The organism is Methylobacterium sp. (genome assembly GCF_028290105.1).
Classification (GTDB): domain Bacteria; phylum Pseudomonadota; class Alphaproteobacteria; order Rhizobiales; family Beijerinckiaceae; genus Methylobacterium.
Map to the genome: position 1 here is coordinate 1 of NZ_JAQGKL010000189.1, position 53,368 is coordinate 53,368.

General features: G+C 69.8%; 46 protein-coding genes, 1 pseudogene and 1 riboswitch. Of the genes and pseudogenes, 20 read left to right on the forward strand and 27 right to left on the reverse strand.

Annotated elements, in window-relative coordinates; all coding sequences use genetic code 11:
• The 4 genes from ilvN to JWQ05_RS13560 form a co-directional block, all read left to right on the forward strand.
• The coding region (gene ilvN, locus JWQ05_RS13545; RefSeq protein ID WP_299659048.1) for an acetolactate synthase small subunit at positions 1 to 245 on the forward strand (245 nt) is incomplete at its 5' end.
• 650 nt (positions 246 to 895) lie between these two features.
• Positions 896 to 1,534, forward strand: a complete 639-nt coding sequence (locus JWQ05_RS13550) for a glutathione S-transferase (protein ID WP_299659051.1) — start codon at positions 896 to 898, stop codon at positions 1,532 to 1,534.
• 176 nt (positions 1,535 to 1,710) lie between these two features.
• Positions 1,711 to 2,730 carry a ketol-acid reductoisomerase gene (ilvC, locus tag JWQ05_RS13555; protein ID WP_299659054.1) on the forward strand — a complete coding sequence of 340 codons (1,020 nt, stop codon included), beginning with the start codon at positions 1,711 to 1,713 and terminating at the stop codon, positions 2,728 to 2,730.
• 217 nt (positions 2,731 to 2,947) lie between these two features.
• Positions 2,948 to 3,601, forward strand: a complete 654-nt coding sequence (locus tag JWQ05_RS13560; RefSeq protein ID WP_299659057.1) for a pyridoxamine 5'-phosphate oxidase family protein — start codon at positions 2,948 to 2,950, stop codon at positions 3,599 to 3,601.
• 46 nt (positions 3,602 to 3,647) lie between these two features.
• Here JWQ05_RS13560 and trpS read toward each other — a convergent pair whose 3' ends face one another.
• Both trpS and JWQ05_RS13570 read right to left on the reverse strand, forming a co-directional pair.
• Positions 3,648 to 4,715 carry a tryptophan--tRNA ligase gene (gene trpS, locus JWQ05_RS13565; RefSeq protein ID WP_299659059.1) on the reverse strand — a complete coding sequence of 356 codons (1,068 nt, stop codon included), beginning with the start codon at positions 4,713 to 4,715 and terminating at the stop codon, positions 3,648 to 3,650.
• A 107-nt stretch (positions 4,716 to 4,822) separates the two neighbouring features.
• Positions 4,823 to 5,614: a Fe-S cluster assembly protein HesB gene (locus JWQ05_RS13570; protein ID WP_299659061.1), complete on the reverse strand. Its 792-nt coding sequence runs from the start codon at positions 5,612 to 5,614 to the stop codon at positions 4,823 to 4,825.
• Between the two features lie 147 nt (positions 5,615 to 5,761).
• A riboswitch (glycine riboswitch) is annotated at positions 5,762 to 5,861 on the forward strand.
• A 154-nt stretch (positions 5,862 to 6,015) separates the two neighbouring features.
• On the opposite strand from JWQ05_RS13570, the gene gcvT reads away from it, so the two are divergent.
• The 4 genes from gcvT to JWQ05_RS13590 all read left to right on the forward strand — a co-directional run bounded on the left by gcvT (position 6,016) and on the right by JWQ05_RS13590 (position 11,121).
• Positions 6,016 to 7,191, forward strand: coding sequence for a glycine cleavage system aminomethyltransferase GcvT (gene gcvT, locus JWQ05_RS13575; RefSeq protein WP_299659063.1), 1,176 nt, complete (start codon positions 6,016 to 6,018; stop codon positions 7,189 to 7,191).
• A 51-nt stretch (positions 7,192 to 7,242) separates the two neighbouring features.
• On the forward strand, positions 7,243 to 7,605 hold the full coding sequence (gene gcvH, locus JWQ05_RS13580; protein WP_299659066.1) for a glycine cleavage system protein GcvH: 363 nt from the start codon (positions 7,243 to 7,245) through the stop codon (positions 7,603 to 7,605).
• Between the two features lie 72 nt (positions 7,606 to 7,677).
• Positions 7,678 to 10,524, forward strand: coding sequence for an aminomethyl-transferring glycine dehydrogenase (gene gcvP / locus JWQ05_RS13585; RefSeq protein WP_299659068.1), 2,847 nt, complete (start codon positions 7,678 to 7,680; stop codon positions 10,522 to 10,524).
• A gap of 84 nt (positions 10,525 to 10,608) precedes the next feature.
• Positions 10,609 to 11,121, forward strand: a complete 513-nt coding sequence (locus JWQ05_RS13590; protein ID WP_299659070.1) for a methylated-DNA--[protein]-cysteine S-methyltransferase — start codon at positions 10,609 to 10,611, stop codon at positions 11,119 to 11,121.
• A 7-nt stretch (positions 11,122 to 11,128) separates the two neighbouring features.
• Here the strand turns inward: JWQ05_RS13590 and JWQ05_RS13595 are convergent, their stop codons facing one another.
• Positions 11,129 to 11,851 (reverse strand): GyrI-like domain-containing protein, encoded by a 723-nt coding sequence (locus tag JWQ05_RS13595; RefSeq protein ID WP_299659073.1) that lies wholly within the window; start codon positions 11,849 to 11,851, stop codon positions 11,129 to 11,131.
• Positions 11,852 to 12,097: 246 nt separating this feature from the next.
• Here JWQ05_RS13595 and dapF point away from each other — a divergent pair, with 246 nt between their 5' ends.
• Together dapF and mtaB are read left to right on the forward strand one after the other, a co-directional pair.
• Positions 12,098 to 13,006, forward strand: coding sequence for a diaminopimelate epimerase (gene dapF, locus JWQ05_RS13600; protein WP_299659076.1), 909 nt, complete (start codon positions 12,098 to 12,100; stop codon positions 13,004 to 13,006).
• Position 13,007: 1 nt separating this feature from the next.
• Positions 13,008 to 14,252: a tRNA (N(6)-L-threonylcarbamoyladenosine(37)-C(2))-methylthiotransferase MtaB gene (mtaB, locus tag JWQ05_RS13605; RefSeq protein ID WP_299659079.1), complete on the forward strand. Its 1,245-nt coding sequence runs from the start codon at positions 13,008 to 13,010 to the stop codon at positions 14,250 to 14,252.
• 41 nt (positions 14,253 to 14,293) lie between these two features.
• On the opposite strand, the gene JWQ05_RS13610 is transcribed toward mtaB, so the two are convergent.
• Positions 14,294 to 15,013, reverse strand: coding sequence for an RluA family pseudouridine synthase (locus JWQ05_RS13610; RefSeq protein WP_299659082.1), 720 nt, complete (start codon positions 15,011 to 15,013; stop codon positions 14,294 to 14,296).
• Positions 15,014 to 15,054: 41 nt separating this feature from the next.
• Here JWQ05_RS13610 and ftsY point away from each other — a divergent pair, with 41 nt between their 5' ends.
• Positions 15,055 to 16,476, forward strand: a complete 1,422-nt coding sequence (gene ftsY / locus JWQ05_RS13615; RefSeq protein ID WP_299659085.1) for a signal recognition particle-docking protein FtsY — start codon at positions 15,055 to 15,057, stop codon at positions 16,474 to 16,476.
• Between the two features lie 70 nt (positions 16,477 to 16,546).
• Positions 16,547 to 17,164: a septation protein A gene (locus JWQ05_RS13620; protein ID WP_299659087.1), complete on the forward strand. Its 618-nt coding sequence runs from the start codon at positions 16,547 to 16,549 to the stop codon at positions 17,162 to 17,164.
• A 24-nt stretch (positions 17,165 to 17,188) separates the two neighbouring features.
• Here the strand turns inward: JWQ05_RS13620 and JWQ05_RS13625 are convergent, their stop codons facing one another.
• Positions 17,189 to 17,944: a Crp/Fnr family transcriptional regulator gene (locus JWQ05_RS13625; RefSeq protein ID WP_366944599.1), complete on the reverse strand. Its 756-nt coding sequence runs from the start codon at positions 17,942 to 17,944 to the stop codon at positions 17,189 to 17,191.
• Positions 17,945 to 18,395: 451 nt separating this feature from the next.
• On the opposite strand from JWQ05_RS13625, the gene JWQ05_RS13630 reads away from it, so the two are divergent.
• Both JWQ05_RS13630 and JWQ05_RS13635 read left to right on the forward strand, forming a co-directional pair.
• A complete protein-coding gene (locus JWQ05_RS13630; RefSeq protein WP_299659092.1) occupies positions 18,396 to 18,626 on the forward strand; it encodes a hypothetical protein in 231 nt (76 codons plus the stop codon).
• A gap of 174 nt (positions 18,627 to 18,800) precedes the next feature.
• Positions 18,801 to 19,517, forward strand: coding sequence for a Crp/Fnr family transcriptional regulator (locus tag JWQ05_RS13635; RefSeq protein ID WP_299659095.1), 717 nt, complete (start codon positions 18,801 to 18,803; stop codon positions 19,515 to 19,517).
• Positions 19,518 to 19,557: 40 nt separating this feature from the next.
• Here the strand turns inward: JWQ05_RS13635 and JWQ05_RS13640 are convergent, their stop codons facing one another.
• The 6 genes from JWQ05_RS13640 to JWQ05_RS13665 form a co-directional block, all read right to left on the reverse strand.
• On the reverse strand, positions 19,558 to 20,145 hold the full coding sequence (locus JWQ05_RS13640) for a DsbE family thiol:disulfide interchange protein (protein ID WP_299659098.1): 588 nt from the start codon (positions 20,143 to 20,145) through the stop codon (positions 19,558 to 19,560).
• Positions 20,142 to 20,294, reverse strand: coding sequence for a heme exporter protein CcmD (ccmD, locus tag JWQ05_RS13645; RefSeq protein WP_299659101.1), 153 nt, complete (start codon positions 20,292 to 20,294; stop codon positions 20,142 to 20,144). Before ccmD ends, JWQ05_RS13640 begins: the two co-directional genes overlap by 4 nt.
• A 76-nt stretch (positions 20,295 to 20,370) precedes the next feature.
• Positions 20,371 to 21,168 (reverse strand): heme ABC transporter permease, encoded by a 798-nt coding sequence (locus tag JWQ05_RS13650; RefSeq protein ID WP_299659104.1) that lies wholly within the window; start codon positions 21,166 to 21,168, stop codon positions 20,371 to 20,373.
• Between the two features lie 175 nt (positions 21,169 to 21,343).
• Positions 21,344 to 23,686 (reverse strand): PAS domain S-box protein, encoded by a 2,343-nt coding sequence (locus JWQ05_RS13655; protein WP_299659107.1) that lies wholly within the window; start codon positions 23,684 to 23,686, stop codon positions 21,344 to 21,346.
• Between the two features lie 39 nt (positions 23,687 to 23,725).
• The gene (locus JWQ05_RS13660; protein ID WP_299659111.1) at positions 23,726 to 24,538 is read right to left on the reverse strand and encodes a Crp/Fnr family transcriptional regulator; all 813 of its coding nucleotides are present in this window, start codon (positions 24,536 to 24,538) and stop codon (positions 23,726 to 23,728) included.
• Between the two features lie 189 nt (positions 24,539 to 24,727).
• Entirely contained in the window at positions 24,728 to 24,976 is a 249-nt protein-coding gene (locus JWQ05_RS13665; protein WP_299659114.1) for a hypothetical protein, read from the reverse strand.
• A gap of 226 nt (positions 24,977 to 25,202) precedes the next feature.
• Between JWQ05_RS13665 and JWQ05_RS13670 the strand changes: the two genes are divergently transcribed.
• Positions 25,203 to 25,418 carry a hypothetical protein gene (locus JWQ05_RS13670; protein ID WP_299659117.1) on the forward strand — a complete coding sequence of 72 codons (216 nt, stop codon included), beginning with the start codon at positions 25,203 to 25,205 and terminating at the stop codon, positions 25,416 to 25,418.
• Between the two features lie 74 nt (positions 25,419 to 25,492).
• Here JWQ05_RS13670 and JWQ05_RS13675 read toward each other — a convergent pair whose 3' ends face one another.
• Both JWQ05_RS13675 and JWQ05_RS13680 read right to left on the reverse strand, forming a co-directional pair.
• Positions 25,493 to 26,479: a hypothetical protein gene (locus tag JWQ05_RS13675; protein ID WP_299659169.1), complete on the reverse strand. Its 987-nt coding sequence runs from the start codon at positions 26,477 to 26,479 to the stop codon at positions 25,493 to 25,495.
• 134 nt (positions 26,480 to 26,613) lie between these two features.
• Positions 26,614 to 29,640 carry a transglycosylase domain-containing protein gene (locus JWQ05_RS13680; RefSeq protein ID WP_299659120.1) on the reverse strand — a complete coding sequence of 1,009 codons (3,027 nt, stop codon included), beginning with the start codon at positions 29,638 to 29,640 and terminating at the stop codon, positions 26,614 to 26,616.
• A gap of 205 nt (positions 29,641 to 29,845) precedes the next feature.
• On the opposite strand from JWQ05_RS13680, the gene JWQ05_RS13685 reads away from it, so the two are divergent.
• Positions 29,846 to 30,145 carry a HigA family addiction module antitoxin gene (locus tag JWQ05_RS13685; RefSeq protein WP_299659123.1) on the forward strand — a complete coding sequence of 100 codons (300 nt, stop codon included), beginning with the start codon at positions 29,846 to 29,848 and terminating at the stop codon, positions 30,143 to 30,145.
• A gap of 7 nt (positions 30,146 to 30,152) precedes the next feature.
• Here JWQ05_RS13685 and JWQ05_RS13690 read toward each other — a convergent pair whose 3' ends face one another.
• Positions 30,153 to 31,787, reverse strand: coding sequence for an AarF/UbiB family protein (locus tag JWQ05_RS13690; protein WP_299659126.1), 1,635 nt, complete (start codon positions 31,785 to 31,787; stop codon positions 30,153 to 30,155).
• A gap of 221 nt (positions 31,788 to 32,008) precedes the next feature.
• Here JWQ05_RS13690 and JWQ05_RS13695 point away from each other — a divergent pair, with 221 nt between their 5' ends.
• Complete coding sequence (locus JWQ05_RS13695) at positions 32,009 to 32,653, forward strand: MBL fold metallo-hydrolase (protein ID WP_299659129.1); 645 nt, start codon at positions 32,009 to 32,011, stop codon at positions 32,651 to 32,653.
• Between the two features lie 219 nt (positions 32,654 to 32,872).
• Positions 32,873 to 35,320 (forward strand): DNA topoisomerase (ATP-hydrolyzing) subunit B, encoded by a 2,448-nt coding sequence (gyrB, locus tag JWQ05_RS13700; protein WP_299659131.1) that lies wholly within the window; start codon positions 32,873 to 32,875, stop codon positions 35,318 to 35,320.
• Positions 35,321 to 35,355: 35 nt separating this feature from the next.
• Here the strand turns inward: gyrB and glpK are convergent, their stop codons facing one another.
• The 10 genes from glpK to JWQ05_RS13750 all read right to left on the reverse strand — a co-directional run bounded on the left by glpK (position 35,356) and on the right by JWQ05_RS13750 (position 45,611).
• Positions 35,356 to 36,846, reverse strand: coding sequence for a glycerol kinase GlpK (gene glpK / locus JWQ05_RS13705; protein ID WP_299659134.1), 1,491 nt, complete (start codon positions 36,844 to 36,846; stop codon positions 35,356 to 35,358).
• An 18-nt stretch (positions 36,847 to 36,864) separates the two neighbouring features.
• Positions 36,865 to 38,409: a glycerol-3-phosphate dehydrogenase gene (glpD, locus tag JWQ05_RS13710; RefSeq protein WP_299659137.1), complete on the reverse strand. Its 1,545-nt coding sequence runs from the start codon at positions 38,407 to 38,409 to the stop codon at positions 36,865 to 36,867.
• Positions 38,410 to 38,603: 194 nt separating this feature from the next.
• Positions 38,604 to 39,884, reverse strand: coding sequence for an MSMEG_0569 family flavin-dependent oxidoreductase (locus JWQ05_RS13715; RefSeq protein WP_299659140.1), 1,281 nt, complete (start codon positions 39,882 to 39,884; stop codon positions 38,604 to 38,606).
• 48 nt (positions 39,885 to 39,932) lie between these two features.
• Positions 39,933 to 40,214, reverse strand: coding sequence for an MSMEG_0570 family nitrogen starvation response protein (locus JWQ05_RS13720; protein ID WP_299659143.1), 282 nt, complete (start codon positions 40,212 to 40,214; stop codon positions 39,933 to 39,935).
• Positions 40,214 to 41,410 (reverse strand): MSMEG_0565 family glycosyltransferase, encoded by a 1,197-nt coding sequence (locus tag JWQ05_RS13725; RefSeq protein WP_299659146.1) that lies wholly within the window; start codon positions 41,408 to 41,410, stop codon positions 40,214 to 40,216. Before JWQ05_RS13725 ends, JWQ05_RS13720 begins: the two co-directional genes overlap by 1 nt.
• Positions 41,407 to 42,405, reverse strand: coding sequence for a sll0787 family AIR synthase-like protein (locus JWQ05_RS13730; RefSeq protein ID WP_299659148.1), 999 nt, complete (start codon positions 42,403 to 42,405; stop codon positions 41,407 to 41,409). Before JWQ05_RS13730 ends, JWQ05_RS13725 begins: the two co-directional genes overlap by 4 nt.
• Positions 42,402 to 42,947 carry an MSMEG_0567/Sll0786 family nitrogen starvation N-acetyltransferase gene (locus JWQ05_RS13735; RefSeq protein WP_299659151.1) on the reverse strand — a complete coding sequence of 182 codons (546 nt, stop codon included), beginning with the start codon at positions 42,945 to 42,947 and terminating at the stop codon, positions 42,402 to 42,404. Before JWQ05_RS13735 ends, JWQ05_RS13730 begins: the two co-directional genes overlap by 4 nt.
• Entirely contained in the window at positions 42,944 to 44,047 is a 1,104-nt protein-coding gene (locus JWQ05_RS13740) for an MSMEG_0568 family radical SAM protein (protein WP_299659171.1), read from the reverse strand. Before JWQ05_RS13740 ends, JWQ05_RS13735 begins: the two co-directional genes overlap by 4 nt.
• Positions 44,001 to 45,062, reverse strand: coding sequence for a Nit6803 family nitrilase (locus JWQ05_RS13745; protein ID WP_299659154.1), 1,062 nt, complete (start codon positions 45,060 to 45,062; stop codon positions 44,001 to 44,003). The genes JWQ05_RS13740 and JWQ05_RS13745 overlap by 47 nt, the downstream gene beginning before the upstream one ends.
• Positions 45,063 to 45,128: 66 nt before the next feature.
• Entirely contained in the window at positions 45,129 to 45,611 is a 483-nt protein-coding gene (locus tag JWQ05_RS13750; protein ID WP_299659157.1) for an MSMEG_0572/Sll0783 family nitrogen starvation response protein, read from the reverse strand.
• A gap of 359 nt (positions 45,612 to 45,970) precedes the next feature.
• Between JWQ05_RS13750 and JWQ05_RS13755 the strand changes: the two genes are divergently transcribed.
• Complete coding sequence (locus tag JWQ05_RS13755) at positions 45,971 to 47,401, forward strand: PLP-dependent aminotransferase family protein (protein ID WP_299659159.1); 1,431 nt, start codon at positions 45,971 to 45,973, stop codon at positions 47,399 to 47,401.
• Positions 47,402 to 47,428: 27 nt separating this feature from the next.
• On the opposite strand, the gene JWQ05_RS13760 is transcribed toward JWQ05_RS13755, so the two are convergent.
• The 3 genes from JWQ05_RS13760 to JWQ05_RS13770 all read right to left on the reverse strand — a co-directional run bounded on the left by JWQ05_RS13760 (position 47,429) and on the right by JWQ05_RS13770 (position 52,318).
• Positions 47,429 to 47,971, reverse strand: a complete 543-nt coding sequence (locus JWQ05_RS13760; RefSeq protein ID WP_299659162.1) for a TetR family transcriptional regulator — start codon at positions 47,969 to 47,971, stop codon at positions 47,429 to 47,431.
• A 157-nt stretch (positions 47,972 to 48,128) separates the two neighbouring features.
• Positions 48,129 to 51,236, reverse strand: coding sequence for an efflux RND transporter permease subunit (locus JWQ05_RS13765; protein ID WP_299659165.1), 3,108 nt, complete (start codon positions 51,234 to 51,236; stop codon positions 48,129 to 48,131).
• Positions 51,233 to 52,318 (reverse strand): efflux RND transporter periplasmic adaptor subunit, encoded by a 1,086-nt coding sequence (locus tag JWQ05_RS13770; RefSeq protein ID WP_299659167.1) that lies wholly within the window; start codon positions 52,316 to 52,318, stop codon positions 51,233 to 51,235. The genes JWQ05_RS13765 and JWQ05_RS13770 overlap by 4 nt, the downstream gene beginning before the upstream one ends.
• A 539-nt stretch (positions 52,319 to 52,857) precedes the next feature.
• Here JWQ05_RS13770 and JWQ05_RS13775 point away from each other — a divergent pair.
• Positions 52,858 to 53,368, forward strand: a pseudogene (locus tag JWQ05_RS13775) (TonB-dependent receptor plug domain-containing protein); the annotation flags it as partial.

Genomic DNA, 53,368 nt, shown 5'->3' on the forward strand with positions numbered 1-53,368 from the left:
CCCTCGAGCGCGAACTCTGCCTCGTCAAGGTGGCGGGCACCGGCGAGCACCGCACCGAATCGCTCACCCTCGCGGCCGCCTTCGGCGCCAAGACCCTGGACGCGACCCTGAACTCCTTCGTGTTCGAAGTCACCGGCACGACGGAGGAGATCGACCGCTTCATCGGCCTGATGACGGTCATCGGCCTCGTCGAGATTTCCCGGACCGGGATTGCCGCCATGGGGCGCGGCGCGGAGGCGATGTAGATCGGGCATGGCAGTCCGTGCCACGGCGACCATGGGAATGGGGATCGAGCGATGGAAGCGAAGCCGACGCGATTCGGCGGCGACCTCGTCATCTGTGTCCCCGCCGTGATCGGGACGAAGCACGGGTTCGCCGACGGATGATCCGTCGAGGTCGAGCGGCGTGTTCGATCCATCACGCTTGTCGAAAGAGGGGCGGACGCGAAGCGCCTCGGCCCTCACCACGAGCCGTAAACCATGCAAAGGGGTCCGGATCGCGGCTCGGAAACCGTCAGTGACGACGACCCACACCGGGGGTGTCTTCCGCGCCGGTAATTTCGTTCTCGTCGATGTCCCGCCGGTGGGTGGCACCGAGCGGGATGGTATCGGGCCCGCCCTCCTCGTCTCAGCCTCTGTAATGGATGCCGTGACCGAGCGAGGGACCGTTTGTCCGATCGCCCGAAATCGCGATCCGTGGCCGAGAAGAGCGAGGCTTCCCGCTCGTCTCAGCGAGGACGAGCCGGTCTGACGGCCCTGGTTCGGTCAGTCGACCGGCGGAAGCGTATTCTCGCGCCCTATGGGCCACGTGCCAGAGAATACGCTGACCTAAGATAGGGACAGACCCGTTGCGCTGCTCGGCCTGGAAGCCGATTGAACCAGCCTGGAAGGACGTCATGACCACGCTCTACTACGCCCCCGGCGCCTGCTCGCTGGCCTCCCACATCGCTCTCGAAGAAACCGGCGCGCCCTACGAGACCATGCGACTCGATCTCGCCAAGGGTGACCAGCGCGCGGCCGCATACCTCGCCGTCAATGAGCGCGGCCGGGTGCCGGCCCTCGTGGAGGGCGACTGGGTGCTGACCGAGAACACCGCCATCCTGCGCCACATCGCCCGCACGCATCCGGAAGCCGGCCTGTGGCCACAGGCACCGCGCGACCAGGCCCGGGTCGACGAGTGGCTCGGCTGGCTGTCCACCGGCCACCACATCGCCTACGCGCATATCCGCCGGGCTGAACGCTATACCGGCGACGAATCAGCCTTTCCGGGCATCCAGGCCAAGGGTGCGGAGACCTGTGGCGACCTCTTCACCATGACGGAAGTCAAACTCTCCAACGGCGGCTGGGCCGTCGGCGACGCCTACACGATCGCCGATCCGTACCTGCTGCTGTTCTGGACCTGGGGCCGCGGCCCGGCCCTGGGCTTCGACATGGCGGAGCGCTTCCCCGCCTGGACCACCCACGCCCGGGCCATGGCCGAGCGGCCCGCCGTGCGTGCGGTCTTCGCCCGCGAAGGGCTGACTTTGCCGGCCTGAAGCTGCCTGACGACCGAAGACATCCGGCAAAGCACCGGGCATGCGACAATTCCCCTTCCGTCAAGGGGATCGCCTCGCTAAAAGCTGCGCGGATCGCACGGCCGCGCGGATGTCGTTTCAGATGAGGGCGCCGGAGCGCACTCATGCCAAATCGAGAGAAAAGAGAAGGTACCGCCATGCGGGTCTATTACGATCGTGACGCCGACCTCAACCTGATCAAGGGCAAGAAGGTCGTCATCGTCGGCTACGGCAGCCAGGGCCATGCCCACGCGCTGAACCTCCGCGATTCGGGCGTCAAGGACATCGTCATCGCGCTCCGCGAAGGCTCGGCCACCGCCAAGAAGGCGGAGCACGAGGGCTTCAAGGTGATGAACGTGGCCGACGCCGCCAAGCAGGCCGATGTCGTCATGATGCTGACCCCCGACGAGTTGCAGGGCGACATCTACAAGGAGTCGCTCGAAGGCAACATGAAGCAGGGCGCCGCCCTCCTGTTCGCCCACGGCCTCAACGTGCACTTCAATCTCATCGAGCCCCGCAAGGATCTCGACGTGCTCATGGTCGCTCCGAAAGGCCCGGGCCACACCGTGCGCGGCGAGTACCTCAAGGGCGGCGGCGTGCCGACCCTGATCGCCATCGCGCAGGACGCCTCCGGCAACGCCCACGATCTCGGCCTGTCCTACGCTTCGGCGAACGGTGGTGGCCGGGCCGGCATCATCGAGACCACCTTCAAGGAAGAGTGCGAGACGGATCTGTTCGGCGAGCAGGCCGTGCTCTGCGGCGGCCTCGTCGAGCTGATCAAGGCCGGCTTCGAGACCCTGGTCGAGGGCGGCTACGCTCCCGAGATGGCGTATTTCGAGTGTCTCCACGAGGTGAAGCTCATCGTCGACCTCATCTACGAGGGCGGCATCGCCAACATGAACTACTCGATCTCGAACACCGCCGAGTACGGCGAATACGTCACCGGCCCGCGCATCGTGACGCCCGAGACCAAGGCCGAGATGAAGCGCGTCCTCAACGACATCCAGTCGGGCAAGTTCACCCGCGACTGGATGCTCGAGAACAAGGTCGGCCAGACCTCGTTCAAGGCCACGCGCGCCAAGCTCGCCGCCCATCCCATCGAGGAAGTCGGCGCCAAGCTGCGCGGCATGATGCCGTGGATCTCCGAGAAGGCCCTCGTCGACAAGTCCAAGAACTGATCCGCGAACTCAGCTTTTGGGAATTCGGCCGGGCATAGCCCGGCTGCCCGTGACGGACGAAGCCGGCCCTGCGAAAGCGGGGTCGGCTTTTTCGTGCGTGCGAACCCTCTCCCACAGCGGGGAAGGGAAGGTCCCCCGTTGTGATCTTCGTGAAACCCGGCAATCATCCCGGCCAACGGCCGCCCGGTTAAGAGCGGCCGAAACGCGGAGGACACCCATGGCATCGCTCTACTACGACGCGCATCGCGCGCTGCAGGAGGAGTACAAGACCGTCAAGCTCGCCGAGCGCCTGGATACCGGCTGGGTCCACGACGAGGTCGGCACGGACGAGGCGGCCTTCATCGGCAGCCGGGACATGTTCTTCCTGTCCACCGTCGATCCCGACGGCATGCCCACCGTCTCCTACAAGGGCGGCAGCCCCGGCTTCGTGAAGGTGCTCGATTCCCACACGATCGTATTCCCGGGCTTCGACGGCAACGGCATGTGGTACTCGATGGGCAACATCGAGGGTCAATCCAAGGTCGGCCTGCTGTTCATCGACTTCGAGACCCCGCACCGGGTCCGTGTCCAGGGTCATGCCCGGATGCTGCGCGACGACCCCCTGATGGCCGAGTACACCGAGGCGAAGTACCTCGTGCGCGTCGAGGTCACCAAGGCCTGGGTCAACTGCCCGCGCTACATCCACAAGTACCAGAAGGTGGCGCAGAACCGCTACGTCCCGACCCCCGACAAGGAGACCCCGCTGGCGCTGTGGAAGCGCCTCGACATGGTGGGCGACGTGATCTCGGACGAGGACAAGGCCCGCGTCGCGAAGGAAGGCCAGCTCGAACTGCCGGAATACGAGGCTCGGGTCGCGCGCGGCGAAAGCTGAAGCCACACGGCCGCCCTCTCCCGTCGGCGGGAGAGGGCGCGTCGCCTCAGACCGCCCGCAGGCGCGGCCCGCGCCGAACGAAGCCGACGATGTCCTTCACCGCATCGAGGGTCGGGGCCGCGATGGCCTCGGCCCGCTCGGCGCCGTCGGCCAGCACCGCGTCGATCTCGGCCGGATCGGCGACCAGGCGCTTCATCTCGGATCCCAGCGGCGCCAGGGTCTCGACGGCGAGTTCGACGAGCGCCCCCTTGAACGCCGAGAACTGTGCGCCGCCGTAGTCGCGCAGAACGTCCTCGCGCGAGACGTCCTTCAGGGCCGCGAAGATGCCCACGAGGTTGTCCGCCTCGGGGCGTCCGGCGAGCCCCGCGACCTCGGAGGGGAGGGCGTCCGGGTCGGTCTTAGCCTTGCGCACCTTGGCGGCGATCGAATCGGCATCGTCCGTGAGGTTGATGCGCGAATTGTCGGAGGCGTCCGACTTCGACATCTTCTTGGTGCCGTCGCGCAGCGACATGACCCGGGCGGCCGGGCCGCCGATCAGCGGCTCCGTGACGGGGAAGAACCCTTCGCCCGCGTCGTGCCCGTGGGCCGCGATCGACTCCGAGAAGTCGTTGTTGAACTTCTGGGCGATGTCGCGGGTCAGTTCGAGGTGCTGCTTCTGGTCCTCGCCCACGGGCACGTGCGTGGCCCGGTAGGCCAGGATGTCGGCAGCCATCAGCACCGGGTAGGCGTAAAGCCCGACGCTCGCGTTCTCGCGGTCCTTGCCGGCCTTGTCCTTGAACTGGGTCATGCGGTTGAGCCAGCCCAGCCGCGCGACGCAGTTGAAGATCCAGGCGAGCTCCGCGTGCTGGGGCACCTGGGACTGGTTGAAGACGATCGAGCGCCTCGGATCGATGCCGGCGGCCAGGAACGCGGCGGTGACCTCGCGGATCTGACCTTTGAGCGCGGCCGGGTCCTGCCACAAGGTGATCGCGTGCATGTCGACCACGCAGTACAGGCACTGCGCGTCGCGCGCCTGCATCTCGACGAAGCGCTTGATGGCGCCGAGATAGTTGCCGAGATGCAGGTTCCCGGTCGGCTGGACGCCCGAGAACACCAGTTCCTTGAACGCGGTCATCGCGCGGGGTCCTCGTGCGGATGGGGATGAGGCGGCGGAGAACGCGGGGCCGCGCTGCCGAGCGCCGGTTTCTGGACGCCGCGCCGGGACCGGTCAAGACTTACCCGTCAGGGCTCGCGGATCGTCCCGCCTCCGCCCGTGCGTGCCTGGCCTTCGGGACAGAGATCGAGGAGGACGCAGCGCCCGCAGGCGGGATTGCGGTGATGGCAGACGTGCTGCCCGTGCAGCATCAGCACCTCGTGATTGTCGTAGAGGGCCTGCGCGCTCCAATCCGCCGGAAGCTGTGCCCGCAGGAGCGGGTGGGCCGGGCCGACATCGATCCGGGGGCCGATCAATCCGGTGCGCTGGGCCACCCGGTGGTGGTGGCTGTCCACCGGCAGGGCCGGCATCCGCAGGACGCTGAAGGAGAGCACCGCCGCACTGGTCTTCGGCCCCACACCCGGGATCGCTTCCAGCCAGGCCCTGGCCTCGTCCACCGTCATGTCGCGCAGGAAGTCGAGGGTGAGGCTGCCGTGGCGCGCGCGCACGGTGGCGAGGATCGCCTGGAGCCGCGGCGCCTTCAGTTCGGGCCAGGTCACGCCCGCGATCGTCGCCTCGATCTCGCCGACGGGGGCCGTGAGCATCGCCTCCCAATCGGGGTAGTGCGCCCGCAGGGCCTTGAAGGCACGGCCCGATTCGGCGTTGCGGGTCCGGTGGGAGAGGAGCGACGAGACGAGTTCGCTCAAGGGATCGAGGCTGTGGAAGTAGGGAATCGGGCAACCGTAGACCGGGCAGAGGCGCGCATGGATCGCCAGCGCCTTGTCGGTCAGCGCGGGATCGATCTCCGCCGGAATGGCCTTCGTGGAGCGGGTCCGGCGGGGGCGGGGGCCGGCGAGGTCGTGCCCGGATGCGATCGGCATGGACAAGGAATCCCTGTCGAGTCGGAGGGTTCCAGGGGAAGCGCGCGGGAATACGGTCCGAATGACGGATCGGCGCAAGCGTAACGCGCGGGCCGGCAGCACCGCCTTGCCTGACGCAGTGCAATGTGAAACCTTGGACCCGTCAGTAATGGCGATACGGGAGAGCCCAGGTCGATCGACTTCGATCATGGCGCCGACGGAGCAACCACCCCCGGAAACTCTCAGGCACAATCACCGTATCGTCGGACAATCTGGAGAGAGGCGCCTGACGGCGTCCACCGAAGGAGAAATCTTCGGGCGCTCAGGCGCCTGGGGAGAAGCTCTCAGGTAACCGCGACAGATGGGGGCAGCCGGAAACGCTCAGTCGAGCTTCCGGAGGCTTTTCGTCGTGGAGTGACCCGATGTCCGCTGATCCCATCCCCCAGGACGTTGCCCGCACGCCCCTGCACGCGCTCCACCTGCGCCACGGGGCCCGGATGGTCCCGTTCGCGGGCTACGCCATGCCGGTGCAATACCCGGCGGGCCTGCTCAAGGAACACCTGCACACGCGGTCCGCGGCCGGCCTGTTCGACGTGTCGCATATGGGCCAGATCCGGCTCACGCCGCGCTCGGGCGACATCGCCGACGCGGCGCGCGCGTTGGAGACCCTCCTGCCCATCGACGTGCTCGGCCTGAAGCCGGGTCGCCAGCGCTACGGTTTGCTCCTCGACGAGACGGGCGGCATCCGTGACGACCTCATGGTCGCGCATTGCGGCGACAGCCTCCTCCTCGTGGTCAACGCCGCCAACAAGGCCGCCGACGAGGCCGACCTGCGCGCCCACCTGTCGGACACCTGCGACGTCGCCGTGCTGGCACGCGCCCTCATCGCCCTTCAGGGGCCGGGCGCCGAGGCGGCCCTGGCGCGCTTGTCACCCGAGGGCTCGGCACACGAGGTCTCGGCACACGAGGTCTCGGCCATGCGCTTCATGGACGTGAGGGCCCTCGACCTCCTCGGCACCGCCGCCCTCGTCACACGCTCCGGGTACACGGGCGAGGACGGCTTCGAGATCTCCGTGCCGGAGGACCGGGCCGAAGCCGTGGCCGAGGCGCTGCTGGCCGACCCCGCCGTGTGGCCGATCGGGCTCGGCGCCCGCGATTCCCTGCGCCTCGAAGCGGGCCTGTGCCTGAACGGCAACGACATCGATTCCAGCACGGACCCGGTCGAGGCCGGTCTGTCCTGGGCGATCCCGCGCGTTCGCCGTCGCGGCGGCGCCCGGGCGGGTGGATTTCCCGGCGCCGCGCGCATCCTCGACGCCCTGGAGAAAGGCCCGGCGCGCCGACGCGTCGGCCTGCGCCCGGAGGGCCCGGCGCCCGTGCGGGCCGGCGCACAACTCTTCGGCGACGAGACCGGCGAGCCCGTCGGCCACGTCACCTCCGGCGGCTTCGGGCCGAGCCTGCAGGCGCCCATCGCCATGGGCTACCTGCCCGCCGCCCTCACCGCGCCCGGCACCCGCGTGTTCGCGGAGGTGCGCGGCAAGCGCCTCGCCCTCGCGGTGACGGCTTTGCCCTTCGTTCCGGCGGGCTTCAAGCGCGCCTGACCGGACCTGTTTTTCCACACCCAGGCTGTTTCCCACACTCAGGAGAGATCGATGCGGAAGTTCACGGACGAGCACGAGTGGCTCGATTGCACCGGCGACGTCGCCACGGTGGGCATCACCAGCCACGCCGCGGAGCAACTTGGCGACCTCGTCTTCATCGAACTGCCGAAGGTCGGGGCCAAGCTCACCAAGGGCGAGGCGGCGGCGGTGGTCGAGTCCGTGAAGGCGGCCTCGGACGTCTACGCGCCGGTCTCGGGCGAGGTCACCGAGGTCAACGCGGCGGCGGTCGCCGACCCCGCCAGCGTGGCCGCCGATCCGCAGGGGGCCGGCTGGCTCTACCGCATCCGCCTCGACGATCCCGCCAGCCTCGATGGGCTGATGGACGAGGCGGCCTACGCGGACTTCGCGAAGTAGCGCGAAACCCGCTCCCGTTCGCGGGGGATGGCACGCCGGCACACCCCATATCTTCGGACACCCGAGGTCCCCATGACCACCGACCGCTACGACCCCCACGACTTCGCCAACCGCCGCCATATCGGCCCGACGACGCTGGAAATCGACGCGATGCTCGGCGTCGTGGGCGCCGAAAGCCTGCACGCCCTGATGGACGAGACCCTGCCGGCCGACATCCGCCAGGCCGAGCGTCTGGATTTCGGGGTCGCCATGACCGAGCGCCGGGTCATCGAGCACATGCGCGGCATCGCCGACCGCAACCGGCTCCTCGTGTCGCTGATCGGCCAGGGCTACCACGGCACCACGATGCCGCCGGTGATCCAGCGCAACATCTTCGAGAACCCGGCCTGGTACACCGCCTATTCGCCCTACCAGCCCGAGATCAGCCAGGGCCGCCTCGAGGCGCTCCTGAACTTCCAGACCCTGGTCTGCGACCTGACAGGCCTCGACATCGCCAACGCCTCGCTGCTGGACGAGGCCACCGCCGCGGCGGAGGCCATGGGCATGGCCCAGCGCATTTCCGCGAACGGAAAGACGGCGTTCTTCGTCGATGCCGAGTGCCTGCCCCAGACCATCGCGGTTCTGCGTACCCGCGCGGCGCCCCTCGGCTGGGAGATCGTGGTCGGCGATCCGGCGACCGATCTCGACCCCGCCCGAGTCTTCGGCGCGATCTTCCAGTATCCCGGCGTCTGCGGCGGGATTTCGGACCTGACGCAGCCCATCGCGGCCCTGCACGCGGCCGGCGCGGTGGCCGTGGTGGCGGCCGACCCGCTGGCGCTGACGCTCCTCACGTCGCCGGGCGAGATGGGCGCCGATATCGCCATCGGCTCCATGCAGCGCTACGGCGTGCCGATGGGCTATGGCGGCCCGCACGCCGCCTACATGGCGACCCGCGATGCGCACAAGCGCACCCTGCCGGGGCGCCTCGTCGGCGTCTCGGTGGATGCGCGCGGCAACCGCGCCTATCGCCTCGCGCTCCAGACCCGCGAGCAGCATATCCGCCGCGAGAAGGCGACCTCGAACATCTGCACCGCGCAGGTGCTGCTCGCGGTCATCGCCGGCATGTACGCGGTGTTCCACGGCCCCCGCGGGCTGAAAGCCATCGCGGCCCGTGTCCACCGCGACGCGGTGCGCCTCGCCGCAGGCCTGGAGACCCTCGGGTTCACGGTGGAGCCGAAGCACTTCTTCGACACGATCACCGTGCGGGTCGGCGCGTTCCAGGGCCTGATCCTCGCTCATGCCGTGGCCAACGGCGTCAACCTGCGAAAGGTGGGCACCGACCGCATCGGCATCACCCTGGACGAGCGCACCCGGCCGGACATCCTCCAGGCGGTGTGGCGCGCCTTCGGGGCGACGGACCTCGCCTATGACGAGACCTGGCCCGAGGCCCGCATCCCCGAGGCCCTGGTGCGGACATCCCCGTATCTCACGCATCCGATCTTCCACATGAACCGGGCCGAGAGCGAGATGACGCGCTACATGCGCCGCCTCGCGGACCGCGATCTGGCGCTGGACCGGGCGATGATCCCGCTGGGCTCCTGCACCATGAAGCTCAACGCCACCGCCGAGATGCTCCCGGTATCCTGGCCGGAATTCGCGGAGATCCACCCCTTCGTGCCGGCGGACCAGGCCCTCGGCTACCGGGCGCTCATCGACGATCTGTCCGATAAACTCTGCGCCATCACCGGCTACGACGCGATCTCGATGCAGCCGAATTCCGGCGCGCAGGGCGAATATGCGGGTCTGCTCGCCATCCGGGCCTATCACCTGTCGCGGGAGGAGGCACACCGCACCGTTTGCCTCATCCCGTCCTCGGCCCACGGCACCAACCCCGCCTCGGCACAGATGTGCGGCATGAGCGTCGTGGTGGTCGGCGCCGACGCGCAGGGCAATGTCGATCTGGCCGACTTCCGGAAGAAGGCGGACCTGCACGGCGAAAAGCTCGCCGCCTGCATGATCACCTATCCGTCGACGCACGGGGTGTTCGAGGTTCAGGTCCGCGCGATCTGCGACATCGTCCATGCCCATGGCGGGCAAGTCTACCTGGACGGCGCCAACCTCAACGCCCTGGTGGGTCTCGCCCGGCCGGGCGACATTGGCGCCGACGTCAGCCACCTCAACCTGCACAAGACCTTCTGCATTCCCCATGGCGGCGGCGGCCCCGGCATGGGCCCGATCGGCGTCAAGGCGCACCTGATCCCGTTCCTGCCCTCCGATCCGCGGACGGGCGAAGAGGGCGCGGTCTCGGCCGCCCCCTACGGCTCGGCCTCGATCCTGCCGATCTCCTGGAGCTACGTCCTGCTCATGGGCGGGCGCGGACTGACGCAGGCGACCCGCATCGCCATCCTCAACGCCAACTACATCGCCGCTCGCCTCTCGGGCGCCTATCCGGTGCTGTATTCCGGCGCGCAGGGGCGTGTGGCGCATGAATGCATCATCGACGTGCGGCCCTTCCAGAAGAGCGCCGGCATCAGCGTCGACGACATCGCCAAGCGCCTGATCGATTGCGGCTTCCATCCGCCGACCATGTCCTGGCCGGTGGCCGGCACCCTGATGATCGAGCCCACCGAATCCGAGACCAAGGGCGAGATCGACCGCTTCTGCGAGGCCATGCTGGCGATCCGCGAGGAAATCCGCGCCATCGAGGACGGGCGGATGGACCGGGCGAACAACCCCTTGAAGCACGCGCCCCACACCGTGCGCGATCTCGTGGGCACCTGGGAGCGCCCGTACTCGCGCGAGGCCGCCTGCTTCCCCTCGGGCAGCCTCGGGATGGACAAGTACTGGCCGCCGATCAACCGCGTCGACAACGCCTACGGCGACCGCAACCTCGTCTGCTCCTGCCCGCCGGTGGACGCGTACAGCGAGGCGGCGGAGTAGAGGGCGTCGCGCACGCCGGTGCCCGTTCCCCTATTGCCTGTGGGCGGGAGCGGGCACCGGCGCGGTGGCGTGATACCCTTCGCCATGTCCGAGACCCGCTACACGATCCTCGCGAGCCCGATCGGGCCCCTCGTCCTCGCGGGCGTGGATGGGCGGCTGGCCTGCATCGGCTTTCCGTCGGGCAAGGGCGCGGTGACGCCCAAATCCGATTGGCACCGGGACGACGCGGCCTTCGCGGAGGCGCGAGCCCAGCTCGGCGCCTATTTCGCCGGGCGCCTGACGCGGTTCGACCTCGCGCTGGCCCCGCGCGGCACGCCGTTCCAGCTTCAGGTCTGGCAGGCCCTCACGGAAATCCCGCCCGGCGAAACGATCGCCTACGGCGAACTCGCCCGGCGCATCGGTCGACCGAACGCGAGCCGGGCGGTGGGGGCGGCCAACGGCGCCAATCCACTGCCCATCGTCGTGCCGTGCCACCGGGTGATCGGCGCCGGGGGTGCATTGACGGGCTTTGCCGGCGGCCTCGAGACCAAGCGCTTCCTGCTGGCGCTGGAACGCGGCCGGCATACCGCGCCCCGGGAACAAATGAGCCTCCTGTGACGGCGCCCTATTTCGGCAGCGCGTAGATGTTCACGTCGAGCTTCTCGTCCGCCTTGTCATTCAGGTCCGTGACGTATTCCTCGATGAACTTGTCCTGCACCACCACGTCCTTGGCATCGAGATAGGCGGTCAGGGTCTCGTAGGTGCCGTCGATCTCGTCGTAGGAGCCCTTGTGGGGGAAGCGGAGCGCCCGCCCGCTCGGCGTCGTGCCGAAGCGCAGGCCGTCGGATTCCGCGGGCTTGGGGTCCGGCATCGCCGCGATCGGGATCATCGCGTCGTACTGGAAGCCGTCGTCGTCGGTCTTGGCGAAGACCGCGATCGGCCGGCCGACGGGCTGGATGCCGGCCTTGGCGAGATCCGCTTCGATGCGCTGGAAGGCGGCCTTGAGGCTCGGCACCGCCTCTTCCCACTTGGCGCGCCCCGCGAGGATCGCGGCGGGCTTGGCGGGCAGCGAGACCTCGTCGACGTCGTTGGCATCGCCCGGCGTCGCCACCAGGGTCTGGCGGGGCGCGGCCGGTGGCGTGGCCGAGGGGGCCGCACCGGCCTGCGCCGGAACCGGGATATCCGGGATCGCGGGATTCTTCGGGTCCGGATTGGTGGTGGTCGGCAGCGGGTTCGTGGCGGCCGGCGGCTGCGGCGTCGCGGCCGGCGCCTGGGCATGGACCGGGGCGGCGCAGGCGACCGAGAGAGCGAGGCACCCGGCGAGCAACGTGGGACGAGGGCGGGTCAAGGGGCGGACTCCGGAAGGTCGCTGAGGCCGGGCGCCGCCGAATCGGACGGGCCCCGGACCATCCAGACACCGTAGTCGCGATGGCACGGGCCGGCGAGACGCCGCCGGTGCCGGTCCGCACGAAGCGCATCCGGCGCGGCGCTTCTGCAACGCCGCAGCGCGCGCCGGCCCCGTGCGCGAGCGGTTGCTTTGGCCTATAGCCCTCACGGGCCTCCAACCCGGCGACAAGGACAGAGACACGGCCGCATGAGCGAGCTTGCCCACCGACGGTTCCTGAAGATGCACGGCGCCGGCAACCGGATCGTGGTGCTGGATCTGCGCGGCACGTCCGCCCGGGTCTCGGCGGAGGAGGCGCGCGCGATCGCGCGGCATCCGCGCTCGGCCTTCGACCAGCTCATGGTCATCCACGACCCACGTGCGCCCGGCACCGACGCGTCCTTGCGCATCTACAACACCGACGGCTCGGAATCCGGCGCCTGCGGGAACGGCACGCGCTGCGTCGCCTACGCCATGCTCGACGACCCCGCCATGGCGCGCCCCGCCGAGAGCGGGCGGCTGACCCTGGAGACGCAAGGGGGTCTGGTGGGCGTCAAGCGCGTCTCAGAGCGCTCCTTCACCGTCGACATGGGCCGGCCGAAGCTCGCCTGGGACGAGATCCCCCTGGCCGAGCCGTTCCAGGATACCCGCCGGATCGAACTCCAGATCGGTCCCATCGACGATCCGGTCCTGCATTCCCCGGGCGTCGTCAACATGGGCAACCCGCACGCGATCTTCTTCGTGGAGCGCGACCCCGACACCTACGACCTCGCCCGCATCGGCCCGATGCTGGAGAACCATCCGATCTTCCCCGAGCGCGCCAACATCTCGATCGCGCAGGTGCTGGGGCCGGACCGGATCAAGCTGCGGGTCTGGGAGCGCGGCGCCGGGCTGACGCTCGCCTGCGGCACCGCCGCCTGCGCCAGCGTCGTGGCGGCCGCGCGCCTGCGCATGATCGGGCGGGGCGCCACCGTGAGCCTGCCCGGCGGCGACCTCGTCATCGAGTGGCGCGCGGACGACCACGTGCTGATGACCGGACCGGTGGCGCTGGAATGGGACGGCAGCTTCCCGCCCGACATCTTCTCGCCGGACGGCGCCGCATGCGAAGACCCGAACTGATATGGCGGTGGAGACCCTGACATTCGGCTGCCGCCTCAACACCGTCGAGTCGGAGGTGATGCGCGGGCACGCCGAGACGGGGGCAGCCACCCGCGACCTCGTCATCGTCAACACCTGCGCGGTGACGGCGGAGGCCGGGCGCCAGGCGCGAAAGGCCATCCGCAGGCTAGCGCGCGAGCGGCCGGCCGCCGAGATCGTGGTGACGGGCTGCGGCGCGCAGGTGGAGACCGCCGATTACGCCGCGATGCCGGAGGTCGCCCGACTCGTCGGTAACGACGCGAAGAGCCGGGCGGACACCTGGTCCCGGCCGGGCCCGCCGGAGGCGCGCGCCGAGGTGGACGACATCATGGCGGTGCGCCACGCCGCGCCCACCCGGATCGCGGGCATGGCCGGGCACACCCGCGCCTTCGTGCCCGTGCAGAACGGCTGCGACCACCGCTGCACCTTCTGCGTGATTCCCTTCGGCCGCGGCAATTCCCGCTCCGTCGCGCTGGGCGATGTGGTCGAACAGGTGACGCGCATCGTCGAGGCGGGCGGGCGCGAGGTGGTACTCACCGGCGTCGACCTCACCGCGTACGGCCGGGATCTCATCGTCGGCTCGACCCTCGGCGGCCTCGTCCAGGCCATCCTCGCCCGCGTACCGGGGCTCGGGCGCCTGCGCCTCTCCTCGATCGATTCCATCGAGGCGGATGGGGCCCTGATGGAGGCGATCGCCGGCGAGGCGCGGTTGATGCCGCATTTCCACCTCTCGCTGCAGGCCGGCGACGATCTGATCCTGAAGCGGATGAAGCGGCGCCACGCCCGCACCGACGCGATCCGTTTCTGCGAGGCTGTGCGCGGAATGCGCGCCGACGCGGTGTTCGGCGCGGACCTGATCGCGGGCTTTCCCACCGAGACCGAGGCACAGTTCGCCCGATCCCTCGACCTCGTGGCCGATTGCGGGCTGACGCACCTCCACGTCTTTCCGTATTCCCCCCGGCCGGGCACCCCCGCCGCGCGGATGCCGCCCGTGCCGGGCGAAGTTGTGCGTGCGCGGGCCGCCCGCCTGCGGGAGGCCGGGGCCACGGCGCTGGCGGCGCATCTGGCGGGGGAGGTGGGCCGCACCCACCGGGTGCTCACCGAACGCGGCGGCCTCGGGCGAACCGAGGGATTCACGCCCGTGCGCCTGGCACCGGACACCCCGGCGGGTGTTTTTCGGGACGTGACCATCGCGGGCCATGACGGGCGCCTGCTGATCGCCGTGTGAGAGGGACGTCTGCGCAGGGGATCGTTGGACGCGCCGCGTGCTCACGGGGTGAGCGTGACGTCGTCCCCATGCCCGCATGCCGCGAGTCCCGCCCGCATATGCGCCGGGGCGGGCGCTTCGACACGGATGGGCGGTTTCTTCGGATAGAGCGGCAGGCTGAGGGCGCGGGCGTGAAGCTGCAGGCCGGGGCCACCATGGCGGGGCCCGGAGCCGTAGATCGGGTCGCCGAGGATCGGATAGCCCATCGCGGCGCAATGCACGCGGAGCTGGTGCGTGCGCCCGGTGACCGGCGAGAGGGCGAGCCAGGTCAGGCCATCGCCGCGCCCGATCACGGAGAAGCGGGTCAGGGCGGGATCGCCGGCCGGGTCGGCCTTCATCCACCAGGAGCGCGGATCGTCGGAGCGGCGGGCCAGCGCCAGGTCGATCGCGCCGGAATCCTGCGCCGGACCGCCCTCCACCAGGGCCCAGTAGGTCTTTTCCACCGTGCCGCTCGCCGCAAACAGCTTGTTGAGGCGAGCGAGAGCCTTGGCGTGGCGCCCGAGCGCCAGGCAGCCGGAGGTGTCGCGATCGAGGCGGTGGGCCGCCTCGGGGCGCCGGGGCAGGCCGAAGCGCAGGGCATCGAGGTGATCGGTGAGGGTCTCGCCGCCCTTCGGCCCGGGATGGACGGGCAAACCCGCCGGCTTGTCGATGACGAGCACCAGGGCATCGCGGTAGAGGAGGCGCGCGCCTATGTCTGTTACGAGGGCATCGGAAGGGGGCATGCCCTCGCGCTAACCATGCCGGGTCCGGGGAGCAAGTGGGAATGAGCGACGACAAGAGGCCGGGCTGGCTGCTGCGCAAGGTGTTCGGCACCAAGGAGGAGCCGCGCCCCGAGCCGGTGCCCGTGCAGCCGCCGGACCCCAAGCCCGCCTCGCCGCCCGTTCCCCAACCGGTGGTCGAGCCCGTCGCCCCGCCCCTCGAGTCGCCCGCCTCCCTCTCCGAGGGCCAGCCGGACTTCGCCACCGCCGCGACGGATGTCTCCCACGTCCCGCCCCCCCCGGGCGAGCCGGGCGAGGGCACGGGGGCAAAGAATGCCGTTCCCGACGAGCTCGAAGGCGCCGATCTCCAGCCCGTGGAGGGAGCCGAGGAGCGCCCGCCCGCGGGCACCGCCGGGGACGACCCGGGCCGCGGCGCGGAGGCCGCCGACACCACGACGCAAGCCTTCGCGCCCGAACCCGCGCGGGCTCCCGAGCCCGAACCCGAACCGGAGGTCTCGACACAGATCTTCATGCCGGAGCCCGAAGCGGGCGCGGAAGAGGCCAAGCGCGGCTGGTGGAGCCGGCTGACGGGGGGCATGAAGCGCACCTCCTCGGCGCTGACCGAGCGGGTCACGGGCCTGTTCACCAAGCGCAAGCTCGATGCGGATACGCTGGAGGAGCTCGAGGATGCCCTGATCCAGGCCGATTTCGGCATCGAGACCGCGATGCGGATCTCGGAGGCCGTCGGCAAGGGCCGCTACGAGAAGGGCATCTCGCCGGACGCGGTCCGCGAGATCCTGGCGGCCGAGGTCGAGCGCGCGCTCCTCCCCGTGGCGATCCCCTTCAGCATCGATACATCGAAGAAGCCGTTCGTGATCCTGATGATCGGGGTCAACGGCGCCGGCAAGACCACCACCATCGGCAAGCTCGCGCTGAAGCTGAAGGCGGAGGGGCACTCGCTCATGCTCGCCGCCGGAGACACCTTCCGGGCGGCGGCCATCGAGCAGCTCAAGGTCTGGGGCCAACGCACGCAGACGCCCGTGATCGCCCGCGCGCAAGGGTCCGACGCGGCGGGCCTCGCCTACGACGCCTACGAGGCGGCCAAGGCGCAAGGCACCGACGTCCTCCTGATCGATACCGCCGGGCGGCTCCAGAACAAGGCCGGCCTGATGGCGGAACTGGAGAAGATCCTGCGGGTGATCCGCAAGATCGACCCGCAGGCGCCCCACGCCGTCCTGCTCGTCCTCGACGCCACCGTCGGCCAGAACGCGCTCAGCCAGGTCGAGCTGTTCTCGAAGGCCGCCAACGTCACCGGCCTCGTGATGACCAAGCTCGACGGCACCGCGCGCGGCGGCATCCTTGTGGCCCTGGCGGCCAAGTTCGGCCTGCCCGTGCACTTCATCGGCGTCGGCGAGGGCGTCGAGGATCTGGAGCCCTTCGCGGCGCGGGATTTCGCCCGCGCCATCGCGGGGCTGGACGCGGACTGACCTCGACCCGCACCCGCTGAAACGCCTTGTCACGGCCCGCCGGCGTTGCGACCTCTCTATGATGGACCCCATGCAGATCGAAGCCGTCCCCCCGCGCCGCCACCTTCCGCCGCTTCTGAAGCTCGCCCTCGAGCTCGGGCCGCTGATGATCTTCTTCTTCGGCAACGCCTATGCCGAGCGCCTCGGCGTACACCCGGACCAGAAGCTGTTCGTGGCAACCGGGGTGTTCATCGCCGCCACCGTGGTGGCGCTGGCGATCCACTACGCGCTGATGCGGCGGCTGCCCATCATGCCGCTGGTGTCGGGCGTCGTGGTGGTGGTGTTCGGCGGGCTGACGCTCGCCCTGCAGGACAAGACGTTCATCATGATGAAGCCCACCATCGTGAATACGCTGTTCGGCCTCGTGCTGCTCGGCGGCCTCGCCTTCGGCAAGTCCCTGCTCTCGGTGGTGCTCGACTCGATGTTCGCTCTGACCGAGGACGGCTGGCGCAAGCTCACCTTCCGCTGGGGCCTGTTCTTCCTCGTGCTCGCCGTCATCAACGAGGTCGTGTGGCGCACCCAGACGGAGGATTTCTGGGTCAGCTTCAAGGTCTTCGGCATCATGCCGCTGACGATCGCCTTCGCGCTCGCCCAGACGCCCCTGCTGATGCGCCACGAGCGCAAGGAGCCCGGCGCCGGTCCGGTCTGACGCCGTTCGACGGACAGAACCCCTTCAGGCGCAGGCGAGGATGCGGGCGTACTCGGCTTCCGGAACCCCGTAGCAGGCCCCGGCAATCGCCATGAGGACCGCGCGATCGCGGATTCCGATGCCGCCGCGCCGGGTCTTCAGGGCGCCGGCGAGTTCGAGCATGCGCAGGCCCGTGGTCACGCCCGCCCGGCGCACCCCCAGCATCAGCGACAGCAGTTCGTGGGTGAGGGGGAGATCCTCGCGGTCGGCGCGGTCGTGGCACATCAGGAGCCAGCGGGCGAGGCGCTGCTCGATGGTGAATTGTGCGTTGCAGAGCGCGCCCTGCGCGAGTTGCACGGCGAAGACCTGGGCATAGCGCAGCAGGTGCTCGTGCAGGGGCCGGCTGACCGTCAGGGTCCGGCGGAAGGCCTCGGCCTCGATGCACAGGGTCCGGCAGGGAACCTGCACGAGGGTGGTGTGGGGGGAGGCATCGACGCCGTTGAGCAAGGAAAGGCCGGTCATGCCCTCGGGCCCGACGATGGCTACCTCGGCCTGAGTTCCGTCGGTCGCGTGTGCCACCACGGACAGCATTCCGGGCTCTGGAAAGTGCACGGCGGCAACCGGTTCGCCGGGCGCCTCGAGGATCGCGCCCTGCTCGAAAGAACATCGGACGAGATAGGGACGAAGTCGGTCGAAATCCTGCGCCGAGAGCGCGCGAAGCAGCCGGTTGCGAATGTCAGATTGAACGACGAACGACGTCACAACTCCAGCCATCTCAGAGCGGGAATCCGAGCGCATCATCCCCGGCAGCGCGATCCAATTCGGGCGACCCAGCGCACATGACACATCAGATGAGTATTGTGAATAGGATGTTTCCGTACGGTTTAGTGCGATATCGTACAGATTACTCTCGATAAAAATTCAGACACAACTGCAAGATTTACAAACAATGCAAGTTCGACAATTATGGCTCCAGGCGACGGATCTCTATCGAGGATATTCCATCCTGAATTGTGTTTTTACCGAACGTTTCCGAAGTTTCTTTTAAGCGGAAACCGAAGGCTGTTGTTTTGAAGTGACCCCTACTCAGCAAGTCTTACGTAACTCTCCGCGAATCGGACGCGCTTGAGGCCTGGGGGCTCGAGGCCTGAGGTTTCAGTGAGGACGAGAGCGGTTAGGTTGCGTTGCCCAAGCGGTGCCGTTCGACTCGCGCTCGATGCGGCCTGACCCCGGTGCGCGCCGGACGAGACACATGCCTCGGTACTTCCTCAATATTCGCGACCAGGACACCTTGATCGTCGATCCGGACGGCGACGAACTACCGAATCTGGACGAGGCGCGGGATCTGGCCCTGGAGATCATCCGCGACATCCTGGGCCGTCCCGAGACCTATGGCAGCGCCCGGCGCTGGAGCTTGCGGAGCTTCGAGATCACCGACGAAGCGGGCAACGTGCTCGCCACGATCCCGTTTCCAAGGGTGTGAGATCATACCATTCGGCGCAAGAACGAACCAAGCGCCGATTAAATCGATTGTACGACATTGTACAAACTACTGGATCAAGGTTCCCTAAGACGTCGATCCGGATATGAGAGACGTCCGTCCCAATCTCAGAGCAGCAACACTTTGGACGGCTGCCCCATCGAGCCGCAACATTTCATGTCGGTGCCGTCACAGCGATACGTCCGGAATCAGCTTCTCGGCATCCTCGACGGGAACGATTATGACGCCGTAAGGGCGGTTGTGGAGCCCATCGTCCTGTCGCGCTGGGACGTCCTCATCCCCGCCAACCAGCCGATCACGCACGCCTATTTCCTGGAATGCGGGATCGCCTCGGAGGTCGCCACGACGCCCGAAGGACGGCGGATCGAGGTGTGCATCACCGGGCCGGAAGGGCTGGTGGGCGTGCCCCTGCTGCTCGACGTCGACCGGACGCCGCACGAGACCTTCGTGCAGATCGAGGGCGAGGCGCTCCGGGTGGAATGCGACGCCTTTCGCAGCCTGATCGAGACGCGGGACAGCCTGCGCCGGGTCTTTGCCCATTACGCCTACGTGGCGCATCTCCAGACCGCCGATACCGCGCTTTCAAACGGCAGCCACACGCTCGAGGAACGTCTCGCCCGCTGGCTGCTGATGTGCCACGACCGGATCGAGGGCGACGAGTTCCCGGTCACGCACGAGTTCCTGTCGACGATGCTCGGCGTGCGCCGGCCGGGGGTCACCACCGCGATCCACAATCTCGAGGGCGGGGGGGCGATCAAGGCCCGACGCTCGCATATCCAGGTGCTCGACCGGGAGAAGCTGAACGCTGCGGCCGGCGACAGCTACGGGGTGCCCGAGCGCGAGTATCGCCGCCTGATCAACGCCACGCGCTGAAGACTGAGCCGGGCTCTGGAAAACGACGGCGCCGAGCGTCTCAGCGCGCAGCGGCCCGGATCTTGTCGAGCACGCCCGCATAGTTCTCCGGGGTAACGATGCCGACGAGCTTGTCGCGGATCGTACCGTCCGGCCCGATGATGAAGGTCTCGGGCACGCCGTAGACCCCGAAATCGATGCCGGTGCGGCCGTCCGTGTCCATGCCGACCGCCTGGAAGGGTACGCCGTTGCGCGTCAGGAAGCGGCGGCCGTTCTCGGGCGCGTCCTTGTAGTCGATCCCCACCAGCCGCACGCCGGGTTCGCGCGCCAGCCGCATGAGCTGCGGATGCTCGATCTGGCAGGGCGCGCACCAGGACGCCCAGAAGTTCACCACCGTGACGCCGCCCAGGAGATCGGCGCGCGCCAGCCCTGGGACGGCAGTGCCGTTGGCGGACAGGCCCGGCAGTGCCGGGAGGGTGAAGGCGGGCGCGGGCTTGCCGATCAGGACGGAGGGAATCGCCGCCGGGTCGGCGCCCGAACGCAGGCGCAGGAAGAAGATCGCGGCGAGCACGACGAAGGTGACGAGGGGCAGGATCACCAGGAGCGAGCGGCGTGCGGGTGCCGGAGTGTCCAGGACTGGCTCGCTCATGGGCGCTCTCCCGCGCCGTCCTGCAGGCCGGCGAGCGCCCGCTTCTGGGCGCGATGATCGCGCAGGGCGTGGACGATCAGGCCGGCCACGACGAGGGCGGTGAAGGCGTAGGCGCCGAGGATGTACCCGGCATGCGTCCCGAGATTCATGGTCCGAAGCTCAAGGTCGGGGAGGGGCCATCGTCGAGGGCGCGCAAACGCGGCGGCACACGGAGGGGCATCGCGCTCACAGGCCCTGGATCGCCTGGCCGATGGGGGAGGGCGCAGTTGACGGGCCGCGTGCCGGCACGGCTCCGGCATCCAATCGTTCCGCCTCGCGGATGGTCAGGGTGCGGACCCGGCGACGCAGGATCTCGGTGCGCATGGCGGCGAGATGCAGCGTCACCCCGAGGAGGGTGAAGGCGAGGATCATCTCCAGGAGCGGATAGAGCATGCTGGGGTCGATCGCGGAGCCGCCCATCCGCATGATCGAAGCCGGCTGATGCAGCGTCGACCACCAGTTCACCGAGAACTTGATGATCGGCAGGTTCACGGCGCCGACGAGGGTCAGGATCGCGATGGCCCTGGCGGCCCGGTTCGGATCTTCGATCGTCCGCCACAGGGCGATGATGCCGCAATAGATCAGGAACAGCACCAGCATCGAGGTCAGGCGCGCGTCCCAGACCCAATAGGTGCCCCACATGGGCTTGCCCCAGAGCGAGCCTGTGACGAGGCAGATCAGCGTGAAGGCCGCCCCGATCGGTGCAGCGGCCCGCTGCGCCACGTCGGCCAGGGGATGGCGCCAGACCAGGGTGCCCAGCGCCGAGAGCGCCATGGCGCCGTAGAAGAACACCCCGAGCCAGGCCGCCGGCACGTGGATGTACATGATCCGCACGGTCTCGCCCTGCTGATAGTCGGGCGGCACCACGAACCAGGTGAGGTAGAGGCCGGCGGCGAGGAGCAGCCCCGACAAGGCGGCGAGCCACGGCATCACGGGCTGCGTCCAGCGCAGGAAATGGCCGGGATGGGCAAGGCGAGTCCACATGCTCGGGCCCTCTACCCCAGGGTGCGGTGCAGCGGCAATGCGGGGGTTACGCACAGCCCGTCAGTTCTTCGTGCACGCCGCCGGAATCCGCCGGTTCGGCCGCTGCTGGCGTGTTCCGGCACACGCTTGTCGGAAATCATCACGCTTGTCGGAAGCGATCGCGATCGAACCCGGATCAGGAATTACCCTGGAAGCCGGCCAGGGGGGCCACCACGCGGCAGACGAGGCCGGTGGGCGCGTAGTCGAGGCTGATCGCGCCGCCGACCGCACCGACGAGCCCGCGCTCGATCAGCCGCGAGCCGAAGCCCTTCTGCGACGGCGGCGTCACCACGGGCCCGTTCGTCTCCGACCAGGACATCCGGACCGTCAGGCCGGTGGAACCCGCCTCCAGGTTCCAATCGAGGGCGACGCGGCCGTCGGGAACCGAGAGGGCGCCGTACTTGGCCGCGTTGGTCGCCAGTTCGTGCAGCATCAGCGCGAGCGACAGGGCGGCCTTGGCCCCGAGGGTGATGGGCGGGCCGGAGAAGCGGAAGCGGCCGGGCTGGCGGTCGTCGTGGATCGCGAGGGCGCCCTGCATCACCGCCTCGATCTCGGCGCTCTCGTGCGCGCCGGACAGCAGGATGTCGTGCGCCTTGCCGAGCGCGATGAGGCGGGCGGCCAGGGCCTCCTTGGCCGCCTCCACGTCGGTGACGTTGCGCAGGGTCTGCGAGGCGATGGCCTGGACCATCGACAGGGTGTTCTTCAGCCGGTGGCTGAGCTCGCGGTTGAGGATGCGCTGCTGCTCGTCCGCCTCGATCCGGGTCAGCCCGCCCCAGGCGCGCTCGGCGACCTCGCGGGCGAAGGCGATCTCGCCCGCGCTCCAGTCGCGCGGGCTGTCGTCGAGGGCGTAGAGGATGCCCACGAGACGGCCGCGCCGCAGGACCGGCACCTTGATGACCGAACGCAGGCCGAGCCTGGCATAGGCCACCGGATCGTCGACGCGCTCCGGCGTGGCGGCGATGTCGGCCACGCTGAGAACCTCGCCGCGCCCCAGGCGGGTCAGGCTCGCCGCCAGGGTCGTGCGCGCGGCGCCGAGCAGCCCCGGCGTCCCCGGCCCCTGCGTCGGTTCCTGGGCCGTCCAGTCCGGGGTGATCGCCACGATCGCCCCGCCGGGATCGACCTGGACGTAGCCGGCGCGGGCGACCCCGAGGGTGCGGCCCAGGCCCTCGGTGGTGGCCGCCACCACGTCCGCATGCGTGTTCAGGTCGCGCAGCCGGTCGCTCAAGGCGATCAGCGCCTCGCGCCGGGATTCCGTGCGCTTCTCCTCGGTGATGTCCTCGATCATCGCCGTGGCGTGGACGTCGTCGCCCAGGCTCTGCGAGACGAGGTTGACCCGGGCCCAGATGATGCGCCCGTCCATGCGCCGGTAGCGCTTTTCCAGGCGCAGCTGCATGGTCTGACCGGAGGACAGGCGCGCGTGGAGCGCGGCGCGCTCGGTATCGTCCTCCGGCGGCGTCCAGCGCGCGAGGGAATGCCCGAGGATCTCCGATTCGGGGGCGCCCCAGATCTCGCAGAGCTTGGCGTTCACCGCGAACGCCCGCACGGTGCGCGGATCGAACTGGACGATGCCGATATTGGCGCCCTGGAACACCGCGCGGAACTGGGCTCCGACGCGGTTGCGCTCGGTGATGTCGAGCATCGCGCCGATCATGCGCACCGGCGCGCCCGCGGCGTCGCGGACCATGTAGCCCCGGTCGAGCACGTCGGCATAGGAGCCGTCGGCCCGCAGGAAGCGGTACTCGTGCCGCCAATCCTCCCCCCCGCCCGCGATCACGGCGCGGATATCCGCCTCCACGGCGGCACGATCCTCCGGGTGGATCTGCGCGAGCCACCAGGTGCCGGTGGTCTCGATCCGGTCCTGCGTCCAGCCATAGGCGGTGGTCAGGGCCTCGTTCCACAGGATGGTGTCGGCAACGAGGTCCCAGTCCCAGATCGCGTCGTTGGTGGCGCGCGCCACCAGGCGGTAGCGCTCTTCCGTGGCGCGCAGGGCGATCTCGGCGGTCTTGGTCTCGGTGATGTCGCGCACCGTGCCGACGAGGCGGATGGGGCGGCCGGACCGCGTCACCAGTTGGCCCCGCGCCGCGAGCCAGCGCGGCGTGCCCGCGGCGTCGATGCGGCACTCGCAATCGAACGTGCCCGGTCCCGCCGGATCGAGGGCGGCGCGCAGGGCCGCGTCTACCCGGGCGCGATCGTCCCGGTGCAGGGCCGGCAGAAAGGTCTGGGCGTAGGTGAGGGGCGCCTCCGGGCCGATGCCGAACAGCGCGCGGGCACGCGCATCCCAGTTCAGGGTACCGGTCTCGACGTCGTAGTCGAAGATCCCGATGCCGGTGGCCTCGACGGCGAGCCGCAGCAGGAGCGTGTCCTCGTTCGGCGGCACGCGAACGCCCGCCGGGGCGCCACGCTCCGGCGAAAGCAGCGCATCCGGCTCTGAGCCGCCCTGCGGCATGCCCTGCGGCCCGTCTGCGGCTGGCGTCGTCATGGAGCGGTCGGGGCGGGGCCGAGGCCGGGACTGGGGCAATCAGGCCGGCTCGGAATTGGCGAAAGCCCAGAGCGCCTCCGGTCCCGGCCGCTGGGGCGGCGCTTCCACCGCGAGGAGCTGGCCATCCAGGCCGTAGATCGCCCCGAGCACCGCCTCGTAATGGCGCCGGACGACGCCGTGGCACTCGCAGGCCGCGGCCTCGGCATCGAGCCGGCTGCGGATGATGATGCGGCCGCGGCCGATCTCGATCAGGCCCTGCCGCTGGAGGGCGCTGAGGATGCGGGTCAGGTAGGTCCGTTGCACACCGAGCATGGCGGCGAGCAGCTCGTGCGTCACCGGCAGCGATTCGCCGCCGATGCGGTCCTGCAAGGTCAGGAGCCAGCGCAGGCAGCGCGCCTCGATGGGGTGGAGGGCGTTGCAGGCCACCGATTGGAGCACCTGGGCCAGCAGGCAATCGCCGTAGCGGGTGAACAGGTTGCGCAGGGCGGGCGAACGGCGCTTGGCATCCTGGAGACGCGCCGCATCGAGGCGCAGTATCGGGCCGCCGAGCTGGACGACGGCCTGGGTCGAGGCCGGCAGGAAACCGCTGCTGACGACCCCGCCGACGGCGCCCTCGCGGCCCACAGTGGCCGTCTCGGCGCTGCGGCCATCCCGCATGACCACCATCAAGCTGACGACGGTCTGCTCACAAGGAAACGCAATGGTGGTGACGGAGGTACCGACCTCGAACAAAGTCTCGCCGCGCCGGCAAGCGGAAAATTCAAGATGTGGATCGAGCAACGCCCGGTCCTCGGGCCGCAAGCCGTCGAGGAGAAGATTGCCCGGAACGGGCAGGCCTGGGGCCAAAGCCATGGGACGCGCTGTGTTCACCGTCTGTCTCTTCGGCCTGTAGCGCATCGCCGTCGCGGCCGTCTGTCTATAAATAGACATAACTGAGACAATTTTGGCGAATTCATGGGTCGCGCGCAGGCTCGGCGCGACAAACGTCGAAAATACCTCATCGCGATGTCATGGGACCGCCTTCGAGGTCGCCGACGAAGCTCAGGCCTGTCCGGCCTCGTCACCCTCGCCGATGCAGTCGAGGGCACGCTCCACGGCCGTCACGGCGTCGAGGAGGTTCTGGACCGTGCGCTCGACCTCGCGGGCCGGGCGCCCCATCGCGGCGGCCCGGGCACTCACGACCTCCAGCTGCTCCAGGAGCGCGAAGAGGTCGTCGGCGACCGCCACCACGTCGGTGACCGCGACCGGCGGGGCCGGGGGGCGTCGGAGGAAGGGAACCACGTTGCTCATTGGCACCATGTCTCGCGTGTTCGCGGGCAAAGCGCCAGCCTGCGGGGATCGGGATTCCACATGTTCGACCCTAAAACGGCCCGATCCTTCCCGAGGTGGTGAGCGTTTTCGTGGCGCAGCGACATCACTCCGCCGGGAACCGGCGACGATTCGTTAGCCTTGCGCTTGACGCGGCCGCGCACTCCGCAGCACCACGGACGACACCTCGCCACCAGGATCCCGACCCATGCGCCTTCGCCCCATCGTCCTCGCGACCACCCTCGTGGCCGGTCTGTGCGCCTGCAACAGCGACAGCCCGAGCGGCCGCAGCGGGGTCTCGGACGCCTTCGACACCAGCAACTACGTCCGCTCCAACGACACCAACGGCACCCAGACCCGCCGCGACGTGAACCGCCAGTTCACCCAGCCCTCGATGCCCTCGATCGCCAGCCGCGGAAACTGAGTGGAGCCGGCATCCGCCCGGCGACGCCGTCGCGCGGATCTGGCGAGAGACCCGGGTGACGTGCGCGGAAGAACTCAGTTCTTCGCCAGGGCGTCCGCGAACGCGATCATGCGGTTGCGGGCGTAGGTCGGCAGGCCGGCGCTGATCGAGGTGCCGGTGTTGAACGACGAATTGCCCATCAGCACCTGGGCCGGCAGCAGGTTCTTGAGCACCGGCACGCGGGCATATTCCTGCTTGCGGTCGAGGACGTCGGCCTTGATCGCGAGGGCCATGTAGGTGGTCACCACCGTCCGGCTCGGATCGCCGGGCATCGGCTGGAACACCGCCAGGAACTTGCCGAAGCGCAGGATCTGGTTGACCCAGAAGATCGTCTGCTCCAGCCCGCCGGTCACGGGGGTGTCGAGCTTCGTCAACCCGGCGAGCGCTCCGGCGTCCGCCGACGGCAGGGTGCGCAGCTCGCTCTGGAACGAGACGAACTCGGCGATCTTCTTCGTGGCCCCGTCCTCGAGCCGGTTGGCGAGCTTGACGCCCAGCGGCAGCTTGCCCTCGAGGTCGTAGCGCGACTCGATGCAGGTGGTCCCCGCCTCGCACCAGGGCCGGTCGGGCCGCTTGGCGAAGGCGGCGGCCGGGTCCTTGTTCGGCGTGGCCTCGGCGGGGTCGAGGGCCTTGTGCTTGATCACCGGGTCCATCTTCGCGACGAACCCGAGGGTGGCGTAGGACGCCAGATCGATGCTCTCGGGCGCCTTGTTCACCACGAAACGCCCCTGCGCCACGTAGACCTTGAGGGTCTCGTGCCGGCGCTTGGCGACCCCGTTCAGCGTCTGCATGTAGTCGGGCTCGGCATAGGCCGGGTGGGGTGCCAGGGCGGCGCGCTCGCCCGGACGCAGGCGGCCCCAGTCGAGATACGGAACGAGGCCGCTCTCGGGCTTGGCCGGGTCGTCGCGATGATCCGTGAACAGGATGGTGCCGGGCTTCAGGCCCGTGACACCGGCGGCCTCGATGGCCGGCACGTCCTTGATCCGGTCGGCGCCGGCCGGGGTCGCGGGGGGCTGCTGCTTCATGCCCTCCTGGGCCTGGGCCGGCCGCAGCGCGGCCATCCCCGTCAGGACCAGGGCGAGAAGAAGGGTCGCCGGAATTTGGCTGTGCACGTCGAGGCCTCGAAATTCCACGGGAGGGTGGTGGGGCGAACCCGGCTCTAGAAGCGGGGATCGTCCCCGAACAGGTAGTCGGGGTCGCGGCGGCGCGGACGCGGGCGGACCTCCTCGTCGTCACCGAAGGGCGAGCGCTGCGTGCCCGGCCAGGGCTGGTAGGTTTCCCCTTGCGCCCGGCGGCTGCGCCGCTCCCCGAAGGGATCGAGGAGGTCGGAATCGGGCTGCGCGCGCCGGCCGGGGGCCGGATCGCCGAAGAGGCCGCCGGCGACGTCGGGTGCGGTCTCGTCGGCGCCGAGATCCCCATCGTCGGCATCCGGGCGCATCGCCGTGCGGGTCTCGCGCGGCAGGAGCTGGTACTGGGTATCGGCCATGCGGCCGTCCTTGATCCGGAAGTGCTCGCGAAAGCCCCCGCCCTCGACCCGTTCGCCGCTGCGCGGGTCGATGCTGACATCGGCGAGGTACGGGCGCGCCTCGGGGGAGGGCGCAGCCAGGGGCGTACGCGGCACCCCGTTGGCCCAGGCCGCCTGCAGGATGGTGCCGGCGATGGGCACCGCGAGGTGGCCGCCGGTCTGCCCGCGCCCGAGCGTCCGGCGGGTGCCGTCGGCGTTGTCGTAGCCGACCCAGACCACGATGGTGATCTCGTTGGTGAAGCCCGCGAACCAGGCGTCGTTCTCGTTCTCCGAGGTGCCGGTCTTGCCCGCGATCGCCGATGAAAAGCGGCTGAGCGCGGCGGCGGTGCCGTGGTTGGTGACGCCCTGCAGCATCGTCTTCAGCTGGTAGAACGCGACGCGGTCGGCCGATGCGATGCGCGTCGGCGCCCGCGCCTCTCGGGTGTAGAGGGTCTTGCCGTCCCGCTCGACGGATTCCAGGGCGTAGGGGGCCGGACGGGCGCCCTCGTTGGCGACCGCCGCGTAGAAGGCGGCCAGATCCACCATCCGCACGGGCTGCGCGCCGAGCACGAAGGGGTAGTAGCGCTCGCACTCGGCGTAGATCTGCGCTTCCAATGCCAGATCGCAGACCTTCTGCAGGCTGGCGGGCGCCCTGTCGGCGATGCCACCCTGGAGGAGGCGCGCGGTGACGAGGTTCTTGGAGAATTCGAGCCCGCGCCGAAGGGTCGTGGCGCCGGCCCCGCCGCCCTCGTAGTTCTTCGGCGACCAGGAATCGCCGACCCCGCCGATGGGCGGCAGGGTGATGGCCGAATCCATGACGAGGGTGTTGGGCTGGAGCCCAGCGTTCAACGCCGCGAGATAGGTCAGCGGCTTCAGGGTCGAGCCCGGCTGGCGCACGGTCTGGGTGACGCGGTTGAGCTGGCTCAGCGGGTAGGAGAAGCCGCCCGCCATGGCGAGGATGCGTCCGGTCCGGTTCTCCAGCACCAGGGCGGCGCCCTGGACACTCGGCCGGACGCGCAGATCCGCGCGGGGTGTGCGGGCGCTCGGGTCGCGCAGCTTGACCCGCACCACGTCGTAGGGCTGGAGCCTTCCGCGGGCGGGGCCCGGCTCCAGGCTGGCGGTGCGGCCATCCGCGAGGCCGACCTTCGCCGCGCCGCCGCGCCCCGTGTCGAGCACCACGGCGAGCGGCCAGTGCACGTCGTAGAGCACCGGCCGGGCGGTCTCCAGCGCCCGCTGCCACGTGGGCTTCGGGCGCTCGATGGCGGCCGAGGCCTTTTCGGCGGCCGCCGCCACCTTGCGCTCGGCGCGGGTCTTCGGCGCCGGCACGGGTTTGGGCGCGTCGCCGACGAGGAGGGGCACGCCCAGCGGCGAGGCCTCTGCGGCCGGTGTCGCGCCCTCGAGCTTGCGCACCGCCTCGGCGAGGTTGAATTCCGGCCCCTCGTAGCGCTGGCGCCCGGTGGACCGCTCGTAGGTGGCGAGCCCCTCCTGCAGGGCCGTCTCGGTGGCGGTCTGCAGGCCGGCATTGAGGGTGGTCCGCACCACGTGGCTGGCGGCGGTGAGCGATTCGACGCCCGCGAAGGTGCGGACCTCGCGCGCGAGATGGTCGACGAAGTAGAAGCCGGAATCGCGCCGCGCCGACTCGATGGGCTTCAGGCCCAGGGGCGCGTTGGCCGCCTCGCCGAGTTGCGCCTCCGTGATGACGCCCTCCTCCTTCATGCGCGCCAGCACATAGGCCCGGCGCTCGCGCGCCCGGTCGGGGTACTTGTCGGGGTTGTAGAAGTTCGGCCCCTTGGGCATGCCGGCGAGCAGAGCGGCCTCGGTCACGCTGAGCTGGCCCACCGATTTGCCGAAATAGCTGCGCGCGGCCATCTCGATGCCGTAGGCGCCGCGCCCGAGATAGATGCCGTTGAGGTAGAGTTCCAGGATCTGCGGCTTGCCCAGGATGTGCTCCAGGCGGGAGGCCACGATCATCTCGCGGATCTTGCGCTCGTAGGTGACGTCGTCGCCCACCGACAGGTTCTTGACGACCTGCTGGGTGATGGTCGAGCCGCCGGCCGGGCGGCCGGGGGAGGCGAGGTTGCCGATGAAGGCGCGGATCACGCCGCGCTCATCGATGCCCTTGTGGCTCTCGAAGCGCTTGTCCTCCGCCGCCACGAAGGCCTTCTGGACCATCGCGGGCACCTCGGCGATGGGAACGCTGAGGCGCCGGCCATTGGCCTCGAAGGCCTCCGCGTAACGCTTGCCCGCCCCGTCGAGGATGAGGCTGGCACCGGGAAGCTTGCGCTCCTTCAGGGCCTCGGCGGAGGGCAGGTCGATCAGGGCCTTGTTGTAGAAGGCGATGACTTCGCCCGCGTCGAAGGGCGAATCCTTCGGGGTCTCGCCCTTGCAGAACTGGCGGTAGCCGATGTTGAGCTCGCCGATATCGAGCCCGTGCAGGATCTTCGGCGCGCTCGCGCCGGCCATGGCGGAAGGGTCCTCCATGGCGGTGGAGATCAACTCGTCGAGGTTGATGTCCTCGATGTCGAAGGCCTTGCGCATGTGGGCGCAGCCGTCGCGCAGGATCTGCACGACCTCTCCCTTGTCGGCCACCGGATCGAACTGCGTCTTCACCGCATCCGGCCGCGTCGTGACCTGACTGAGCGTCAGCGCGGTGGCGAACAGCTTGATCAGGATGATGTTCATGCGGGCCGGGATACCGGGAGGTGAAACGTGTCGCGGAGGGGCATCGCAGTCATAACCCGGACCACGGGCCGAAGCGCGGCAGATGCGGCGCACAAGGCGGCTGATTTAAGGACGCGCGACGGTCTCGACGTTGCGACGGACCGGGTCGGGACCGTAGAATTTGGACCTTATCGATACCCTTCGGGCACGACGGAGAAGACCGACCATGCCCCGCGTTCGCACACATCCCGGTGAAATCCTGATCGCGGAATACCTGACACCGCTCGGTCTCTCCGCCCGGCAGGTGGCGGCGGAGATCGGCGTTCCGCCCAACCGGCTGTCCGAAATCATCCAGGAGCGGCGCGGCATCACAGCCGACATCGCCATCGGGCTGGGCGTTCGGTTCGGAACATCGCCGCTCTTCTGGCTCAACCTCCAGAATGCGCACGATCTGTCGAAAGCGCACGCGACCATGGATTACTCCACCGTGCACCCCTGCGAACCGGGCGCCGTCGCGCCTCCGTAGGCCCCGGCTACTTGTTGCGCCCCAGCAGCACCAGCCAGCCGATCCCGATCACGCACACCACCGCGCCCACCGTGATGAAGGCCGGCGTGCCCAGATCCATGAAGCGGGGCGCGAGCTGCGTCGCGAAGGCGGCCACGATGAGGGCCACGGCGATGCGGGCGGCGGCGCGCTCGATGCCACGGGTCAGCTTCTCGATGCCCTTGAGTTCGATCTCGACGGTGACGCGGCCCTGCTTCAGGCGCACCAGCATGAGGTGGATCAGGGTCGGGAGTTCGGATGCGGCGCCGAACAGGCCGGCGCCCACCGCCTCGACCTTGCGGGTGATACCCTTGATCGAGAATTGCGAGGCGATCTTGCGCTTCACCGTGGGCCCGGCCGCCGAGAACAGGTCGAAGCCGGGGTCGAGCTGGCGCATCACGCCGTCGGCGGTCACCAGGCCCTTGAACAGGATGGCGAGATCGGTGGGCATGGCGAGGTCGTTCTCGCGGGCCATGGTCATGAAGTCGGTGAGGAGCGCGCCGAAATCGAGGGAGGCCCCGGTGTGGCGGGCGACGAACGCCTGCGAGGAGGCCTCGAGCTTGGTCAGGTCCGGGTTGCTCGATCCGCTCCAGTCGAGGAGCACCGCCATCAGCCCATCGGAATCCTCCTTCAGCATCGCGCCGATCAGCATCAGGAGCTGGGTGCGGCGGCGCTGGGACAGGCGCCCGATGATGCCGAAATCGATGAAGCCGATCCGGTTGTCCGGCATGATCAGCATGTTGCCGGGATGCGGATCGGCGTGGAACACGCCCTCGATCAGCGCCATCTGCAGGAAGGCGTCGGTGCCCTTCTGGGCGAGCAGCACCTTGTCGTAGCCGGCGGCATCGAGGCGGGCGTGATCGTTGGGCGGGATGCCGTGCACGAATTCCTGCACGAGCACGCGCTCGGAGGTCCATTCCCAGTGGATCTTCGGGACCACGATGTCGTCGCGGTCGGCGAAGATCGCCGCGATGGTCTCGCAGTTGCGCGCCTCGTTGATGAGGTCGAGCTCGCCGTAGAGACCGCTGGCGAGGTGGCGCATCTGCTCCTGGGGCTGGTAGCGGCCGAATTCCGGCCACTCGTCCACGACGATGCGGGTGGCGTGCCCCATCAGGCGCAGGTCCGCCTCGATGGTCTTGCGCAGGCCGGGCCGCAGCACCTTGACCACCACCTCCTCGCCGCTGTGCAGGCGGGCGCGGTAGACCTGCGCGATCGAGGCCGCGGCGAGCGGCTCGGTGTCGAACTCGGCGAAGACCTCGGCGGGCGGCGCCCCGAGATCCTCCTCGAGCTGGGGCCGGATGCGCTCCCACGGGATCGGCTTGACCTGACTGTGGAGCTTCTCCAGCTCCTCGGTCCATTCGGGGGTCAGGAGGTCGGGCCGGCTCGCCAGGATCTGGCCGAGCTTCACGAAGGTCGGCCCAAGGGTCTCGATGGCCCGGCGCACGCGCTGGGGCTGCGACAGGCGGGCGATGTCGACCTGCGGCGTCCGACGCTTGGCGAGGCGCGCCACCTGCGCGAGGCCGAGGCGCTCCACGACCTTGGTGACGCCGAAACCGATGAGGACCGAGGCGATCTCCCCGAGGCGCTGCCGGTCCCGTGCGGCGACGAAGGCGGTTTTCAGCATGTGCGCAAGGGACCCGGGAGGGGAGGGGAAGCCGGCCGGAACGTGGGGCCGCCCGTTGGTTAAGACTCCGCTAGCCCCGTGGCGAGGCCGAAGTTTGACCACGCGCCCCGCGCGACGCGCGGCGGATTCGCGCCCGCGCCGATCTCGGGCTAGAGAACGGCCTCCCGCGCCTTGCCGGCGCCACCCCGCGCCGTCGCGGCGCCATCCCCGCGAGACCAGCGATGCCAGGAACGCCCCGCGCCGGAATCATTCCGGTGACCCCCTTCCAGCAGAACTGCACCCTGATCTGGTCGGACGAGACGAAGGTCGGCGCGGTGGTCGATCCCGGCGGCGACCTCGACCGGATTGAGGCGGCGATCGCGGCCCAGGGCATCACCATCGAGAAAATCTTGCTGACCCACGGCCACATCGATCACGCGGGCGGGGCGGCCGAGCTGCGCGAGCGCCTCGGCGTCCCGATCGAGGGCCCGCACGAGGCCGACCGCTACCTCCTCGACAGCCTGCCGGAGACGGGCGCCAATTACGGGATCGACGGCGCCCGGGTGGTGACGCCCGACCGCTGGCTCGCCGAGGGCGACGTGGTCGAGGTCGGGGGGCTGGCCTTCGACATCCTGCACGCCCCCGGTCACTCCCCCGGCAGCGTCGTCTTCATGAGCCGCGACGCGCGCTTCGCCCTGGTCGGCGACGTGGTGTTCAAGGGCTCGGTCGGCCGCACCGACCTGCCCGGCGGCAGCCACGACCAGCTGATCCGGGCCATCAAGGACAAGGTGCTGCCGCTCGGCGACGACGTCGCCTTCATCCCCGGCCACGGACCGACCAGCACGCTGGGCGAGGAGCGTTTGACGAACCCGTTCCTGCAGGATTGAGGACGTCGGTGGACGCTACGCATGGCCCCGAAGCGGCCTTGACCGGGGATTAACAGGACCGGGCGCATCATGCGGGTGTTTCCGGCCCTCAAGGGCCGAGAAACGATGCATTCTCAAGGCGAAACGCCTATATCGCGTGAGTAGACGAAACGCAGGCGGCAAGGGCCCGGCCTGGGGCAGACAAGCCCGACCCGAACGCCCGCCTGCCCGAGGAAGTCCATGTCCGACAGCTCCCATAAACTCGCAGCCGATGCCTACGGCGCGGAATCCATCCGGGTCCTCAAGGGGCTCGACGCCGTGCGCAAGCGCCCCGGCATGTATATCGGCGACACCGACGACGGCTCGGGCCTGCACCACATGGTCTACGAGGTGGTCGACAACGCCATCGACGAGGCGCTCGCGGGCCACGCGGACCTCGTCACCGTGATGCTCAACGCCGACGGCTCCGTGACGGTGTCCGACAACGGACGCGGCATCCCCACCGACATCCACAAGGAGGAGGGGGTCTCGGCGGCCGAGGTCATCATGACCCAGCTCCACGCCGGCGGTAAGTTCGACCAGAACTCCTACAAGGTCTCCGGCGGCCTGCACGGCGTCGGCGTCTCCGTCGTCAACGCGCTCTCGCAATGGCTCCGCCTGCGCATCTGGCGCAACGGCAAGGAGCACGCGATGGAATTCCGCCACGGGGACGCGGTCTCGCCCCTCGTGGTGGTGGCGGACGGCAACGGCCGGCGCGGCACGGAGGTGTCGTTCCTGCCTTCCACCGACACCTTCACGATGATCGAGTTCGACTACGCGACGCTGGAGAAGCGCCTGCGCGAACTCGCCTTCCTAAATTCCGGCGTCCGCATCGTGCTGACCGACGCGCGCCACGCCGAGCACAAGCGCGAGGAGCTCTACTACGAGGGCGGGATCGAGGCCTTCGTGCGCTACCTCGACCGCTCGCGCAAACCCATCGAGGGGATCGCCAAGCCGGTCTTCGTGCGGGCCGAGCGCGACAACATCCGCGTCGAGGTGGCGCTCTGGTGGAACGATTCGTTCAACGAGACGGTGCTGCCCTTCACCAACAACATCCCGCAGCGCGACGGCGGCACCCACATGGCGGGCTTCCGCGCCGCGCTCACCCGGCAGATCACCGGCTATGCCGAGTCGTCGGGCATCGCCAAGCGCGAGAAGATCTCGCTGACCGGCGAGGATTGCCGCGAGGGCCTGACCGCCGTGATCTCGGTGCAGGTGCCCGACCCGAAATTCTCATCCCAGACCAAGGACAAGCTGGTCTCGTCGGAGGTGCGCCCGGCCGTCGAGAACGTGCTGAACGAGGGCCTGTCGAACTGGCTCGAGGAGAACCCGACCCAGGCCAAATCCGTCATGGGCAAGGTGATCCTGGCGGCCTCCGCCCGCGAGGCCGCGCGCAAGGCCCGCGAGACCGTGACCCGAAAAGGCGTCCTCGACATCGCCTCGCTGCCCGGCAAGCTTGCCGATTGCCAGGAGCGCGACCCCTCGAAATGCGAGATCCTGCTGGTGGAGGGCGATTCCGCCGGCGGCTCGGCCAAGCAGGGCCGGGACCGCACCTTCCAGGCGGTGCTCCCCTTGCGGGGCAAGATCCTGAACGTCGAGCGGGTGCGCGCCGACCGGATGCTGTCCTCCGACCAGATCGGGACGCTGATCACGGCGCTCGGCGCCGGCATCGGGCGATCGTCCACGGATCGCGAAGGCTTCAACGCGGAGAAGCTGCGCTACCACCGCATCATCATCATGACCGACGCGGATGTCGACGGCTCGCACATCCGGACCCTGCTCCTGACCTTCTTCTACCGGCAGATGCCGGAGGTGATCGAGCGCGGGCACCTCTACATCGCCCAGCCGCCCCTCTACAAAGCCTCGAAGGGCAAGCGCGACCTCTACCTCAAGGACGAGCGCGCGCTCGAGGACTACCTCATCGACGCGGGCGTCGAGGGCGCCGTGCTGCGCCTCGCCTCCGGGGTCGAGTTCGGCGGCCCGCAGCTCAAGACGCTCGTCGAGGAGGCGCGCCAGTTCCGCGGATTGATGCAGGCGCTCCACACCCGCTACGACCGCGCCGTGGTCGAGCAGGCGATGATCGCCGGCGCCTTCCGGGTCAATGTCGACGAGAACGCGGCGGAAGCCGAGGTGCTGGCAGGCCGGGTGGCCCAGCGCCTCGACCGGATCGCCGACGAGATCGAGCAGGGCTGGGAAGGGTCCGTGCACGAGGGCGGCTATGTCCTGAGCCGGACCTTGCGCGGCGTGCGCCAGGTCGCGACCCTCGACGCGTCCCTGATCGCCTCGCAGGAAGCGACGCGCCTCGCCGACCGGGCCGAAGCCCTGCGCGATATCTACCACGAGCCCGTGACCTACGCCCGCAAGGGCGACGAGACGACCCTGCACGGGCCCGTCGGCCTGTTCGAGGCGGTGATGGCCTTCGGCCGCAAGGGCTTGCAGCTCCAGCGCTACAAGGGTCTGGGCGAGATGACCGCCCAGCAGCTGTGGGAGACGACCCTCGACCGCGACGTGCGTTCGCTTCTGCAGGTGAAGGTGAAGGACACCCAGGACGCGGACGACCTCTTCGTCAAGCTGATGGGCGACGTGGTGGAGCCACGCCGCGAGTTCATCCAGGACAACGCCTTGAGCGTCGCCAATCTGGACGTCTGACACGCAGTCCGCCCGCGCCGGGGCGGACATTCGCATCAGGCCTGGTGGCGCAGGGCCCGCACCGCCGAGTGCCAGCCGGCGAGGCGGCGGGCCCGCTCGTCGGCCTGGATCGCGGGCGTGAAGCGCCGATCGAGGCGCCAGGTCTCGGCGAAGGCCTCCGGGTCCGGGTAGAGCCCGGCGGTCCAGCCGGCGAGGTAGGCGGCCCCCAAGGCGGTCGTCTCGCGGATCACCGGGCGGTCCACGGGCACGTCGAGGAGATCGGCCAGCCGCTGCATCGTCCAGCACGAGGAGACCATGCCGCCATCGGCGCGCAGCACCAGACCGGCCCCGGCCTCGGGCCAATCGGCCCGCATCGCCTCCAGCAGATCGTGGGTCTGGTAGCAGACGCTCTCCAGCGCCGCGCAGGCGATCTCCTTCGGGCCGGTGTCGCGGGTGAGCCCGAACAGAGCCCCGCGCATGTCGGGTTCCCAATGCGGCGCGCCGAGGCCGACGAAGGCCGGCACGAGGTAGACCCTGGCGGCGGGATCGGCCTCGGCGGCGAGAATTCCGCTCTCGGCGGCGTCCCGGATCAGACCGAGGCCGTCGCGCAGCCATTGCACCGCCGCCCCGGCGACGAAGATCGAGCCCTCGAGCGCGTAGGTCCGCACCCCGTCGAACTGATAGGCGATGGTGGTGAGGAGGCGGCTCGACGAGGCCCGGGCCTCGCTCCCCGTGTTCAGGAGCGCGAAGCACCCGGTTCCATAGGTGGCCTTGACCATGCCGGGCGCGAAGCAGGCCTGCCCGATCGTCGCGGCCTGCTGATCGCCCGCGACGCCGCGGATCGGGATCGCCGCCCCGAAATGGGCGGGGTCGGTGCGGCCGAAATCGCCCGCGCAGTCGCGCACCTCCGGCAGCAGGGCGCGGGGGATGCCGAACAGGGCGAGGAGATCGTCGTCCCAGGCGCCGCGATGGATGTCGAACAGCGCCGTGCGCGCCGCATTCGTCGCGTCCGTGGCGTGGAGGCCGCCGGTGAGGCGCCACAGCAGCCAGGAATCCACCGTGCCGAACGCGAGTTCGCCGCGCTCGGCACGCGCCCGCGCGCCCGGGACGGCATCGAGAATCCAGGCGATCTTGGTGGCGGAGAAATAGGGGTCGAGGATCAGGCCCGTGCGGCGGGTGAGCAGGGGCTCGTGCCCGTCCGCCTTCAGCCGCGTGCAGTGGTCGACGGTGCGCCGGTCCTGCCAGACGATGGCCCGGTGGATCGGCCGGCCGGTCGCCCGATCCCAGACGAGGGTGGTCTCGCGCTGGTTGGTGATCCCGAGGGCGGCGATCGCACTCGCCCGCGTGCCGGTCTGGACGAGGACCGCCCGCACCGTGTCGAGGACGCTCAGCCAGAGGTCCTCGGGATCGTGCTCGACCCAGCCGGAGGCCGGATAGTGCTGGGGGATCTCGGCCTGGGCCAGCCCCAGGATGGAGAGGTCCGGCCGGAACAGCACCGCCCGCGAGGAGGTGGTGCCCTGGTCGATGGCGAGCACGAAGGCGGTCATGCGCGGAGTCCTTCGGGGTCAGGCGGCCACACGGGCACGCGCCATGTAGGATTCGAGGGCGGCGACCTCGCTCGCGCCGAAGCGCAGGCCGAGCTTGGACCGGCGCCAGAGCACGTCCTCGGCGCGGCGCGCCCATTCCGCCGCCATGAGGTAGTCGACCTCCGCACCGGTCAGGTCGGCGCCGAAGACCGGCCCGAGCTGGTCCAGGCTGGCGCCCCGCCCGAGGACGCGGGTGGCCCGCGTGCCGTAGGCGCGCACGAGGCGGGCGACGAGGGTCGCCGGAGCCCACGGATAGGCCGCCCGGACCTCGGCCGACAACGCACCGATTCCGTCCCGGGGAAAATCGCCGCCCGGCAGGGTGGCTCCGGCCGTCCAGGTGGGCCCGGCAAGAGCCGTGAGGTGCGGAGCGAGCTTCTCCAGGGCGTGCTCGGCCAGGCGCCGATAGGTGGTGATCTTGCCGCCGAAGACGGAGAGCAGGGGCGCCTGCCCCGGCGGGGCGTCGAGGTCGAGGACATAGTCCCGCGTCGCCTCCTGCGCGGCGCTCGCGCCGTCGTCGTAGAGGGGACGAACCCCCGAGAATGTCCAGACCACGTCCTGCGGGCGCACGGGATCGCGGAAATACGCGCTGGCAGCGGCGCAGAGATAGGCGATCTCGGCCGGGCTCGCGCGCACCGCGTCCGGCGGGCCGGCATGATCCTCGTCGGTGGTGCCGATCAGCGTGAAATCGCGCTCGTAGGGAATGGCGAACACGATGCGCCCGTCGCCGTTCTGGAAGATGTAGGCCCGGTCGTGCCCGTAGAGGCGCGGCACCACGATATGGCTTCCCCGGACGAGGCGCACGCCCGCCGACGCGTTCCGGCCGGCGACCTCCGTGAGGACCCGTGCGACCCAGGGGCCCGCCGCATTGACGAGAGCGCGCGCCCGTGCGTGCCCCACGGCGCCGTCATCCGCGCGGGTGTCGAGATGCCAGAGGTCGCCGACCCGTCGCGCCGCGGTCACGCGGGTCCGGGTCCGGATGTCGGCGCCACGCTCGGCCGCGTCCTGCGCGTTCAGGACCACCAGGCGGGCATCCTCGACCCAGCAATCGGAATATTCGAACCCGCGCGCGGCGTGGCGCAAGGGGAGCCCCGCCTCGTCCCGGGACAGGTCGAGGCCGCGGGTCGCCGGCAGGGCTCTGCGCCCGCCGAGATGATCGTAGACGAACAGACCGAGGCGCAGCAGCCAGGCCGGCCGCAGGCCGGGCGCGTGGGGCAGGACGAAGCGTAACGGCCAGATGATGTGGGGCGCCATGTCCCACAGCCTTTCGCGCTCCATCAGCGCTTCCCGCACCAGGCGGAACTCGCCATGCTCGAGGTAGCGCAGGCCACCGTGGATCAGCTTCGTCGAAGCCGACGAGGTGGCGCCGGCGAGGTCGCCCTGCTCGAACAGCACCACCCTGGCGCCACGCCCGGCGGCATCCCGGGCGATCCCGCAGCCGTTCACGCCCCCGCCGATGACGGCGAGGTCATGGATGGCGTGTTCCCCGATCGCCGGCTCTCGGATCGCCTGCGACGTCTCGGACATGGGACACCTTGGAAATCGGCCCGTACCGCAGGGCCTATCACGAAGCGAAGGTCTCCTCGACCGGTCTTCCGAAATCCGTGTTCCAGGTCGTGTAGGCCCAGGTCGTGTCGGCCGGGACGGATGCCAGACCGCCGATCGCTCACGCGGGGCGGACGATCAGTGAGCGACGGCGGCGAAGGCCGCTTTGGGCGATGCTATCGTGCAGTCCGGGCGGCACGGTGCGGCGACGCCGACGACCGGTCCAGTTGCGCCCGAACCGCGTCCGCCACATGCGCCGCGTCGCGGCCGACGGCCCCGAAGCGCCCCGAGCCCCACGTGTGCAGCCAGGGCAGGCCGACGAAGTAGATGCCGTCCTGGGCCGTCACCCCGCGCCGGTGTTTCGGGTGGCCGGCGCCGTTGAAGACGGGCGCATCGAGCCAGGCGAAGTCCGGGGTGAAGCCGATGCACCACAGAATCGCGCCGATGCCCGTTTCGGAAAGCGCCAGGCGGGTGGCCGGCGCATCCGGCTCCCAGACCGGCCTATAGGGCGCCTGCTCCGGCGCCGCGATCCCGGTCTCGGCGATGTGCTTGTCGATCGCCGCGTTGATGGCGTTGTAGGTCCGGTCGGCCCCGTCGAGGGCGGCCCTGAGCGTGTCGCGAAAGCGCAGGGCGCCGCCTTCGTAATCGTCCAGCACGCCGTAGAGGGCCATCCCTTCGCGGGCGAAGCGGCGCAGGTCGATGTCGCGCCCGCCATCCCGGCCGGTGACGTAGTGATTGGTGTTGTCGCGAACGCCGTCGCGCAGCGGGTGCTGGTCCACCGACATCTCGTAATAGCCCATGTCGGCGAGCCAGGCGACGACGTCCCGTCCGCGATAGAACCGGGCGCAGCGCGGCGCGTCGCCCACCGCCAGATGAACCTTCCGGCCGGCGAGATGCAGGTCCTCGGCGATCTGCGATCCCGATTGCCCGGAGCCGACCACGAGGATCTCGCCCTCGGGCAATTGCGCGGGGTTGCGGTACTGGTTCGAGTGGATCTGCACGAGGGAAGCGGGCAGTTTCTCGGCCATGCGGGGGATGATGGGCTTGAGGTAGCCCCCGGAGGCGACCACGACGGCATCGGCGGTGTAATCGCCCTCCGAGGTCCGGACGGCGTACCCGCCCCCCTGGGCGGGCTCGACGCGCAGGACCGAGACGCCCTCGCGGAGCGGCGGATTCACCTTGGCGACGAAGCGCGCGAGGTAGGCGACGATCTCGTCCTTCCGCATGAACCCGTCCGGGTCCGGGCCGTCGTAGGGATGACCCGGCAGATCGCATTGCCAGTTCGGCGTGACGAGGCAGAAGCTGTCCCAGCGCTGGGTGTTCCAGGTGTGGGCGGCCGTCTCGCGCTCGAACACGAGGTGGTCGATGCCGCGCTGCCTGAGGTGGTGGCTGACCGAGAGGCCGGCTTGTCCACCGCCGACGATGGCGACGGAGACATGGCGCGCGCGGGAGGTCATGGCTGTCGCTCCGTCCGGGGAGGGGGATTTCGGTTCACGTCACGCGGTTCAGGGCTCGAAGGCTTCCACGGTCACGCGTCCGCCCGGATCCTGCGCGCGGGCGGCCGCCTCGATCCGGACCAACTGGTCGAGGGCCGACGTGCAGGCGAACCCGTACTTTTCGCGGACCCGCTCGCTGGCGATGGTGAGGGCCGCGCGGGACTTTTCGACGAAGTCGTCGAGGGCGTAGCTGTCCCCGGGCGCGAAATAGTCCGTCACCACGAGGGACGGCGAGTAGCAGGCCTCCCGCCGGCCATCGGGCCAACGGACGAGGAAGCGCATTTCGGGCATCACGGAACCTCGGTGGGGGCCGGCCAGGCGGTGGGAATCGCTTCCGCGCGGGCGCAGAAATCGTAAGTCGGCAAGTGGTGCGCGGCGCAGGCTCGCCAGGAATGGGTTCGCGCCACCGCGAAGCCGGCCCGGCGCAGACGCGCGCGCACCGGCCCCTCGACGGCCTCCGTCATGGCGCGGGCGAGGTCGACGGGGTCGGCGGGATCGACGAACAGGGTGTCGGCCCCGGTCAGGTATTCGGTGAAGGGTGCGCGCGCCGAGACAATCGTCGGGGTGCCGCAGGCCATCGCCTCCAGGACGCAGAGGCCGAACCCCTCCGTCCAGGACGGGAAGGCCAGCATGTCGGCGCTGCGGTACAGAGCCGGCATCTCGCCTTGCGGGACCGGGCCGGTCTCGATCACCGGGCCACCCGGGCCGACGTCGAGTCCGAGGTCTACGAGGCTTGCCCGACAACGGGCGCGGTAGGCGGCGTGGTCGAGGAGCGAGGCACCCCCCGCCAGGAGGAGTTGCGCCCGGGGGTGACGCGCGCGCAAGAGCGCGAAGGCCTCGATGATCGCGGCGGTGTTCTTGCGCGCCTCGAAGCCGCCGACGCTCAGCACCACGGGCCCCGGGCCGATGCCCCAGCGCGCCCGAACCGGCGCATCCCGCGCGTCCGGCTCGGGACGGTAGACCGAAAGGTCGACACCGTTGCCCACGATCGTCGGCGCGACCCCGAACTCGGTCCGCAGCCCGTCCGCCCAGGTCCGGCTGACGCAGAGCAGGCGCTGTGCCTCCTGGATCGAGCGGACCTGCCAATCGGCCAGGATCGAGTCCTGGAAGCTGTCGATGTGGTGGACCGTTCGCACGAAGCCGCGGATGCGGCGCCGGTGCTTCAGGGTCGCGAGTGCGTTGCCGCCGATGCCGTCATGGGCATGGAACACATCGAAGTCGCAGGCCGCCGGAGAGCCGAAATGGCCGAGGTAATCGTTGATCCGGGCGCGAACGAGATCGACGGTGGAGCCCGACGCCGGCCTCGCCGCCACGGACACGGTCGGGCAGGCCGCCGGCCGGTAGAAGCCGCGCCCCGTCGGGTCTGGGGCATGCACCACCGCCTCGTGTCCCGCCGCGCAGAGCGCTTCGGCCAGGGCCAGGCAATGGGCCACGCCCCCGCGCGGGTTGGTGGAATGCGTGAGGATGGCGATGCGCAGCCGTCTCATGGGTGGCCATCCGGGGCCGTCGAACCGCACCCGATGAGGGGACTCGCCGCAAAGTCCCAGACCACGGCCTCGGCGCTCGCGGCGTCGCGGACACGGGCGACCCGGCTCGCGTCGATCCCGCCGATGACGGCGGCGGCGATGTCCCGCCCGGCGAAGCGGGCCAGGATGGCGGGCACTTGCTCGGGCGGCGCCGCGAGAAGGAAGCCGAAGCTCGGGAAGGCGGTGAGCCAGCGTTCCAGGGCGACGCCCTCGGGGCGCGGGATCGCGTCGAGGTCGATGCATCCGCCGACGTTCGAGCACTCGAACAGCATCAGCGCGGTGCCGACGACGCCCGCCATGCTGATGTCCTTGGCGGCCCGGCAGAGGCGATCTTCGGCGAGCCCCGGCAGGAGGGCGAGATCGCCGCGCAGGCGCTCTCCCGGCGCGCCCGTGGAGGCGTCCCAGTAGGGGTACGGCTCGCGGAAACGTCCGCGCAGGTCGATGGCGGCGATCAATCGGTCGCCCGGCGCCGCGTCGAAGCTCGTGAGCAGGGCGGGGCCGGCGCGCCCCAGCACCGCGACCGCGAGGTTGGCCGACGCGGCGCGCAGGTTGCTGTGCCCGCCCACGACGGGGACGCCGTAGAGCCGCGCGGCCGCCTCGAGCCCCGCCAGGACCGGGTCGGCACCCGCCGCGTCCCTGGCCCAGAGAGCGTCGACCACCGCGAGCGGACGCCCGCCCATGGCGGCGACGTCGCTGAGGTTGACCATGATGCCGCAATAGCCGGCGAAATACGGATCGGCGGCGACGAAATCTTCCATGAAGCCCTCGATGGCGAGGAGCAGGTGGCCGTCGCCGTCGGGAATCGCCGCGCAATCGTCGCCCACCGGGACCGGGCCCATGCGATCTCCCAGCCCGAGCCGGCGCATCACGGCGTCGATGTCGCGCTTGTGGGCCACGCCGCGCGCATCCGCGATGCCCTTCGCGATGGCGGCGAGGTCGAGCGCCACGGCCGTCACGCGGCCCGCCGGAGGGTGATGAGCCCATGCTCGGAATCCCGCATCGGCGGATAGGCGGCGAGATCCGCCTGCATCAGGTGATGCGGGCGACCGTGCAGGGTGGCCTCCTCGAGACTGTGCCAATCTAGGGACTGGAACAGGGCGACGTTGCCCGCCTGGACATGGGCGAGGAAGCGGGTGCAGCCCCGGGCGTGGGCGGAGGCGACCGCCACCTGGATGAGCCCGGCGCCGAGGGCCGCGGTGCCGCGAAAGGGCCGGGCGACGGCAAGCCGTGAGCCCCACCACTCGCCGGGACGCTCCGTCACCGCGTGGATGCGCACGGTGCCCACCACCGCGTCCGGATCGCCGCCGATGGTGGAGAGCGCGCAGATCGGAATCGCGTGCGCGTCGACGCCGTCGCGGTCGTCATCCGCAAACAGCCCCTGCTCGGTGCAGAAGACCTGCCGGCGCAGGGCCGCGCAGGCCCGGCGCTCCCAGGGCGCGGTGGCGAACTTCACCCGGAAGTGACTCGGCCGGTAGGGGGGCACGGGCTCGAAGATCATGCGCCGCCCCCTGAGCGCTCGTAGCTCGACAGGGCCGAGCAGGCTCCGCAGCGGCCGCAGCCGGCCTTGATCCCGGCCGAGGTCATCCCGGCCCGGCGCAGCATGTCGGCGAGGGGCTGCAGGATGGAATGCATGAAATCCGGCGCCGGCGCCGGATGGCTCTCCAGGGGCGTGCCCGAGATCGGCACGAAGGGCACCACGAAGGGATAGACGCCCCCGTCGATCAGGCGCTCGGCCATGGCGAGGATGGCGCGCGGCGCGTCGCCGAGGCCCGCGAGGATGTAGGTCGAGACCTGTCCGCGCCCGAAGACCGGCACGGCGGCCGCGAAGGCATCGTAGTAGCGCTCCAGCGGCACGCTCGCCTTGCCGGGCATGATCCGGGCGCGGACATCCGGCGTCACGGCCTCCAGATGCATGCCGAGGGCATCGACCCCCGAGGCCTTGAGGCGGGCGAACCAGCGGTCGTCGTCGGGGGGCTCGCACTGAGCCTGGATCGGCAGATCGACGGCGGCCTTCACCGCGAAGGCGCTCTCGCACAGGATGGCGGCGCCGCGATCGGTGGCGTTGGGCGTACCCGTGGTCATCACCATGTGCTTAACGCCGTCGAGCAGGACGGCGGCGCGGGCGACTTCCGCGAGTTGCTCGGGACTCTTGCGCGCGATGGTGCGGCCCGCCGAGAGCGACTGTCCGATGGCGCAGAACTGGCAGGTCCTGGTCCGGCTCTGGTAGCGGATGCAGGTCTGGAGCACCGTGGTGGCGAGCACGTCGCGCCCGTGCAGCACGGCGATCTTCGAATAGGGCACGCCGTCGAAGGTCGAGAGCGCGTAGAAGCGCGGCTTGCCGGGAAACGTCGCCCGCCCGATCACCACGCCGTCGTGCTCGATCTCCGAGACTCCGTCCGGGTCGGGGCGCCGGACCAGGAAGGGCGAGTCGAAGGCTGCCCCGGTATGGACCGGCACCATCACGGTGCGGCCCGCGATGGTCAGGGCCTTGTGGTCGGAGGGACCGGCGCCGCCGCGCCGGCTGGCGACCCCCGCGCGGGTGTCGGAGAGCCTAACCCCGAAGGATTGCAGCGCGTTGATCAGGCGCTCCGTCGGCATCCCGGCCGAGACCGGCGGGGAGGGGCGCTGCGTCGAAAGCGGGATGCTCATGGTCGAGGCTCCGGAGGTCGGGCTGCGCGGGGGCGGGGCGATGAATCGTCGAGGCCGGCCGGTCGTCGTGGAGGAGGCTGAGGAGCTCGGGGCGGGCGTAGTGGCCCACCGAATCCATCATGCGCTTGCGCTTCGTCACCAGCGCGAGGTCCATGTCCGCGATGAGGATGCCCTCGCCGGCACCCAGGGGATCGGCGAGGTGGCGGCCTTCGGGCGAGACGATGGCGGTGCAGTTGCCGCCCCGGCAGGCTCCGCGCAGGCGCTCGTCCGGGCAGACCTGCGCCACCTGTTCGTCCGTGAGCCAGCCCGTGGCGTTGACGACGAAGCAGGCCGCCTCCAGCGCGTGATGGCGGATCGTCACCTCCATCTGGTCGGCGAAGATCTGGCCGACCAGCGAGCCCGGGAACTGCGCCGCGTGGATCTCCTCGTGCCGGGCCATCAGGGCGTAGCGGGCGAGGGGGTTGTAGTGCTCCCAGCAGGCGAGCGCGCCGACGCGTCCCACCGCCGTCTCCACCACGGCGAGGCCGGCCCCGTCGCCCTGACCCCAGATCATGCGCTCGTGATAGGTCGGCGTGATCTTTCGGCGCTTGAGCTTCAGGGTGCCGTCGGCATCGAAGACCAGCTGGGCGTTGTAGAGCGAGCCGTGGTCGCGCTCGTTCACGCCGAGCACGATCACGGCGCCATGGCGCCGGGCGGCGGCCGACACCGCCTGCGTCACCGGCCCCGGCACCGTGACGGCGCGCTCGTAGAGGCGCAGGTGCTCCGCCCCCTGCTGGGCCGGGGGCAGCACGAAGGAGAAGTAAGGGTAGTAGGGCACGAAGGTCTCCGGGAAGACCATGAAGCGCGCGCCCTTGCCCGCCGCCTCGTCGATGGCGTTGAGCACCCGCTCCAGGGTTCCGTCCGGCCTGTCGAGATCGGGGGCGATCTGGATTGCGGCGGCCCGCACGATCCGGCTCTCCGACATGGGCGATCCTCCCGGCGATGGTGGCGGCCACGTCACGCGTGGCTGCCGGGGACGGTGGTGCGGTCGTCAGACCGTCCAGGTGTCGAGGATCACCGCGTTGTCGCGCTTGTGCAGGAGGATGCAGTCGAGGACGTCGAGGGGGTTGATCATGCGGATACCCTCGATGAAGGCCGCCTCGCCGTGGCCGTAGAGGGCCTGCGTCGAGAACCGACAGGCATAGACCTTGCCGCCTTCCTCCATGAACTTCGTGATCTGGTTGTTGAAGTTCAGGTGGCCCGGAAACGCCTCGTCGCCGAGCCTGGGAAAGCCGCGCTGGACGCCGAGGGTGATGCCAGGGCCGTAGAGCAGGATCGAGGTCTCGAAGCCCTTGCGCTGAAGGCGGGTGGCCTGGAGCAAGTTCACGAGGCCGATCGAGCCCTCGAACGCCACCGTGTGGAAGGTGACGAGCGCCTTCTGGCCCGGTTCGGCCTTCACGTCCTCGAAGACCTTCTCCTCGTAATCGACCAGGACATCGCCCTTCTTGTGAGGCTCGCGGTTCACGGCAGGCATGGTCTCGCTCCTGAAATGGGCAGGACCGCCGAGGGTGAAGTCCGCGCGGTCGCCACGAGAACATGGCAAACGCCGTGCCAGGAGAATGCCACCAACGGTCCCAGCAATGATCGCTCTCATGATACGTACAATAAATCACTCAATGCCTCGCTCACGAGACGGAAATTGATCTCGGAATACACGCACATGACCTGCCCAGAGCGCATGATCTGCAGGCAAGGACTGCCTCATGACAGGCCATTGCTTGATCGCATTGTCGGGATCTGCTGGCAGGACATCGCGGCCGGCCGGTCCGGTACGCCGATTGCTAGCCATACAATTCGGTTTTGATCGGATCGTCGGGCGAAGGTGGCGCAGAGATGGATGCATCGGGGCGAGAGGGATGGTCGGGCGCGCTCGATCGCGTATCGGCGGCCTGGACGCCGGACCTCAAGCGCTGGGGCAAGCCGCACTATCTCGCCATCGTCGAGGCCATCGCGGACGACATCCGCATCGGCCGCCTCCAGCCCGGAACCCGCCTGCCGACCCAGCGGGCGCTGGCCGAGCGACTCGGCCTGAACTTCACCACCGTCTCGCGGGGCTATGTCGAGGCGCACAGGCGCGGCCTGATCGAAGGGCGCGTCGGGCAGGGGACCTTCGTGGTCGACGCGGCCCGGTCGGGGCGCCCGGCCGAGCCGTCACGGCCGGGGCCCGTCGACTTCACCATGAACCTGCCCCCCGAGCCCGACGGCCCCGCACTCCAGGCACGGATGCGGGCTTCCTTCGCGGAGCTTTCGGGCAACCTCGCCAACCTGCTGCGCTACCAGGGCTTCGGCGGAACGGACGAGGACAAGGAGGCCGCCACGCTCTGGCTGGCGGGCCGCGGCATCGCAGCCCCAGGCGAACGCCTCCTGATCTGCCCAGGCGCCCACAGCGCCCTCTTCAGCGTCCTCGGACAGGTGGCGCGGCCCGGCGACGCCATCTGCGCCGAGCGCATCACCTATCCGGGCATCCGCGCGCTGGCCGCCCATCTGTCCTTGCGCCTCGTCGACCTGCCGACGGACCGGCATGGAGCGGATCCCGACGCCTTCGCGGCGGCCTGCACGAAGGCCGCCCCGAAGGCGATCTACCTCAACCCGCTGCTGCAGAACCCCACCACGGCGACGATGCCGCGGGCGCGGCGCGAGGCGATCATCGCGGTGGCCCGGCGCTACGCCGTCGCGATCATCGAGGACGACGCCTATGCGCGCCTCTGCCCGGCGCCGCCCACGAGTTTCGCGACCCTGGCGCCGGAGATCACCTACTACGTGGCGGGGCTGGCCAAGTGCCTGGGGGCGGGCCTGCGCCTCGCTTTCCTGGTGGCACCCAGCGCCCGCGCCGCCCTGCCGCTCGGCGCCGCCCTGCGCGCCGCAACGGTGATGGCCTCGCCGATCTCCACGGCGCTGGCCACCCGCTGGATCATGGACGGCACCGCCGAGGCCATCGGACAGTTCGTCCGGGCCGAATCGATCGCCCGCCAGCGCATCGTGACGGAGATGCTGCCCCCCGCGATGGTCCGGGCCGATCCGCACGGCTTCCATGTCTGGATCACCCTGCCGGAGGACTGGACCCGCTCGGCCTTTGCCAGCCAGGGCCGCTCGGCCGGTCTCGGCGTGGTGGCGAGCGATGCCTTCTGCGTCGCCGGAGCACCGCCGGAGGCCGCCCGGCTCTGCCTCGGCGGCCCCTCGACCCGGGCCGGGATCCGCCAGGGACTGGAACGCCTCGGGCACGCACTCGAAGGCGCGCCGGCCCTGGCCTCGACCTACATCTGACGAGACACAGCCGGATCTATGGCGAGTTCAGGCGGTGACCGCCACCTGCGCGGCGCCCAGAAACTCCTTCGCCAGCGCCTCATCGTCGACAGCTCGGGCAAGGACGACGGCGCCGATCAGTGTCGCGAGGTTGGCGAGGGCCCGCTGACGGCGGCGCTCCCGCGCGCCCTTCGGTGTCAATTCGGCGAGGAGGTCGGCCAAGCCGCGGACGCCGGCGGTGAAGCGCGCGCGGACTGGGCTGTCCGGGGCTTCGCGCGCCACGTCGTTGGCCAATGCCGCGAGCGGGCAGCCCCGCCCGGGGGTTCGCACATGGTCGACGGAGAGGTAGTTCGACACCAGCGCGGCGAGGTCCCCGCGCCGGTCCTCGGCCAGTGCGCAGTCGAAGGCCTCGGCAGCCAGCGCCTCCTTGTTGGCGAACTGGCCGTAGAAGCCCCCATGCGTGAGGCCGGCGGAGGCCATGATGTCGGCGACACCGACCCCGTGCAGGCCGCGCTCGCGAAACAGACCGGCGGCCATCTCGACCACCCGCTGGCGGTTGAGCCTGGCCTGCTCCTGCGAAACCCTCGGCATCTTCCGGCCCTCCTGGCTGACTCGGGTCGATATAGATTCCAGGCGTCATCCAAAGAAGGCCCATGCCGACATGGCTGGACCGCTGTTGAGGCGCCCCGACTTGCCGCCCCGACTTGCCGCCCCGACTTGCCGCCCCGACTTGCCGCCTCGTCGGCCGTCACGACTTCGCGGGATGCGGCAGCGCCGCCGCCCCGGACACGGGCTGCCGGGAGGCGGGCGAGCGGGCGACCCGGAACCACAGGGCGTAGAGCGCGGGCAGGAAGAGCAGCGTCAGGAGCGTGCCGACGCCGACGCCGCCGATCAGAACGTAGGCCAGCGCGCCCCAGAACACCGAGTGGGTCAGCGGGATGAAGGCCAGCATCGCGGCCGCCGCCGTCAGGATCACGGGCCGGGCGCGGCGCACCGTCGACTCGACGATGGCGTCGTAATCCGACAGGCCCGCGACCCGGTCGTGGTGGATCTGGTCCACCAGGATCAGGGTGTTGCGCATCAGGATGCCCGAGAGGGCGATCAACCCGAGGATGGCGTTGAAGCCGAAGGGCTGGTGGAAGATCAGCAGGGTCGGCACGGCGCCCACGAGACCGAGGGGAGCCGTGGCGAACACCATGAACATGGTGGTGAACGAGCGCACCTGGAGCATGATGACCGTCAGGGTCACGATCAGCATCAGGGGAAACACCGCGACGAGGGCACTCATCGCCTTGGCGCTCTCCTCCACCGCGCCGGCGGTGTCGATGCGGTAGCCCGGCGGCAGCCGGGCCTTGATCGGCTCCAGCAGGGGGAGGACCTGGGCGTGGATGTCCGGCGGCTGGCGTCCGTCGAGCACGTCGCCCTGGACGCGGATATAGGTCTCGCGGTTGTAGCGCTTGAGCACCGCGTCCTCGCTGCGGCTCTCCAGGCGCGCCACCTGGGAGAGCGGGACCTGCCGTCCATCCCGGGTGGCCAGCGTCAGGTCGCCGATCTCCCCGAGCGAACGCCGCTCTGGCCCGGGGCTGCGCAACAGGACATCGACGGAACGCAGGTTCTCGCGGACCTGGGTCGCGGGCGTGCCGTTGAGGTAGCTCTGCAATTGCTGCCCGGCCTCCTTCGGCGTCAGGCCGATCAGGCGCAGGCGTTCCTGGTCGAGGGCGAGGTGCAGGCTCGGCGTCCGGTTGCCCCAGTCGAGGTGGACGAGACGCATGTTGGGGTTGGCCGTCATGACCTCGGCGACCTCCGCCGCGATGCCCCGGATCACGTCGAGGTCGGGCCCGACCACACGGAAGGCCACGGGAAAGCGGATCGGCGGCCCGAACACGATCTGGAGCACGCGCACGCGGGCCTCGGGGAAGCGGCCCTCGTCCACGAGCTTGCGGACCTTGACCCGCAACGCGTCGCGGGCGTGGGCGTCCGCCGTCTGCACCACGATCTGCGCGAAGGCGGGATCGGGCAGTTCGGGATCGAAGGAGAGCACGAAACGCGGCATGCCCTGGCCGACATAGCTCGTGATCTCGCGGGCCTCGGGCAGGTCGCGGATGGCGGCCTCGACCCGCTGCACGCTGGCTTCGGTGGTGGCGAAGGCCGAACCCGTCGGCAGCGTCACCTCGACGATGAGTTCGGGGCGCTCGGAATTCGGAAAGAACTGCTGCTCAACCCGGCCCATGCCGACGACCGCGATCGCGAACAGCGCCACGGTGATGCCGGCCGCCAGCCACTTGTGATCGACCGACATCCGAACGACCCGGCGCAGGCGCTGGTAGTTCTTCGTGGCGTAGATGGCGTCGTGGCCGCCTTCAACTTTTTTGATATCGGGCAGCAGCTTGACGCCGAGATAGGGCGTGAAGGTCACGGCCACGATCCAGGAGACGATGAGCGAGAAGCCGACCACCCAGAAGATGTTGCCGGCGTATTCGCCGGCCGTGGAGGCGGCAAAGCCGACGGGGAGGAACCCCGCGATGGTGACGAGGGTGCCGGTGAGCATCGGCGCCGCGGTGGCGCTCCAGGCATGGGTCGCCGCCTCGATCCGGTCGGCGCCTTCCTCCATGCGCACCACCATCATCTCGATGGCGATGATGGCGTCGTCGACGAGGAGTCCCAGCGAGATGATGAGCGCGCCCAGCGTGATGCGGTCGAAGTCGCGCCCCGTGACCATCATCACCACGAACACCGCCGAGAGGGTGAGAGGCACGGCGAGCGCCACCACGATGCCGACCCGGAAGCCCAACGCCACCAGGCTGACGACGATCACCACCGAGAGCGCGGTGAAGAACTTCACCATGAACTCGTGAATGGCGTCGTCGATGACCTTGGCCTGGTCGGTGATCTTGGTGAAGGCGATCCCGGTGGGAAGGTCGTGATGGATCGCGACCTCCTCGGCGTTCAGCGCCTCGCCGAGCGTGAGGCCGTTGAAGCCGGGCTTCATCACGAGGCCGAGCATCAGGGCCGGTTCGCCGTCGTTGCGGATGGCGAAGCTCTTGGGGTCCTCATAGCCGCGCTTCACCTCGGCGATGTCGCCGAGCTTGAGGCTGCGGTCGCCCGCCGCCACGGGCAGGTTGCGGAGCGCGTCGAGGCCGTCGATGGCGCCGTCGAGGCGCAGATACACCCGGGGCCCCGCCGCCTCGACGAAGCCGGCAGGCGTGACGTCGTTCTGGTTGGCCAGCGCCGCCAGTAGCTGCTGGCCAGTGATGCCCAGCGTCGCGAGGCGCTGATACGAGAGCTCGACGAAGATCTTCTGGGCCTGCTCGCCGAGGATGTTGATCTTCTCGACCCCGGGCACCCGCAGCAGGCGCTGGCGCAGGTCCTCCGCCCGCAGCACGAGGTGACGGTGCGGCAGGCCCTTGGCCTGAAGCGCGTAAAGCGCGAAGTAGACGTCCGAGAACTCGTCGTTGAAGAGCGGCCCGAGCACGCCGCGCGGCAGGCCGGACGCTTGGTCGGACAGCTTCTTGCGCGCTTGGTAAAACTCCGACTGGAGCTTGGCCGGCGGCATGTTGTCCTTGAAGATGACCTTCATCAGCATGAGGCCGGGCCGGACCGTGGTCTCGACGCGGTCGTAATAGACGAGCTCCTGCAGCCGCTTCTCGAGCGGGTCGGCGACCTGGCGCTGCATCTCGTCCGTGGTCGCGCCGGGCCAGGCGGCCGAGACCGCCATCACCTTGACGGTGAAGGCCGGGTCTTCGCCCCGCCCGAGCTTCTGGAAGGCGAAGAAGCCGGCGCCCGTGAGCGCGAGGAGCAGGAACAGCGTGACCGCCCGCTCGCGGACGGCGAGCGCCGAGAGGTTGAAGCCGCTCATCGCGCCAGACCCGGCAGGCCAACTGGCGCCTGGCGCACCTTCTGGCCGGCCTTGAGCAGATGCGCGCCGAGGGCGACGATGCGGTCGCCGGGCTGCAGGCCCGAGGCGATGTCCGCGCTTTCCTCGGCCATGCGGGCGACCACGACGGGCTGGGCCGCCACGGTGCCGGTTTCGGCATCGTACCGCCAGACGGACGCCCCGCGCCCCGCGTCGAACAGGGCGCCGAGGGGCACGGCGACGGCAGCGCTGCGCAGGGCGTCGCCGGATTTCAGGCGTAGCGTCACGGTGGCGCCCAGCGGCGCATCCTCACCGCCGCCCGACAGGATGTAGCGGGCCCGGTAGGTGCGGGTGGCGGCATCGGCGGTGGCCGACAACTCCCGCAGCCGGGCCGGATACGTGGCCTCGCCGTCGGCATAGAGGGTGGCCGAGGCCGCCCCTTGCGCATTGCGCTTGCTGCCTTCGGGCAGGAACACCTCGGCCTCGCGGGCACCGTCGCGCGCGAGCTTCACCACGGTCTGGCCCGCGGCGACCACCTGGCCGGGCTCGGTGGGCACCTCCATGACGACGCCGTCGGCATCCGCCTGAAGCTCGGAATAGCCCGCCTGGTTGGCGATCTGGCTCGCCTGGGCCTCGGCATTGGCAAACTGGGCGATCGCCGCGTCGGCCGCCCCCTTGTTCTGGTCGTAGGTCTGTTTCGAGGTCCAACCGTCGGCCACGAGCTTGCGGCTGCGCTCCTCGTCGGCCTTCGCCTTGATCATCTGGGCCCGGGCCGCCTCGACCGAGGCGCGCGCCGCGTTGAGGCCGAGGGCGAAGTCGGTGCGGTCGAGGCGCATCAGTGGCTGGCCGCGCGTCACCCGATCCCCCGGGTCGACCAGGCGCTCCAGGATCTTGCCGCCGACACGAAAGCCGAGGTTGCTCTCGGTGCGGGCCCGGATGACGCCGGTGTAGCGCGCGCCGCCTGCTTCTCCGGACGCCACGACCACGGTCTGGACCAACGGCGGCTCCGGCGCCACGGCCGTCTCGGCGGGCGAGCAGGCCGCCAGAGCCAGGCCGGCGAGTCCGAGGACAACTTTCTCATCCATCATCGATCTCCACACGCCCGAATCGCTCGCTTTAAAATTATTGTCATCATCTATTATGGCTCGACGGGAACGTCAATCCTGACGCGACGGCCCGCCGGAGGACCGCAGAAGGCTGAAAATCCTTTGTCCAGACAGCCATGATCACCGTCGCCGTTCCTCGGTCGCGACGACGTCCCGTGCGGACCTGCCATCGCGAAGGGCGCGGCGCGGCGATCCGGGCTCGGAGCACACCCACAACCTTTCGACGCGCCCCGTACGAAAACGTACCCATCATGCTCGATCTCGATCGGCCAGATGGCGTAGACCTTGCCCCCAGATGGTTAAGGCGAGGGCCTAGGTTTCCAGTCCTCCCGATGGCCCATCATGGGACATGTTCGATGCAACGCGGCATGTTTCGCCGTCTGATCCGCCGAGGGAACGGAAACCACCCGGTCGCCGCCTGGCCCGCAGGCCGGGTGGCATCAGTGATCGTGCTCGTCCTGGGCAGCCTGATCTCTGGGGGAGGCGTCTGCCCGGCAGCGACGGTCGGGGTGGATGACGATCGCGTGATGCTAGACGAACTCTCCGTTGTGGGTGAGGGCGGCGGGTCTCCCGCCCGCCGCCAGGAGACCGTCCCGTTCGGCGTCGCGGCTCCGCCCGGCTCCGCGCCGAGCGTCATCGAGAACCCCGTGGGTCAGGTGGTGAGCACGGTGGGGCGCGACGGCACCATCGCCGACCGGCCCGCCACCAACATCGCCGCCGTTCTGATCAACAGCCCCGGCGTCACCGTCCGGCCGGGTAGCGGTGCGCGCGACGTCGTCGTCTCGATCCGGGGCAACAACGCCCGCTCGACGGCCGTCATCCGCAACATGGTGGTGCTGGAGGACGGCTTCATCCTGACCCAGCCCGACGGCGCCTCGCGCTTCGACCTCGTGGATCCGCGCGCCTACAGCCGCATCGACGTGTTCCGGGGGCCGCAATCGGCCCTGTTCGGCAACTACGCCACCGGCGGCGCGCTCGCCTTCCGCACCCGCACCGGCCGCGAGATCGACGGCTACGAGATCGGCACCG

Coding starts and splice junctions, on each gene's coding strand:
- JWQ05_RS13750 (WP_299659157.1), bottom strand. CDS start 45,611: ATGCCTGCCGTGAACCGCGAGCCTCACAAGAAGGGCGATGTCCTGGTC.
- JWQ05_RS13560 (WP_299659057.1), top strand. CDS start 2,948: ATGGCATCGCTCTACTACGACGCGCATCGCGCGCTGCAGGAGGAGTAC.
- JWQ05_RS13620 (WP_299659087.1), top strand. CDS start 16,547: ATGCAGATCGAAGCCGTCCCCCCGCGCCGCCACCTTCCGCCGCTTCTG.
- ilvC (WP_299659054.1), top strand. CDS start 1,711: ATGCGGGTCTATTACGATCGTGACGCCGACCTCAACCTGATCAAGGGC.
- gyrB (WP_299659131.1), top strand. CDS start 32,873: ATGTCCGACAGCTCCCATAAACTCGCAGCCGATGCCTACGGCGCGGAA.
- JWQ05_RS13650 (WP_299659104.1), bottom strand. CDS start 21,168: ATGTGGACTCGCCTTGCCCATCCCGGCCATTTCCTGCGCTGGACGCAG.
- glpK (WP_299659134.1), bottom strand. CDS start 36,846: ATGACCGCCTTCGTGCTCGCCATCGACCAGGGCACCACCTCCTCGCGG.
- glpD (WP_299659137.1), bottom strand. CDS start 38,409: ATGTCCGAGACGTCGCAGGCGATCCGAGAGCCGGCGATCGGGGAACAC.
- JWQ05_RS13610 (WP_299659082.1), bottom strand. CDS start 15,013: ATGCCCCCTTCCGATGCCCTCGTAACAGACATAGGCGCGCGCCTCCTC.
- JWQ05_RS13590 (WP_299659070.1), top strand. CDS start 10,609: ATGTCCGAGACCCGCTACACGATCCTCGCGAGCCCGATCGGGCCCCTC.
- JWQ05_RS13735 (WP_299659151.1), bottom strand. CDS start 42,947: ATGATCTTCGAGCCCGTGCCCCCCTACCGGCCGAGTCACTTCCGGGTG.
- JWQ05_RS13765 (WP_299659165.1), bottom strand. CDS start 51,236: ATGAGCGGCTTCAACCTCTCGGCGCTCGCCGTCCGCGAGCGGGCGGTC.
- gcvH (WP_299659066.1), top strand. CDS start 7,243: ATGCGGAAGTTCACGGACGAGCACGAGTGGCTCGATTGCACCGGCGAC.
- JWQ05_RS13760 (WP_299659162.1), bottom strand. CDS start 47,971: ATGCCGAGGGTTTCGCAGGAGCAGGCCAGGCTCAACCGCCAGCGGGTG.
- JWQ05_RS13770 (WP_299659167.1), bottom strand. CDS start 52,318: ATGGATGAGAAAGTTGTCCTCGGACTCGCCGGCCTGGCTCTGGCGGCC.
- JWQ05_RS13570 (WP_299659061.1), bottom strand. CDS start 5,614: ATGCCGATCGCATCCGGGCACGACCTCGCCGGCCCCCGCCCCCGCCGG.
- JWQ05_RS13675 (WP_299659169.1), bottom strand. CDS start 26,479: ATGAAGCAGCAGCCCCCCGCGACCCCGGCCGGCGCCGACCGGATCAAG.
- JWQ05_RS13715 (WP_299659140.1), bottom strand. CDS start 39,884: ATGACCTCCCGCGCGCGCCATGTCTCCGTCGCCATCGTCGGCGGTGGA.
- JWQ05_RS13640 (WP_299659098.1), bottom strand. CDS start 20,145: ATGAGCGAGCCAGTCCTGGACACTCCGGCACCCGCACGCCGCTCGCTC.
- dapF (WP_299659076.1), top strand. CDS start 12,098: ATGAGCGAGCTTGCCCACCGACGGTTCCTGAAGATGCACGGCGCCGGC.
- mtaB (WP_299659079.1), top strand. CDS start 13,008: ATGGCGGTGGAGACCCTGACATTCGGCTGCCGCCTCAACACCGTCGAG.
- JWQ05_RS13680 (WP_299659120.1), bottom strand. CDS start 29,640: ATGAACATCATCCTGATCAAGCTGTTCGCCACCGCGCTGACGCTCAGT.
- JWQ05_RS13755 (WP_299659159.1), top strand. CDS start 45,971: ATGGATGCATCGGGGCGAGAGGGATGGTCGGGCGCGCTCGATCGCGTA.
- JWQ05_RS13685 (WP_299659123.1), top strand. CDS start 29,846: ATGCCCCGCGTTCGCACACATCCCGGTGAAATCCTGATCGCGGAATAC.
- JWQ05_RS13690 (WP_299659126.1), bottom strand. CDS start 31,787: ATGCTGAAAACCGCCTTCGTCGCCGCACGGGACCGGCAGCGCCTCGGG.
- JWQ05_RS13725 (WP_299659146.1), bottom strand. CDS start 41,410: ATGAGACGGCTGCGCATCGCCATCCTCACGCATTCCACCAACCCGCGC.
- JWQ05_RS13655 (WP_299659107.1), bottom strand. CDS start 23,686: ATGACGACGCCAGCCGCAGACGGGCCGCAGGGCATGCCGCAGGGCGGC.
- JWQ05_RS13665 (WP_299659114.1), bottom strand. CDS start 24,976: ATGAGCAACGTGGTTCCCTTCCTCCGACGCCCCCCGGCCCCGCCGGTC.
- JWQ05_RS13695 (WP_299659129.1), top strand. CDS start 32,009: ATGCCAGGAACGCCCCGCGCCGGAATCATTCCGGTGACCCCCTTCCAG.
- JWQ05_RS13720 (WP_299659143.1), bottom strand. CDS start 40,214: ATGCCCGAAATGCGCTTCCTCGTCCGTTGGCCCGATGGCCGGCGGGAG.
- JWQ05_RS13630 (WP_299659092.1), top strand. CDS start 18,396: ATGCCTCGGTACTTCCTCAATATTCGCGACCAGGACACCTTGATCGTC.
- ccmD (WP_299659101.1), bottom strand. CDS start 20,294: ATGAATCTCGGGACGCATGCCGGGTACATCCTCGGCGCCTACGCCTTC.
- ftsY (WP_299659085.1), top strand. CDS start 15,055: ATGAGCGACGACAAGAGGCCGGGCTGGCTGCTGCGCAAGGTGTTCGGC.
- JWQ05_RS13550 (WP_299659051.1), top strand. CDS start 896: ATGACCACGCTCTACTACGCCCCCGGCGCCTGCTCGCTGGCCTCCCAC.
- JWQ05_RS13660 (WP_299659111.1), bottom strand. CDS start 24,538: ATGGCTTTGGCCCCAGGCCTGCCCGTTCCGGGCAATCTTCTCCTCGAC.
- JWQ05_RS13625 (WP_366944599.1), bottom strand. CDS start 17,944: ATGATGCGCTCGGATTCCCGCTCTGAGATGGCTGGAGTTGTGACGTCG.
- JWQ05_RS13740 (WP_299659171.1), bottom strand. CDS start 44,047: ATGCCGACGGAGCGCCTGATCAACGCGCTGCAATCCTTCGGGGTTAGG.
- JWQ05_RS13745 (WP_299659154.1), bottom strand. CDS start 45,062: ATGTCGGAGAGCCGGATCGTGCGGGCCGCCGCAATCCAGATCGCCCCC.
- JWQ05_RS13670 (WP_299659117.1), top strand. CDS start 25,203: ATGCGCCTTCGCCCCATCGTCCTCGCGACCACCCTCGTGGCCGGTCTG.
- gcvT (WP_299659063.1), top strand. CDS start 6,016: ATGTCCGCTGATCCCATCCCCCAGGACGTTGCCCGCACGCCCCTGCAC.
- trpS (WP_299659059.1), bottom strand. CDS start 4,715: ATGACCGCGTTCAAGGAACTGGTGTTCTCGGGCGTCCAGCCGACCGGG.
- gcvP (WP_299659068.1), top strand. CDS start 7,678: ATGACCACCGACCGCTACGACCCCCACGACTTCGCCAACCGCCGCCAT.
- JWQ05_RS13635 (WP_299659095.1), top strand. CDS start 18,801: ATGTCGGTGCCGTCACAGCGATACGTCCGGAATCAGCTTCTCGGCATC.